Raw genomic sequence first — 47,657 nt, 5'->3', positions numbered from 1 at the left:
TCTTATCGGGGCGCTGGAATTGCTTGCGCATTTCCAGCTTAACCGCTCGCGTCTCCGGCGCCAAATTGGTGCCGATTGCTCGAGCGGGTGGTGCGGCCGTCACGGATTGCTTTCCGTTCGGCTTTTCCAGCGTATCCGGTCGAGTTCGCAACCGCCAATTCGGCTGCCTCGCCCGGCACACAGCGTTACGCTCCGGCTTTCACCGGCTCGTTCGGCTGGTTTCCCGCGGGACGTCCACCCCGGCGCTTGCGCACCGGATCGTGTCCGTGTCCCCTGCGGGCCCGATGAAATCTACGCGGCCTTCCGCGGATCTGCAAACCCGGTCGGACGTGGCGCGCGCCACACCCTTGCGCTCGGCGGTGCCGCGGGTCGGCCGGCCGAGCCGGCACGCCCGCCCGGCCTCCCCCGGGCGGCTCGCGCTCGGCACCGGACGGCTCGCACTCGGCCCCCGTGCGACCCGCGATCGGCCGCGGGCGGCCCGAGCTCGGTCCCTGTGCTACCCGCGGTCGGCCCCGGACGGCCCGCGCTCACCCCCCGGGCGGCCCGCGCTCAGCCCCCGGGCGGCCCTCTCGGCGCCGGGCGGCCCGCTTGGACCTTCAGCGGCTTTCGCTCAGCCCTCGGGCGGTCCGAGGTCGGCCCGGGGCGGCTCGCGGTCGGCGCTCCGGCAGCCCGCGGTCGGCCCCGGGCGGCTCGCGGTCGGCGGGTATCCGCGACGGCCACTCGCCCGTCAGTGACCGGAGCTAGGACCCTCGGGTCGCGACCACCGTCGTGCCGCCCGACCCACGAGAGACCAGCGCGCGCCGGCCGCGGAAGGCCCAGGCGCGCGCCATGCAGGCGTAAAAGAACCTACGAGACCTCGACCCCGGCGATCGTGCGCTTTCCCTTGCGGAGGACCAGCCAGCGGCCGTGGAGGAGGTCTTCCCGGGCCGGAGGCGCGTCGGCGTCGGTGACCTTCGCGTTGTTGACGTAGGCCCCGCCCTCGCGGACCGTCCGGCGCGCGTCGGAGAGGCTGGACGCGAGGCCGGACGCCTGGAACAGCGCCGCCGCGGACGGAAGCTCCCCACCGACCTGGTGCAGACCGGCCTCGGCCAGAGCCGCGCGCAACGTTTCCGCGGGGAGGCCCTGCAGCTCGCCGCGGCCGAACAACGCACCGCTGGCCGCAGTGACCGCCGACGTCTCGGACGACCCGTGGACCAGCGTGGTCATCTCCTCCGCGAGCCGACGCTGCGCGAGGCGCGCCGCCGGCCGCTCCTCGACCGCCGCGGCCAGCTCCTCGATCTCCTTGCGGTCGAGGAACGTGAACGTCTTGAGGCGGGCGACGACGTCGCGGTCATCGGTGTTGAACCAGAACTGGTACCAGGCGTAAGGGCTGGTCAGCGCCGGGTCCAGCCACACGGATCCGCCGCCGGTGCTCTTGCCGAACTTCTCTCCGCTGGCGTTGGTGAGCAGCGGCAGCGTGAGCGCGTGCGCAGGACCGCCTTCGTTGGCGGTGACGCGGCGGATGTAGTCGAGGCCCGCGGTGATGTTGCCCCACTGGTCGTTGCCGCCGATCTGCAGGCGGCAGCCCTGGTCGCGGTAGAGCTGCAGGTAGTCGTTGGCCTGCAGGAGCTGGTAGCTGAACTCGGTGTAGGACAGTCCGCCGGAGTTGATGCGGGCGCTGACCGACTCGCGGGCCATCATCTGCGTGACCGGGAAGTGTTTGCCGACGTCACGCAGGAAGTCGAGGGCCGAGATGTTCGCGGTCCAGTCGAGGTTGTTGGCCAGCAGGGCGCCCTGTTCGAAGTCGACGAACTTGGCCAGCTGGGGGCGCAGCGCCTCGACCAGCTCGCGGACCCGCTCCGGCGTGTTGAGTACCCGCTCGCTGGAGCGGCCGCTGGGGTCGCCGATCAGGCCGGTCGCGCCGCCGGCCAGGACGATCGGACGGTGGCCGGCCTGCTGGAAACGCCGCAGCGTGAGCATCGGGACGAGGTGGCCGGCGTGCAGGCTCGCCGCGGTCGGGTCGAAACCGGCATAGACCGTGAGCGGCCCGGCGTCGAGAGCAGCACCGAGGGCCTGCTCGTCGGTCGTTTGGGCGATGAGGCCGCGCCAGCGCAGTTCGTCGAGAAAGTCACTCACGGAGAGCATCATTCCCTACGAGCGCGGCCCGGGGCGAACGTCTATACGGGCTCACGGTCGGGTCTCCGGTGATCCAGAAGCGCCAGGGGATGTCGGCGCCCTGGGACACGCCGGTGCGCGGGCCGGCGCTGATGTGCTCCACCGGGTCGACGCGATCCAGCAGCACGAGCGGGCCGCGTCCGTCGAGGAGGTTCGTGCCGTCGGCGCTCCGGTCGAGGTCCAGGGCTCGGGTGAGGCGGGCCGGGCCCCGGGCGAGGTCGCGGTCGCGCAGAGCGCGCCCCCGTCGGGCGTCCTCGACGCCGTCGACGACCTCTCCGGCGCGCAGCAGGACGGCCGCGGCCACCCCGACCGGTCCGCAGGTGATGTTGACGCACCAGTGCATGCCGTAGCTGAAGTAGACGTACAGCGTGCCGGGGTCCTCGAACATGCTGGCGTTCCGGGCGGTACGACGGCGGTACGCGTGTGACGCCGGGTCGCCGGCCGTGCCGGCGTAGGCCTCGGTCTCGGTGATCCGGAGCGTCACGCCGTGCGCGGCGACGTACCGCCCGAGGAGCGCCGGGGCGGCGTCCTCGGGCGGTCCGGCGAGGACGTCAGCGAGGGACAACCTGCTCCTGGGCCCACGCGCGGTAGGTCTCGATCGTGGTCGTGGCCTGGGTCAGCTGGGCCGCCACGGCCTCCGGTCCGGTGGAACCCGGGGTGGTGCGCGCCTTCAGCGCGCCCTCCACCGACAGGACGTTCCGGACCGACGGGTCCAGGTGCGGGCTGACCTCGGCGAGGTCCTCGTCGGTGAGGTCGTCCAGCTCGGCGTTGCGCTGGGCCGCTTTCGCGACCATCGCGCCGACGATCTCGTGCGCGTCCCGGAAGGCGACGCCCTTGCGGACGAGCCACTCGGCGACGTCGGTGGCGAGCGCGAACCCGGTGGGCGTGGACTTCTCGAGCACGTCGGTGTGGACGGTCATCGTGGCGACCATGCCGGTGAGCGCCGGGAGCAGCAGGTCCAGCGTCTCGATCGCGTCGAACACCGGCTCCTTGTCTTCCTGCAGGTCACGGTCGTAGGCCAGCGGCAGCGCCTTGAGCGTGGCGAGCAAGCCGGTGAGGTGACCGATGAGCCGGCCGGACTTGCCGCGGGACAGCTCGGCGATGTCCGGGTTCTTCTTCTGCGGCATGATCGAGCTGCCGGTCGCGAACGCGTCGTCGAGCGTGACCCAGCCGAACTCCTGCGACGTCCAGAGGACGAACTCCTCCCCGATCCGGGAGAGGTGGACGCCGATCAGCGCGGCGACGAAGAGGAACTCGGCGGCGAAGTCGCGGTCGGAGACGGCGTCGATGGAGTTCTGCGCGCTGGCCGTGAACCCGAGCTCCTCCGCGACTTTTTCCGGGTCGAGCGGCAGGGAGGACCCGGCCAGAGCTCCGGCGCCCAGCGGGCTGACCGCGGCGCGCTTGTCCCAGTCGACGAGACGGTCGAGGTCGCGGAGCAGCGACTGGACGTGGGCCAGCAGCTGGTGGCTGAACAGGATCGGCTGGGCGTGCTGGAGGTGGGTCATGCCCGGAGCGGGGGTCGTCTTGTGGGTTTCCGCTTGCGCGGCGAGCGCTTCGGCCAGATTGACGACGTTCGCGGCCACTCCCCGCGCGTGATCGCGGAGATACAGGCGCAGGTCGGTGGCGACCTGGTCGTTGCGGCTCCGGCCGGCCCGCAGCTTGCCGCCGAGCGCACCCAGCCGCTCGAGGAGGCCCCGCTCCAGGGCGGTGTGGACGTCCTCGTCGTCGATCGTCGGCGTGAACGCGCCGTCCGCGCAGTCCTTCTCGAGCTCGTTCAGCGCCTTGACCATGAGCTGCAGCTCGTCCGCGGTGAGCAGGCCGGCGCGGTGCAGCACGCGGGCGTGGGCGCGGGAACCGGCCAGGTCGTACGGGGCGAGCCGCCAGTCGAAGTGGACGCTCACGGACAGGCGGGCCAGGGCCTCCGCGGGGCCGCCGGAGAAGCGGCCGCCCCAGAGGCGGGTGGTGGGTTCAGTCACGAGATTCCTTTTTGTGGGCCCAGTCGAGGACCTTCGTAGCAAATGCGTCGCCGCCGTCGGTGTCCCGGGTGATCACGAGGATCGTGTCGTCGCCGGCGATCGTTCCGATGATGTCAGGCAGCCCCGACCGGTCGAGCGCCGACGCGAGGAACTGGGCCGCGCCCGGCGGCGTCCGCAGCACGACCAGGTTGCCGCTGGCCTCGGCCCCGGTCAGGAGCTCCTGCAGACGGCGGATCAGCTGGTCGGGCGGGCTGACCGACGGACGCATCGGGGCCGCGCCCTCCTCGGGCAGGACGTAGGCGGCCGGTGACCCGTCGGCGCCGCGGAGTTTCACCGCGCCGAGCTCCTCCAGGTCACGGGAGAGCGTGGCCTGGGTGACGGCCATCCCCTCGTCGGCCAGCAGGCGGGCGAGGACGGTCTGCGAGGGGATCGGCGTGGCCCGGACCAGCTCGCTGATGCGGGCGTGCCGGGCCGCCTTCGTCACCGGGTTGCTCATCGTCGTTGTTCGATCAGCCACGTCAGGAGGGCCTTCTGCGCGTGCAGGCGGTTCTCGGCCTGGTCCCAGACCGCGGAGCGGGGGCCGTCGAGGACGTCGGCGGTGATCTCGTTGCCGCGGTAGGCCGGGAGGCAGTGCAGGACGATCGCGGTGTCCTTCGCCCTGGCCACGGCGGCCTCGTCGATCCGGTACGGGGCCAGCGTGGCGAGCCGCTCGGCGCTGCTCGCGGTCTCCTGACCCATCGAGACCCAGGTGTCGGTGGCCAGGACGTCGGCGCCGTCGGCCGCCTTCTCGGGATCGTCGGTGACCGTGATCTCGGCGCCGGTGGCCTGCGCGATCTTCTGGGCCCGTTCGACGACGTCGGGGTTCGGCTTCTCCGGCCCGGCGACCCGGACGTCGAGGCCCGCGACGGCACCGCCCAGCAGGTACGAGTGGGCCATGTTGTTCTCGGCGTCGCCCAGGTAGGTGAGCGTCTTCCCCCGGGTCTCCCCCAGCCGCTCACGGATCGTCAGCAGGTCGGCGAGGATCTGGCACGGGTGGAACAGGTCGGTGAGCGCGTTGACGACCGGCACCGCGCTGACCCGGGCCATCGCCTCGATGCGGTCCTGGCCGAACGTCCGCCAGACGATCGCCGCGACCTGCCGGTCGAGGACCCGGGTGGTGTCCTCGATCGTCTCGCCCCGGCCGAGCTGGCTGGTGCCCGCGTCGAGCAGCAGCGGGTAGCCGCCGAGCTCGGCCACGCCGACCGCGAACGACACCCGGGTGCGGGTGGACGGCTTGTCGAACAGCAGCGCGACGGACTTCGGCCCGTTCAGCGGGGTGAACTGGTGCCGGTCGGCCTTCATGCGGGCGGCCAGGTCGAGGACTTGCGACTGCTCGTCCGGCGTCAGGTCGTCGTCGGCCAGGAAGTGGCGGGTCATGCGATCGTCTCCAGTGCGGCGGGGAGGGCCGCGAGGAACGCGTCCGCCTGGTCGTCGGTCAGGATCAACGGCGGGGCCAGCCGCAGCACGCCAGGGGCGACCGCGTTGACGAGGAAGCCGGCCTCCCGGAGGGCCGCCTCGGCGGCCTTGGCGACGTCGTCGGTGAGGACGACGCCGAGCAGGGCGCCCTCACCTCTCACTTCGCGGATCCTCGGGTGGGTCACTCGGGAGAGCTTCTCGCCGAGGTGCTTGGCCCGGGACAGCAGGTCTTCCTCGACGATCGTGTCGATGACCGCGAGGCCGGCCGCGCAGCAGACCGGGTTGCCGCCGAACGTGGAGCCGTGGCTGCCCGGGCCGAGCAGCTCGGCGGCCTCGCCGAACGCGAGGCACGCGCCGAGCGGCAGACCGCCGCCGAGGCCCTTGGCCAGCGTGATCACGTCGGGCTGGATGCCCTCGGCCTGGTGCTGGAACCAGTAGCCGGTGCGGCCCATGCCGGTCTGGATCTCGTCGATGACGAGCAGGCAGTCCTTGGTGATGTCGCGGGCGGCCTGCAGGTAGCCGGGCGGGGCCGGGATGACGCCGGCTTCGCCGAGCGTCGGTTCGAGGATGACCATCGCGGTCTCGTCGGTGACGGCATTCCTCAGCGCGTCGACGTCGCCGTAGGGGACGTGGGTGACGTCGCCGGGCAGCGGCCGGAACGGGTCGGCCTTGCTGGGCTGGCCGGTGAGCGCGAGCGCGCCCATCGTGCGGCCGTGGAACGCCGTCTGCGCCGCGACCACGTGGGTCTTGCCGGTGCGCCGGGAGAGCTTGAACGCGGCCTCGTTGGCCTCGGCGCCGGAGTTGCAGAAGTAGACGCGGCCGTCGCGGCCGGTGAGGTTCAGCAGTCGCTCGGCGAGCGTGATGGCCGGGACGTTCGCGAACAGGTTCGACACGTGGCCGAGGGTCGCGATCTGGGTGGTCACGGCCTCGACCACGGCCGGGTGCGCGTGGCCGAGGACGTTCACCGCGATGCCCGCGTACAGGTCGACGTACTGGTTGCCCTGGTCGTCCCAGACGACGGCGCCCTCACCCTTGACCAGGGCGGTTCCCGGGGTGCCGTAGTTGTCCATCAGCGCGGCACGCCACCGGTTCGTCAGGCTCATGACGGGACCACCATCGTGCCGAATCCTTCCTCGGTGAAGATCTCCAGGAGCAGCGAGTGGGCGACGCGACCGTCGATGACCGTCGCCTGCGGCACCCCGCCGCGCACCGCGCGCAGGCACGCCTCCATCTTCGGGATCATGCCCGCCGAGAGCGCCGGCAGCAGGGTCTCGAGGTCCTCGGCGGCGATCTGGCTGACCAGGGAATCATGGTCCGGCCAGCGCGTGTACAGGCCTTCGACGTCGGTCAGGACCACGAGCTTCTGCGCGCCGAGCGCGACCGCGAGGGCCGAGGCCGCGGTGTCCGCGTTCAGGTTGTGCACCTGCCCGTCCGCGTCCGGCGCGACCGTCGAGATGACCGGTATCCGTCCGGACTCGATCAGGTCCCACACGGCCGCCGGGTTCACCGTCGCCACGTCTCCGACCAGTCCGACGTCGACGAGCTCGCCGTCGACGGTGGCTTTTCTTTTTGTCGCCGTGAGCAGGTGCGCATCTTCTCCGGACATGCCAACGGCGAACGGTCCGTGCTCGTTGATCAGCCCGACGAGTTCTCGCCCGACCTGACCGACCAGCACCATGCGGACGACGTCCATCGTTTCGGGCGTGGTGACGCGCAGGCCGCCCCGGAACTCGCTGTCGATGCCGAGGCGGTTCAGCATGCTGGAGATCTGCGGACCACCGCCGTGCACGACGACCGGGCGGGCACCGGCGTAGCGGAGGAAGACCATGTCCTCGGCGAACGCGCGCTTGAGGGATTCGTCGGTCATGGCGTGACCGCCGTACTTGACGACGACGACGGCGCCGTTGAAGCGCTTGAGCCAGGGCAGGGCCTCGATGAGGACGCTGGCCTTGCGCTGGGCGGTTTCGATGTCCCGGGCGGAGAGCATGTGATCGACGCTCACGACGTGTAGGCCGAGTTCTCGTGGACGTAGGCGAGTGTCAGATCGTTGGTGTGAACGGTGGCGGTGTTCTCTCCGGCGTGCAGGTCGACGGTGATGTCGAGGTTGCGGGCGCTGATGTCCGCTGCGTGGGCCTGCGGATTCGCGGCGCTGTTGACGCAGACCGGGACGTCGTTGAACGAGACGTCGATGCGGTCGGGGTCGAACGTGGCGTCGGTGGTGCCGATCGCGGCCAGGACCCGGCCCCAGTAGGGATCGTTGCCGAAGAGCGCGCACATGAGCAGGTTGTTGCGGGCGATGGCCCGGGCGACGTCCAGGGCTTCCTGCTCGGTCTTGGCGTTGGTGACCGTGATCGCGATCTCTTTGGAGGCGCCTTCGGCGTCGCCGATGAGTTGGTGGGCGAGGTCGGCGCAGGCTTGCTTCACCGCGGTTTCGAGTTCTTCCTGGGTGGGCTTGGTTTTCGACGCGCCGCTGGCCAGGAGCAGGACCGTGTCGTTGGTGGACATGCAGCCGTCGGAGTCGATGCGGTCGAAAGTCTGCTTCGTCGCCGCGCGGAGCGCGGTGTCGAGCGCGTCGGCGTCGGCGATCGCGTCGGTGGTGAGGACGCAGAGCATCGTCGCGAGGGCGGGGGCGAGCATGCCCGCGCCCTTGACCATGCCGCCGACGGTGAAGCCGTTCCCGTGGACCGTGGTGGTCTTGGGGTGGGTGTCGGTGGTGATGATGGCCTGGGCGGCTGTCTTGTCGGGGTCGTCGCCGAGCTGCTGGGCGGCCTGGTCGACGCCGTTGAGGAGGGCGTGCATCGGGAGGCGCTCGCCGATGACGCCGGTGGAGCAGACCGCCACGTCGGCCGCGCCGATGTTCAGCCGCTCGGCGACCCGCTCTGCGGTGGCGTGGGTGTCCTGAAAGCCCTGCGGACCGGTGCAGGCGTTCGCGCCGCCGGAGTTGAGGACGACCGCGGTGAGCCGACCGGCCTTGAGTACCTGCTCGCTCCACAGGACCGGAGCGGCCTTGATGCGGTTGCCGGTGAAGACTCCGGCGGCGGCGTCGAGCGGGCCGGTGTTGCGGACGAGAGCCACGTCGCGGTCGCCGCTGGGCTTCAGACCGGCCGCGACACCCGCGGCCTGGAATCCCTTCGCGCTGGTGACGCTCACGGTGCTACTCCCGTCATCGGCAGGCCGGTGGTCTCGGGGAGACCGAGGGCCAGGTTGAGACACTGCACCGCGGCGCCCGCGGTGCCCTTGGTCAGGTTGTCGATCGCGGCGACGACGACGATGCGGCCGGCGTCCTCGTCGAGGGCGACTTGGATCTGGGCGGTGTTGGCGCCGAGGGTGGCTGCTGTAGTCGGCCAGCGGTTCTCTGGCAGAAGCTGGACGAAGGGCTCGGCGCCGTAGGCGGCTTCGTAGGCTGTTCGTAGTTTTTCGAGCGTGACGCCGGGCTTCGCGGGGGCGGTGCAGGTGGCGAGGATGCCGCGCGGGAGCGGGGCCAGAACCGGGGTGAAAGAGACCTTGACCGGCTCGTTCGCCGCCGCGCTGAGGTTCTGGATGATCTCGGGTGTGTGCCGGTGGGCGCCGCCGACGCCGTAGGCGGAGAGCGAGCCCATCACCTCGGAGCCGAGCAGGTGCGGCTTGGCCGACTTGCCCGCGCCGGACGTCCCGGAGGCCGCGACGACGACCGCGTCGGGCTCGGCCAGACCGGCCGCGTAGGCCGGGACGAGGGCCAGGCTGGCGGCGGTCGGGTAGCACCCGGGCACCGAGATCTTTTTCGCGCCCCTGATCCTGTCCCGCGCACCGGGGAGCTCGGGGAGGCCGTAAGGCCAGGTCCCGGCGTGCTCGGTCTGGTACCAGCGCTTCCAGGCGGCCGGGTCGGAGAGCCGGAAGTCGGCGCCGCAGTCGATGACGATGGTTTCGTCGGGCAGCGCAGCGGCGATCGAACCGGAGTGGCCGTGTGGCAGGGCCAGGAAGACGACGTCGTGGTTCTGGAGGTTTTCGGTGGTGGTGGGGGCCAGGATCTGGTCGGCTAGGGGGGTGAGGTGAGGATGGTGATCGGCGATGGTTGTGCCTGCGTTGGAGGCTGCGGTGAGGGTGCCGATTTCGATGTGGGGGTGGGTGAGGAGGAGGCGGAGGAGTTCGCCGCCTGCGTATCCGCTAGCCCCAGCCACTGCAACCCGCACGCCCACGCCGACCTCCACTCAACGACCTACCGCATGAGTATGCACCCCCATGGATTCCCATGCAACGTCAGCCTGAGGCGTGGCACGCCGGAACGATGCGTCGACACCAACAGCTAGCCTGAACTAGGGCGACCAGAACGTCCGTCAGGAGTGATCCCGATGACCGATGACCGATGGACCACCAAGGGATCCTCGACTCGAACAATCGTCATCGCCTCGATCGCCACCGTTGGCACCCTGCTGCTTCTGATTTGCTCCGGAGTCGCATGGCTTTTCCTTCAAAAATTTGACGACTCTCCCAATAACTCTTCAGAGGCCATATCCGCTTACTATCGGAGCCTCCAGAAGCAGAACGTCGACGGACTCGCGAGTGTTACGTGTTCCGGCTCGAAGGATAATGCAAAGTCGCTGATTGATGACTTCAACGCAGGGTTCAAGCGCGATGGAGTTACCCTCACAGATATTCGTTGGTCAAACGAGGGCCAGAGGACCTCCGGAAATGACTCGACCATCGTTCGAGTCCGAGCAACTTACGAGGTCGAAAAATCTGGAGAGATATTCGTTAGAAACGAGGAAATAGAATTCGCCGTCGTAAACAACAAAGTGTGCAGCGCCACACCAAAATAGTCCAATTCTGTAGGGCGCCTAATTCATGCAGCAGTTATCACCGAAGCGCTGCTCCGTGGGTGGTGGCGGCGTTTGTTACCGCTGCGTCTCGGGTGGTGGTGGATTGTTCGGCGGTTAGGGTTTGGGTGGGGGAGCGTAGGGTCAGGGCGAACGCCAGAGACTTTTTGCCTTCGGCTATTTGGGAACCCTGGTAAACGTCGAAGAGGCGGACCGACTCCAGCAGATCCCCTGCCCCCTCCGCCAGCGCCTTTTCCACCTCCCCCGCCGGCACCTGCTCGTCCACTACCAACGCCACATCCAGCAACGCCGGCGGGAACGGCGAGATCACCGGCGCGGTCGGGACCTCCGGCGCCGGTAGAGCGTCCAGATTCAGCTCCATCGCCGCCGTCCTCGACGGCAATTCCAGCGCCGCCACCACCCTCGGGTGCAATTCGCCGGCGTGGCCCACTACCCGTCCATCCACGACCAGTTCCGCGCAGCGGCCCGGGTGCCACGGGGCGAGATCACCGCGGCGGACTTCGAGCGCCACTCCGGCTCCGGCGGCTACGGTGCGCGCGGCCTCGATCGCGTCGGCCCAGGACGCAGGGCGTCCCGGGCCCCACCAGCCGGCCGGGTCACGGTCACCGGTGAGCAGCACCGCCACGTGCCTCGGCTGGGACGGCACAGCGGCGTACAGGGCGGCCAGTTCCTCGTCCGTGGGACGGCGGTCCACTCCCAGCCGCGGCGCCGGGCCCGACTCCGCCCCCGGTAGGAACACGAGGCCCATCTCGAACAGCGAGACGTCCCGCTGGCCGCGCCCGATGTTTCGGAGCATCGCCTTCACCAGGCCGGGCAGCAGGCTCGTCCGCATCTCCGGCTCGGCGTCCGAGAGCGGGTTCGCCAGCCGTACCGCGGAGCGGCGCGGGTCGTCCGCGTCCAGACCGAACGCGTCGTGAATCGACGGTGCGACGAACGGGTAGCTCAGCACCTCGACGTAGCCGGCCTCGGCCAGCGCACGGGCCACCGTGCGACGACGGCGCTGGTCGTCGGTCAAACCGGACGACGACGGGGTCGGCGGCAGCACCGACGGGATGTTGTCGTACCCCTCCAGCCGGGCCACCTCCTCGACCAGGTCGACCGGGTCGGTCAGGTCCGGACGCCACGACGCCGGCAGCACCCAGAGCTCGTCCTCGCCCGCGGTCGTGACCGTGCAGCCCACGTCACGCAGCCGCTTCTCGACCACCGACCGCGAATACGGAACCCCGACCACCCGCGACGGCAACGACACCGGCAGGCTGATCGGCGAAACCGGGCCCCGGGCGTCCAGGTCGAGGACCCGCGGGTCCGCGACCGCACCGCCGTACTCGACCAGCAGCCGCACGGCCGCCTCGGCCGCGACCGCGGTCATCTCCGGGTCGACTCCCCGCTCGAAGCGCTTCGACGCCTCGCTCGGCAGCTTGTGCCGGCGCGCGGTGCGGGCCACCGACACCGGGTCCCAGTGCGCGGCCTCGATCAGCACCTCGGTCGTCTCCGACGAGATCTCCGTGGTCGCGCCGCCCATCACCGCGGCCAGCCCGATCGGCCCGGTGTCGTCGGTGATCAGCAGGTCCTCGACCGACACAGCACGGTCCGAGCCGTCCAGCGTGGTGACCCGCTCACCCTCCCGAGCCCGCCGCACCACGATCGGTCCGGTCAAAGCCGCCCGGTCGAACGCGTGCATCGGCTGCCCGAGTTCGAGCATCAGGTAGTTCGTGACGTCGACGGCGAGCGAGATCGACCGCACCCCGGCGGCCTGCAGCCGCCGCTTCATCCACTCCGGCGACGGCGCCGCCGGGTTCAGACCGGTGACGGCCCGTGCGTAGAACCGATCACAGCCGACGGTGTCCTCGACGACGACCGGGTGCGGCGGTTCGTCCGTCGAAGACGGCACCGTGTACGTCGACGCCGGGTCGCGGAACGGAACCCCCAGCGAGGACGCCAACTCCCGGGCCAACCCGCGCACCGAGAAGCAGTAGCCCCGGTCGGGGGTGATCGCCAGCTCGAAGATCACGTCGTCGAGGCCCAGCAGAGACCGGGCATCCGAGCCCGGCTCCAGCCCGGACGGGAGCGACGAGAACGCCAGGATCCCGCTGTGGTCGTCGCTGATGCCGAGCTCACGCCCGGAGCAGATCATCCCGTCGGAGATGTGCCCGTACGTCTTCCGGGCCGCGATCTCGAACCCACCGGGCAACACCGCTCCGGGCAATGAGACCACTACGTAGGCCGCCGAAGCCACGTTGGGCGCCCCGCAGACGATCCCCCGGCTGCCCTCGGGCCCGTTCAGAGCCGGACCGACGTCCACCCGGCAGTACCAGATCGGCTTCTTGAACCCGGTCAGCTCCTCGGCCGACAGCACCTTGCCGATCACCAACGGCCCGGAGACCGAAGCCCCCAGGTCGTGAACGGCCTCGACCTCGAGCCCGGCCCGCACGAACGCCGCGTCGATCTCGGCAACCGAGCGCCCCGCGACATCCAGGTACTCGCCCAGCCACGACACCGCGACGCGCATCAGATCTCCATCCCGAAAGCCGTCGAGAACCGCACGTCGCCCTCGATCATGTCCCGCATGTCCGTCGCCTCGTGCCGGAACTGGAGCGCCCGCTCCAGCCCCATCCCGAACGCGAATCCCGTGTACACCGACGGGTCGATGCCGCACGCGGTCAGCACGCGCGGGTTGACCATGCCGCAGCCGCCCCACTCGATCCACCGCGGACCGCCCTTGGCGTGCGGGAACCACACGTCGAACTCCGCCGACGGCTCGGTGAACGGGAAATAGGACGGACGCCAGCGCGTCACCGCCTCGGGCCCGAACATGGCCCGGGAGAAGTGGTCGAGCGTCCCGCGCAGGTGCGCCATCGTGATGCCCTCGTCGACGACCAGGCCCTCGATCTGGCTGAACACCGGCGTGTGGGTCGCGTCGAGCTCGTCGGTGCGGAAGACCCGGCCGGGCGCCACGATGTAGATGGGCGGCTTGCGGGTCAGCATCGTCCGGGCCTGCACCGGCGACGTGTGCGTCCGCAGCACCAGGCCGTCTTCGGGCGGGTCGACGAAGAACGTGTCCATCATGGTGCGCGCCGGATGGTCGGGCGAGATGTTCAGCGCGTCGAAGTTCAGCCACTCGGCCTCGATCTCGGGGCCCTCGGCGATCTCGTAACCCATGCCGATGAACAGGTCGCTGACCCGGTCCATCAGCGCGGCGATCGGGTGCCGGGCCCCGCGCGGACGCCGGTCGAACGGCAGCGTCACGTCGACGGTCTCCTCGCGGAGCACGCGCTCGTCACGCTCGGCGATCAGCACGGCCTCGCGGGCGTCGTACGCGGCCTGCACGGCCTGGCGGGTCTCGTTCACCCGGCGGCCGGCGTCGGCGCGGGCCTGCGGCGGCAGCGCGCCCAGCTCACGACGGGCCAGCGAGACCGGGGCCCGGTCGCCGAGGTGGGCGCTCTTCGCCGCGCGCAGGTCGTCCAGAACAGCGACCTCGCCGAACGCCTTCGAGGCGTTCAGCGCGATGTCGTGCAGCGACTCGGCGCTGAGGAGAGCGACCTGCTTCGGGTCGTAGGTGTCGTTGGGTCCAGACATGCGGCAGCGATTCCGTCCTCGAACGGTGTGACAGGGAGTCGGGCGGCTCAGCCGCAGCCCGCCGGGGCGAAGGAGCGCTCAGGCCCTGCCGGCGGGCCGGCGAAACTCGTGCCGGTAACGCACCGCTCGACCCCTCCTCGTGCCGTCGTGATTGCTTGGAACTCTAGCGGATCGCCCCGACCGCGTTTCGCCGCGCTACGCGCGCCTGTGGATACTGCCCCGATCCGCGTTCAGTCTCGGCGACCGCTGCTCATTCGGAAGACAGACGGCGCTGAGCCCGCGCCGACGCATAAAGGCACACGGCAGCGGCCGCGGCGAGATTCAGGCTCTCGGCCCGGCCGTGAATGGGGATCCGCACCCGACGGTCGGCCAGCGCCGCCAGCTCGCTCGGCAGGCCCCGCGCTTCGTTGCCGAACAGCCACGCGGTCGGCCGGGACAGCTCACCGGCATCGGCCAGGTCGTCCAGGTCCGAGTCGCCGTACCCGTCCGCGGCCAGGATCTGCAGCCCGGAGGCCTGCAGAGACGCCACCGCCTCGGCCGCCGGAACCCCCCGCACCACCGGCGGGTGGAACAGGCTTCCGGCCGACGACCGGACGCACTTCCCGTTGTACGGGTCCACGCTGCCGTCGGTGAAGACCACGCCCGACGCGCCGGCGGCGTCGGCCGTCCGCAGCACCGTTCCGGCGTTACCCGGGTCCTGGATCTCGGCCAGCACAGCCACCAGCGAGCCCCCGATCGAGGACAGCGGCACGTCCAGGAACGAGCACACGGCCACCAGGCCCTGGGGCGTGACCGTCTCCGACAGCCCAGCCATACCGGCGTCATCCACAGCGATCACGGGCACGGGCGACTCCGACAGGAATCCCGCGTATCTTGCCAGCGCGGCAGGCGTAGAAAAAACGACGGAGGGAGCACCGGGGGAAGTCGCCGGGAGAGCCAAGGCCTCGCGGACCGCTTGCGGTCCTTCGGCCAGGAACTGACGGGAGGCGTCGCGCCGTGAACGGCGGGTCAGCTGCCGAGACGCAGCGACCCGAGGAGTCCGGCCGCTCGCGAGCGGCAGATCCTCGGGTCGCGACGATCGGGTCAGGCCGCGTCCTCGCGCGGCGCCGACGTGTCCTCGGGCAGCGCGGCCTTGGCCACGACGACGAGGGCGGCGAAGGCGGCCGCGTCGTTGACGGCGAGGTCGGCGAGGACCTTGCGGTCGACCTCGATCTCGGCGAGGCGCAGGCCCTGGACGAAGCGGTTGTAGGTCAGGCCGTTGGCCCGGGCCGCAGCGTTGATGCGAGTGATCCAGAGCTGGCGGAAGTCACCCTTACGCGCCTTGCGGTCGCGGTACGAGTACGTCGCGGAGTGGAGGATCTGCTCCTTGGCCTTGCGGTAGAGCCGCGAGCGCTGGCCGCGGTAACCCTTCGCGGCCTCAAGGGTGGTCCGGCGCTTCTTCTGGGCATTGACCGCCCGCTTCACGCGTGCCACGGGTACACCTGTTCCTTCTAGCGGTCGTCGACCTTTTCTCGGTGGCGACGATCAGTGGTCAAGGGAAGGGAAAATCAAATTCCGAGAAGACGCTTGATGCGCTTGGTCTCGGTGGGCGCGAAGTCCGTCGTGCCGTCCAACCGCCGGGTGCGGGTGCTGGGCTTGTGCTCCAGCAGGTGGCGGCGGTTCGCCTTCTGGCGACGGAGCTTGCCGCTGCCGGTGATCTTCACGCGCTTGGCGGTGCCCGAGTGGGTCTTGTTCTTCGGCATCAGTTTCCTCGTTGGTCTACTCATGACGTACCGGGGCGCGGCGCCCGTCTCCGGGAGCCGCGCCACCCGTTACGTGTCAGACGTCCGCAGGGGCGTCCGACTCTTCACCCGAGCCTCGCTGGCCCGCGGTCTTCAGTGCGCGGTGTGGGGCCATCACCATGATCATGTTGCGGCCATCCTGGCGCGGCGACGACTCGACGAAGCCGAGTTCGGTCACCTCGTCGGCGAGCCGCTTCAGGAGCCGAAAACCCAGCTCCGGACGGCTCTGCTCGCGACCGCGGAACATGATCGTGATCTTGACCTTGTCGCCGGCCTTGAGGAACCGCACCACGTGACCCTTCTTGGTCTCGTAGTCGTGCGGGTCGATCTTCGGCCGAAGCTTCATTTCCTTGATCACGGTGAGGCTCTGGTTACGCCGCGCCTCCCGTGCTTTCTGCGCGCTCTCGTACTTGAACTTTCCGTAGTCCATGAGCTTGCAGACGGGCGGCCGCGCGGTCGGCGCGACCTCGACCAGATCCAGGTCGGTGTCCTGGGCGAGGCGCAGGGCCTCGGCAACCGGGACGATGCCGACCTGCTCTCCTTCAGGACCGACGAGACGCACCTCTCGGGCGCGGATCTGGTCGTTCACACGCAGCTCTACGCTGATGGGACCTCCTCGGACGTACTGTCTCTGACCTGCCCGGCTGGAGCCCCACACGACGAAAAGGCCTCAGCGCATGCTGAGGCCCACTCGACCGGTCTACGGCATAGCCGTTCTCAGACCGGACCCTGCCGCCCGGAGGCTGCGAGGGTGGGAGCGGGGCTCCACTTGGCTGCCACCCGCAATGCGCGGATGGCTGGTCGTTCTGCCAGGGTACCAGGCATGAGTGTTGAACACCCAGTCGGCGATGTGCATTCCCTCGAGCCCGACGTCCGCGACCTGGCGGAGATCCCGTCCGTCGAGGTCATCAGCCGTGCCGCGGTCATGCTGATGAGCGCGGCCGCCGAGCGTCTCGGGCTCGCCTCCGACGATCCGGACTCCTCTCCGCATCGCGACCTCGACGAGGCGCGCCGGTTGATCACGGCCCTGGCGGGCCTCGTCACCTCGTCGGTGGAGTACCTCGGCGCGCACGCCGCGCCGCTGCGCGACGGCCTGTCCAGCCTTCAGCGCGCGTTCCGCGAATCGTCGGTCATTCCCGACCCTCCCGGCCAAGGTCCGGGAGAAAAGCTGACCGGTCCGGTCTTTTGATTACGCTATGCGGCGGAACGCCGATGGGTGATGCGGTCTTTGCCGGGTTCTGAGCGGTCATTGCCGGGTGCCGAGCGGGGCGCCGCGGGCGGCCATGAACGGGATCGGGTTGACGGCGTCGCCATTGACGCGGGTCTCGAAGTGCAGATGCGGCCCGGAGGAGTTGCCCGACGAACCGACCCGCCCCAGCGGTTGCCCGGCCACGACGGTCTGACCGACCTGCACGAGAGGCCGCTCGACCATGTGGCAGTAGCGGGTGGTCAGCCCGCTGGTGTGCGCGATCTCGACGTACCAGCCGCAGCCCTTGACGCTGATGCCACCGTCGACATCGCAGTTGCCGGTGGACGCGTTGCACTTCGAGGTGATGACGATCCCGGCGCTGGCCGCGTGAATCACCGTGAAACGCGGGACGATGATGTCCACGCCCTGGTGGCTGGGCCGGTCCGGCGGCCGGAAGCCGCTACCGACCTGGCCGAGCGCGGGGACGGTCCAGCCCGCCCCGGTGATCTGCCCCGGTGTTGCGCACCGGATCGGGTCGCCCTGGGTCGCGACGACGCCGTTGGCGGCGCCCTTGGTCAGCCGGTTCACCAGGAGCGTGGCGAACGACTCCCAGCGCGCGTAGCGCTCGGGGAACGCGGAGATCTGCACCGCCTGGGCCACCTCGGCCAGCCGCCGTTGGTTCCAGCCAGGCTGCCGGAGGAGCTTCTCGTAGAACTTGGCGGACGCATAGCTGGGGTCGGCCAGGCGCTGGGCGGGGGTGCGGGTGTCGGTAGCGGTCGCCGGGGCGTTGCCCCACCCACTGCTCGGACGCTGCTGGAAGAGGCCGACCGAGTCGTGGTCGGTGGCGACCGTGTAGTTGTGCAGCAGGCTCTCCTGCAGCGCGGTGGCCAGCGCGATGACCCATCCGCGCGGGGGAACCTGCATCTTCTGACCGACGCCGACGATCGTCGCCGCGTTCTGCAGCTGATCCGCGGCCAGCCCGTCGATCTTGACGTCGTCGTCGACGGTGAAGCCCAGCGAGCCGCAGCCTTCCTGCGCGTTCTCGGCCGAGTCGCGCATGCTCTGGACGATGCCGCTGAACACCATCGGGGTGAAGCCGAGGCAGAGCAGGGAGCCGGCCGCGATCACGCAGATGCCGATGATGACGAGCTTCTTCAGCCGGTTCGGGTTCTGCTCGGGGGGCGCGGCGGTCTCCGGACGGACGTCGATGGCCATGGGGGCGTCACTCCCCCAGGTCGATCGTCGCGACCCGCCAGCCGTCGGCGGTCAGGACGCAGAGGGTCGTGGCCGGACCGGCGTTGGTGGGGGTCTCGACGCGGACGGCCGTGTCGCTGAGCGGAGTGGCCGTGGAGTCGCCGGTGATCGACGTGGCCGGGTTCGTAGTCGGGTCGACGTCCTTGAGCTGGTTCGCCAGGTCGGGCTGGGCGTACCGCTCGAGGCCGGCGAACCACTGTTTCTGCGACCGGCCGTCGGTCGGTTGGAGCCAGGCGCGCACGAACGCGTCACCCACCTGTTCGGCGCCGTCCGGCGCTCGGGTCGTGGGTGAGTAGACGCTGTCGTCGCCTTGTGTCGTTCGGACCGCTGTCGGGGCCGGCCGATCGTTCGGCTGAGGGCTCCGCTGGTCGGCGGCGACCGAGCCGAACAGCCGGGCGACGACGATGATGCCCCCGACGATCACGGCCAGGACCAGGGCCGACAGCACCCGGTAACCCGGCCGGCGCAGGTACACGCCTGCCGGTAGCCGTGGCATCGTCGAGCTCCTTCATCGCGCTATTCGGGTCGGTTTCCGGCCGTCACGTCCTCGCGCGGAACGCGGCGGGACTCCGGACGGATGTCGGGATCGACGGTGCGGAACCCGCTGTCGGGGCGGTAGATGACGAACCGCTCCTCGGACTGGACCGGGATCGACTCGCCGCGGGAGGCGACGGCGGAGGCCGGGTCGCGGTAGTCGATGCCGCCGCCGTTCTCCGGACGGGAACCCCCTGGGCGGGAGCCTTCCGGACGGGAACCGGGCTCAGGGTCAGGGTAGCCGCGGCCGGCGGCGACCCGGGCGGGCGGACGCAGACCGGGGTAGTCGTTCTCGTCGTCGCGCGCCGGCGCGCCGGCGCCTTCGGGGCGTGCGCCCGACGTGACCGGGGAGTCCTCGCGCAGACGGGACCGCCGTGCCGCGGCTGATTCCACCGGGGAACCGCCGACGGCGGCCGTGTCGGTGGCCGAGTCGATGGGCGAGTCGCCGGTGCGGACGAAGCTCCGGTCGCGGCTCCAGGTCTCCGGCCGGGCCTCACTCTGCCGCTCGTCGGAGTTCTCCGCCGCGCGGTTTCCGATGAGCGCACCGGCCGCGACGAGGCCGGCCTGCCGAGCGTCGCCAAAGGCCCGCCGCCGAACCGCGCCAAGCCCACCGACGAGGTCGTGGAAGGGATTACCGCCGGCGAGGCTGGTAAGGCGCCGGAAGGGCCGGAGCAGTAACCACATGACGAGGCCGGTGAGGAAGATCAGCAGGATCTGCTGCCACCCGGCCAGGGAGGCGGTGCTGGTGATCAACTCGAGGGCGAGCAGGTAGACGCTGGCCCCGACGCCGAAGATGACGCAGTTCAAAATGGCCGCGACAACGGTGCGGAACAACCCCCGAAGAGGCCCAGAAGCCGGCCGCAAAATCCCAACTACCGCAATGGCCGGCAAGAAAGCCACGGCCAGCCGAATAATCAGGAACGCAATAATGATAAGAATAGAGGCCATCAAGTCAAACGGAGCCGCCACCAACGCCGCCACGATGGACGTGAACGCCGATCCTATACGGGCACTTCCTTGCTTACCGGTCAGATACTGATATGCGTCTGGATCGGTTTTCTTAATCTCGGCAGCAATATCCTTCCACTTCTCCTGCTTCTCCTTAACGATGCGGTCGCGCTCTGTGGGACTCTGGCGCGCGTCAATTGCTTCGTCCCACGACATCGCCGAAGCTTCATAAAGATCGCGCCCGTATTTCTTCGCGGTAGCGCTATCCGCCGAACCAAGCTGCCCACTGAGCCACTGGCGGTACAGCACCACGTCGGTGATCGTCGCGCTAGCCTTCTGCGCGGGCTCTCGCGTGTCGTCGCACGACCGGGTACCGCACGTCTCACTCGTGTTCGGGTGGAGAGCACTATTGACACTTCCGAGCGAACCGGTAAGGGCACTATCCGCCAGCGTTGCGGCACGAACAGGCCACGCCGCCACTGCAGTTGTCACCACCATCACAAACAGCGCCCAGCCCGCAATCGTGGCTGCATCTGACATGTTTCCACGTCGAGCGGTCCAAATTAGCCACGCTCCCACAATGACGACGGTCACGAAGCCAAGGACGGTAAAGATTCGTTCGTATAGAGCACTGCTGGCTTTTCCGATTAGTTCATTTGTCCAGCCCCACATCGTCTGGGGATCGTACGCCCTCTCTCTTACAGCGTTCGTAAGACCAACAACGAAGGTCGAAAAGCTGAGCATCATATTCGCAATGCTGGTATTCACAAGCGCATCGGGCGCCACAGCCCCGTCAGGGCCACAACCTAGGTCGTACGTATGATATTGCAGGCCTGCATAGCCGAATTGATCATACGTTGGGGCCTTCTGATAGTTGCCCGGATCTATTTCCGCTGGGCGGCTGACGAAGAAGCTCGTAGCGCCGGTGTCTGGCATTGCTGGTGTTGGGGGGTCTAGGCAATCGACCACGCTACTACTCGGCAAACAAGCCGCCGGATCGCTCGGGCCGCACGCCGCCGCGGCTGGGCCTACTCCCGGCCCCCCGAACAGCGTTGCTACCGCGACCACCATCACCGTCAGAACCCAAGCCACACCCCGCCCCACCGACCCCCGCAGGCCACGCCCCCGAAGCCAGCCAACCCGGCTACGCCGGCCCGGCCGCCCAGGCTGCCCACCCCGCCCAGGCTGCCCACTCGAGCCGGACCGCCCGCCAGCACCAGTCTGCCATCCCGGCCGCCCGCCCGCGCCGGGCTGCCCACCCACACCAGACCGCCCAAGGACGCCATCCAAAACCGCATCCACCCACCCGGCCCCAAAGACCGGCACGACACGCAGGGTCACCGGGCATCACCCTCCTGGCCGGCTATCCGGCCAACATCGCCGAGTGGATCGGCGGTGGTGTCAAGGTGTTCGAGCAGCCCGGCCACATAAGCCAGGTCCGCCCGGAATTTCTGGACCCGGCCGTCAACGTCACGCATGACGAATTCCCGGTAGCCGAGCCGCTGATCATTCGAACTGTCCGCCAAAGACAACTGCGCCAGCGTGTTCTCGTATCCGATCCCACGCTGCACACCGAGCATACGGAGCGCCTGAGCCGCGATCTCCGGATCCTCGGCAATCCGCCCCACGAACACCGTCGAAACCAGGTTCTGAACGTCCAGACCCAAGATGTCCACGGGATTCTGCGAAGCCGCCAGAGCAGCGATGTTCCACTTCCGCGAATCCCGCGCGAGCCGCGTGAACAGCGCCCGCCCCGATCCCCACCCGGCCAGGAAGTGCGTCTCGTCCAGCGCCACGAGCTTGCGCTCGTGCATCGCCCGTCCGTACGCGCGCCTGGTCGTGAACGCCGTGGCCAGGTGCAGCATCGGCAGCGCCATGCGCTCCTCGAGCTGCCAGAACTCCCGGTCGATGGTCAGGTCCGGCAGCGCCAGCCCGGCCATCGTGATCACGGTCAGCACCGCCTCGTCCTGCCCGTAGGCCGCGGTCGACCGCCCGAAGAACAGCCGCGAGAGCGGCATGTCCCGCACGTCCCCGAGCGTCTCCGCCAGCTCCGACCCCTCGTCACCGAAGCCGGCAACGACCGAGATGAGCTCGTCGAGCGTCGCCCACTCCTCCGGCTCCACCTGACGCGCCGCCCGCTGCAGCAGGATCGGCGACGACCGCTCCCGCTGGATCTGCGGCGGCAGCAACATCATGCAGATGTCGGTGGCCAGCGCCTTCCGCTCGGCCCGCGCCGCCGCCACCGCCGACGTCCACTCGGCATCGCCGGCCGGACCGGCGGCGAAGTGCTCCCGCCGCGGCGTCGGGATCAGGCCGTACGGCGCCAGCGTCCCCGGCTCGCCCCGCGTGAGGTTGTAGACCTTGGAGAACGGCGCCAGCTCCGGCATCGTCGCCAGCCGGGCCAGCGGACCCGACGGGTCCAGAATCGTGCACTGCACCCCGCGCCGGGCGGCGAGGTATGCGATACCGCCCATCAGCGTCGACTTACCACCGCCGGGCTCGGCCACGAACACCGCGAGCCCTGACCGCTCCCGCACCTCGGTCGCGTAGTGCGGATCCCACATCACCGGACGGTGCGACGTCCCGCACGTCTCGCCGATGATCGGGCCGCGCCGGTCACCGATCGCCGCTGCGGCCTGCGGAATCGCCGCCGCGAAGTACTTCGCCGGCATCCGCCGCAGGTAACCGGTGTTCGCGACCGGCTGCCCAGGAATGAACTCGTCGAGCAGCCGCAGCTGGTCCCGCGGATGGTTCAGTGTGATGCGCATCGACCGGTAGTGGTCGGTCAGCGCCCGCGCCCGTCGCATGCATTCCTCTTCGCTGCGACCGGCCACCGCGATCCGGTGCCACCCGTGCACTCGCGCAGCGTCCAGATCGAGACCGGTGGACATCTCGTCAGAGATGTCCAACGCACGCTGAGCCAGGCGCTCCAACTCGGGCGGAGCGTCCATCTCGTGCTCGTGGTAGTCGCGCTGCTGCGACCGGATCGTCAGCAGCTTGTGCTCCAGCGACCGCAGCGCGTCGCCCTGGCCGAGCACGTCGACCCGGCTGGAGATCTCCATCGGCCACGGCAGCTGCTCGTGGAAGTGCAGCCACGGCTCGTGCCGCTCCGGGATCGACAGCTCTTCCATCCGTCCGAACGTCAGAACGGCCACGTGGCGCTCGACGTACTCGTCACCGATCCGGGACAGGAGCTTGACGGTGCTGCCGTACGGCGACCGGTACCGCATCGTGTGCTCGGTGAAAGCGAGCAGGTCACCGGTCTCCCAGCCGCCGGACTCGGCCGGCGACAGCGCCGGAGGCGGTGGCATGCAGAGCGCGACCGACCGGTGGATCAGCCACTCGACCTGCTTCGCGGTCGCCGGGCGGGCCTGCATGCCGAACGCGCCGAGCACCTCGTCGAACCGTCCGACGAGCTGCTCCAGCCGGTTGCGCTCCGCGTTCCCGGACCCGCGCTTGCGCAGCGCGTTGAGCGTCTCGATCGCCTGCTCGCGCATCGTCCGCCGCTGGAAGACGACCCCGAGGTAGACCTCGCCCTCGGCGAGGCTGGTCGCGTGCAGCCGCCGTTGGCCGGCCTCGAGGTGGTCGGACCAGCTCGGCGCGCCGCGGACGTCCGGCACCGGGTTCGGCGTCAGCGCCGCCATTCGGCGCGCCCAGCCGACGGCCGGGTACGGCCGGTTCGTCCGCCGCAGGTGCAGCCGGTACCCGCCGAGCGCCGCGTACTGCGCGGCGATCCCGAGCAGGATCGACGTCCGCTCCTTGTCGGCCCGGAACGCCCACTGGATGTCGGGCAGGTGGTACCACGCGGTGACGTCGTTGCGGGTGAAGGTGAGATGCCCGGCTATCTCGCGCAGCTCCAGCTCGTGAACCGCCTGCCGGTCCTTCCGGTCCTTCGGCGGACGGCTCTTCACCCGTCGTGGCTTGGGCCTTTTTTTACGATTTTCGGCGGAACGTTCCGGCTCGCTGGGCTCGGCGGGATCCAGCGCGGGGTAGCGCTCGGGCGCGGGCACGTACAGCGCGGGAGGAACGGACGCGGGCGGAGCCGACGCCGGAGCCCCGGTCACCGGCCGGCTGGGCATCCGGGCCGGGGGCGCGACCGCGACCGAAGCGGGGTGCGTCGGAAGCGTCGACGGAGGAGCCGCGTTGTGCGGCGCGGTGTTCATCGGGTGCTGGACCGGCCACGGCGCCGGGCCGGGGCCGCGCTCGAGGCCGTCCGCCCCGACGGGCCCGGACACCGGCCGCCCGACCGGTCCGGATACGGGAGGTCCGAACGTTCCGGACACGGGTGCTCCGGCCGGGCCGGACACGGGTGCTCCCGCCGGGCCGGACACGGGCCGGGGGCCCTGGCCGCCGACCGGCCCGGAGGTCGGGCGCGAAGGCGCCCCGCCGTAGCCGGCCGGCCCCTCGGGCCCGCTAGGCCCACCGGGCCCGACGATCGGCCCAGAGATCGGCCGCGAGGGCGCGCCGACATACCCGTCAGGACCAACGATCGGCCCGGAAACGGGCCGCGAGGGCGCGCCGGCATACCCGGCTGGCCCGCCCGGTCCGTCGGGGCCGCCGACCGGCCCGGAAACCGGCCGCGAGGGCGCTCCGCCGTACACCGCCGGTCCGTCGGGGCCGCCCGGACCTACGACCGGACCGGAAACGGGCCGCGAAGGACCGCTGTAGGGAGGTGCTCCGTTTGCAGCGCCCGATCCAGGCTGCCCGACAGGACCCCGCTGACTGCCTGGCCCACCAGGACCGCCCGGGCCGCCAGGGCCAGCCGGACCGCCGAGACCGGTCGAGGCGCCGGGGCCGGCCGGACCGCGGCCAGAAGGGTCGCCAGCATTGGGGCCGTCAAGGCCGCCTCGCCCGACGCCCCCGCCAGCCCTAGGTGGCCCGGCGCTGCCAGGACCGCCAGGACCAGCCGGACCGCCAGGACCGGTCGGACCGCCAGGACCGGTCGGACCGCCAGGACCAGCCGGTCCACCAGAACCCGATGGGCCAACAACGCCTGGGCCGCCCGGACCATCCGACCCCGGACCGCCCGGCCCGGAGCCGACGAGGCCGTTCGGGCCGACTACCGGCCCGGAGACCGGCCGCCCGGGCGGAGCTGAACGCGGAGACGCGGAGCTAGGGTGACCAGCGTTCGCAGGCAGTACCGGGTAAGCCCCGGACGGCTGCCCAACTCCCGGCGGAACATTGCCACGCGCAACCTGGCCCGGCGGAACCTGGCCCGGCGGAACATTGCCAGGCGCACGTCCGCCCGGACCCCATCCACCCGGCCCACCCTGAGGCGGCCGCCCCGGCCCACCCTGCACCGGACCACCCGGCTGCCGATTCGGATACCCCTGAGCCGGCACTCCCCCGGACGGCGGCCCGGGTCGCTGCCCCGGCCCCACATTCGGCGGCAGCAGCGGATGAGCCCCCGACGGCTGAGCCACCCCAGGCGGCACGTTCCCCGGCGGCACGTTGCCGGGCGGCACGTTGCCGGGCGGCACGTTGCCGGGCGGCACGCTCCCCGGCGGAACGCTCCCCGGCGGCACGTTCCCCGGCGGAACCGCCCCGGGCGGAACATTCCCCGGCGCCACGAGGCGATGCGCCCCGGACGGCTGATTCACGCCCGGCGGCAGGACCTGATGCGGCCCCGAAGTCTGATGCACACCCGGCGGAAGCACCGGATGCGTGCCCGAGGGCTGGGCCACGCCGGGGTGAGGCCCGCCCGGACGCTGACCCGCGTTCGGCGGCAGGACCGGGTACGCCCCGGACGGCTGGTTGATCACCCGGTGCGGCCCCGAGGGCTGGTTCACCCCGGGGTTCGGCGGCTGCTGACCGTAGTTCGGCCGAGCCCCGGGCGGCATGATCCGAGGCGGGAACGGCCCCGGCCGAGGCGGCCCACCCGGCGCGCCCCCGTTCTGCCCCCCACCATTCGGCACCCCGCCGTTCTGCCCCCCACCACTCGGCGCCCCGAAGTTCTGCCCCCCACCACTCGGCGCCCCGAAGTTCTGCGCCCCGCCGTCGGGCACCCCGCCGTTAGACGCCCCGCCGTTAGACACCCCGCCGTTAGACACCCCGCCGTTAGACACCCCGCCGTTAGACACCCCGCCGTTAGACACCCCGCCGTTAGACGCCCCGCCGTTAGACGCCCCGCCGTTGGGCACCCCACCGTTAGACGCCCCACCATTCGGCGGCGCCCCGTTCGGACTGACCCCACCCGACGAAACCCCGTTCGGCGCCCCGCCCTGCGGCTGGCTCCCGTCACCACCGAGCTCACTGCCCGGCTGCGCCTCACCGACCGGCGCGTCCTGGCGCAAACCCCCATCACCCACGCCCTCCGGCGCCCCCGCCTGAGGTACCCCCGCCTGCGGCGGCCCAGACTGCGGCACTCCCGAAGCCCCATTCGCCTCGACGTCCCCGCCGACCGCAGACTCCTCCGCCGGCGACACACCGGACTGTGGAGAAACGACCGCCCCAGTGGACGGAATCCGAGTCACCCCCGGACCCGTCCCCTCGGAGCCGGCCCGCCCCCGCGCACCCGCCGGACGAAAAACCGGATACCCCGACTTCGGGGGCGACCCGCTCGCCGGGGCGCTGGTCTGTGCGTCCCGGGTGTCCGCCGCGTCGGCGTCCCCCCGGGAATGGCGTCCGCTCATCGAATGGTCTCCCGCACGACGATCTTGGACCGGGCCCGTCCGCCGCGCACGTCGGAAGCGCGATCGCGCCGCCAGTCCGTGGCCGCGGTGCGCAGCACCGCGCGGACCGGACGGTCGGGACTGACCTGCCGCAGGATCACTGAGGTGGTGACGATCGACAGCGCGATCTCGATCGCGGGGAACAGCTCGACGTCCCTCGTGAAGACCCACCGCAGAAACATGATCACAGCAAGCACGACGGCGAACAGCGGATATGCCACATAGGGCAGGTGCACCGGCAGCGTGAAGCCCTTCGGACCCAGGAAGAGCAGCTTCGCGCGGTAGATGTCGTCGTCAGGGCGCAGCCGCATCCGATTCAGCCTCCGAGCGCCAGCTTGGCAATGCCCTCCCCGAACGCGAAGAGCAACCCCGCGCCGGCGATGAACACGATTCCCAGGATGGCGATGCCCCCAGTGGTCAACGCTTGCGACCACTGTCCCTTGCCCGACCTGCTCAAGATGATCACGCCGACCACGGCGAGCAGGATCGGCACGATCTTGGACACGATGAACCCGACGATGCCGTCAGTGTTCAACGTGGTGCCGCCCGGGTCAGCCGCGGCGAGAATCCCGTCAGGAATCCCTGCGGTCGCCTGGATCACGTGGGTCAGCATCTGTACCTCCCGCATTGGTACGCCGACTCCTCGGCCCTTTACACGCGCACGGACACTACTGGGTTCCCGCACCCGCCGATCCGCATGCCGACGTACCACCACCTCTCTGGTGACGCTAAGACACGCTACCGCTACGTCCGGGGAGTTGGTAATAACGCCGTTCACCGTTTGGGACCGCCGATCGGCCCCGCCCGGCCGAGGCGGACTCACCGATACGGAGGATCAACCCGCAGGTGGCAACGGGTCAACCGGCTTCATCGGATGTTCCGGTACGTTCACGGGTTCGGCTACGGAGGGTGCTTGATCTCACCGCGGCCGTCCGCCGGTCCGTTCCTCCCGCTGAACTGCACTATGGGGACGCTCCGCAGCAGCGGTCTCATTGCCCCCACTGGCCATCATCGTCCGGTGTGGGACCCGATACCCTGTTTCCCGCGACGCGGCGGGTTCTCGGCGACGTCGCATCACAGGCGCTTGCACCGAGTGTCCGGAGGGACCGGTGAACAGGACGACGCTGGTCGCGGCGGTCGCGCTCGGCTTAGGGCTACTCCTGGCGACCGGCGGGTCGGTGATACTGGCGCACGCGCGGGCCGCGGTCCGGGCCGACAGCCCCCGGCGCGCGTCGATCACCCAGTTCCCGGCCGCGCTCTCCGCGCTCCTGGGGTTCCTGCTGACGAGTGTCGCCGGCGCCGTGCTCTGCTGGCGGCTCGTGCCGGAGCACGGGACGACCGCGCTGCTGGCCGCGATCGGCGCCGGGGTGATCCTGTTCGCGGTGGTCGGGGCCGGGTTCGCGCGGGTCGCGGACCGGGTCGAGGAGCGTCAGCTGCGGCAGGTGCCCCACGAGGAGCATCGTCCGATCTCGCCGCCCCCGCGCCGGGCCGCGCTCACCGCGGGCGCGAGCCGCGCGGCCGCCTTACCGGCCAGACGGCCGGCCACGCTGAGCGACGCCACGCGCCGTGACGCCGACCGCCATGACCCCGGCAGCCGGGACGCCGACCGGCGTGAAGGCGGCAGCCGGGACGCCGACCGGCGTGACGGCGGCAGCCTGGACGCCGCCCGCCACGACGCCAGCCGCCGTGACACCGACCGGCGTGACGGCGGCAGCCGGGACGCCGGCCGCGCCGGCGACCGCGCCCGTAACGGGTCGCCCGACCGCGAGCCGCCGCCCGGACCCCGAACCGCGGCGCTGCCGGGCCCACGCCCGCCGTCGGACGCCCCGCGCTACGGCTACTCGACCCGCTTGGTGCCGGTCACCCGCCGCGACCGGCCCCCCAAAGGCTCGGAGGCCCGCCCGCACCCCGCAGGCTCGGAGGCCCGCCCGCACCCCGCAGGCGCGGAGGCCGGCCCGCGCCCCGAGCGACTGGAGGCCGGCTCGCGCCCCGAGCGGCTGGAGGCCGGCCCGCTGCCCGAGCGGCTGGAGGCCGGCCTGCAGCCCGAGGCTCTGGAGACCGGCCCGCGGCCCGAGGGGCTGGTCGCTAGCCCCCGCCCTGGGGAGCAGGGTGCCGGCGTGCCGGCGGCGCCGAGCTTGCCGGGTGTCGGCCGACCCGATCGCCCGAACGCGACGGACGCCCCCACGGGCTACCCCGCCGCCCCATCTGTCGCTGCCGCCGTTCAGAGCCCACCGGCCGTCGGTAGCCCCGCGCCCATCCCAGTGACCCATGACCGAGCAACACCGCCGCCCGCGGCACCCGCCCCCGCGGCACCTGCCCCCGCGGCACCTGCCCCCGCGGCACCTGGCCCCGCGATCCCAGGCCCCGCGATCCCAGGCCAGGCTCAAGCGGTTCCGGCACGGAGCCCGGCGGCCCCGCACCCCGCCGCCCGGCCTCCCGGCGCGGGCTCAACCGGCTCGAAAGACGACTCGGCCGCCGACGGCCGGGACATCCGGGAAGGGCCGGAGAACCGCGACTCGGCTGCGGAGGGCGAGACTGCAGCCGAAACCTCCGCCGTTCAGGTCCCGGACCAGGCTGACCCGGTCGCAGACAGCGCTCAGGATCTCGCCGCCTCCAGCGACGGCCCTCTCGGCGAGGACGACCCGGCCGACGCTACGGCCGATCGAGCCTCGCGCGACGAAAACCCCTCCGCCTCCGCCCCAGCGGCAGTGGCCTCACCGGACCCGGCCGTCTCCGCTCAGGACGCGGCCGCCGTTCACGACCCAGCGGCCGCTGAGGACCCAGCCGGTCCCGGCCGGGGTGAGGCTGCTCCCGCCGTAGCCACCGCGTATCTCGGAGCCGCCTCGGCCGACTCGGGCGCCTCGGTTGAAGCGGCCGCCGCCGGGGAACCAGCCCGCCGAGACTCGGACCCGATCTCGAGCGCTACGACCAACCAGGACGGCACCGTGCCCGCCCCCAGCCCGATCAGCACCCGCGAGCCTGCCGGCGCGCCCACCGGCCTCCCGGAGGCCACAACGGAGGCCGGGTCGGCCGACGCCGCTACGAGCGACCCCGCTCCCCAACCGGCGACCTCGGCCACGGCCGAGCCCCCTGCCGAGTCCCCTACCGAGCCCCCTGCCCAGGTCACAACCGAGGTCACTACCGAGCCCCCTGCCCAGGTCACTACCGAGGTCACTACCGAGCCCCGTCCCGAGTCCGCTCCCGCCGCCAGCACCGCCCCCGCCGCCAGCACCGCCCCCGCCGCCGGCGCGGCCCCGGCCGGCGAAAGCACCTCCGGCCAGGACACGACCACCACCCCCGCCCCCCACAGCATTGTGGATCCATCCGCCGAGTGGGACGGGCTCGACGACGGGTGGATGTACTACGACCAGGCCGACCACTGGTTCCTCGCCGTCGGAACCGCTTCCGGCCGGTCGACGCTCCTCGGATTACCGTCTTTCTCGCTCGTCCGACGCTCCGGACCCGACGCTCCAATCGGTACCCTGAGCCGCGCAGGCGCCGCCGAACTGACAGTCCTCCCCGACGACGAGGAGACGGCTATCACTGACGCTAACGCCGTCAACACCTCAGCCGAGCCCGGCGCAGGAGAAGCCGGTTGAACACATGAGTGAATTGCCGAGTGCCCACCCCACGCGATCAGTCATCGGACACAATCGGCCTACGGGTCACCAAGTCATAGCAACGTGTTAGATTCTAACTGTTGGTATACGGGCTGTGACTCTGCGGCAGCAGTGCTGGTGGGCGCCAACCCCCGCTGCGAGGAGGCGTGACATGAAGAAGTTCCTCAAATGGGGAGCGATTGCCCTGCTGGTGTTCTTCGTGGTTACCCAACCGGGTGACGCGGCCGGCGTAGTGCGATCCCTAGGTAATGGCATGGTCAACATCGCCAGCGGATTCAGCGCGTTCGTCACGAACTTGGCCTGATACCCGCCGAGCCCTGATCCCGCCGAGCCATAGCGCCGCCCGGCGGCGAGCCGTTCACGACGGCTCGCCGCCGGGCGGCGTTCCCTGCGCTACGACGAGGGCGGCGATCCGCCCCAGGCTTCGGCGTGCAATCGACGCAACCCCCGGACCGCGTCCAGCGCGATCTCCTTGTCGGCGGCCTGCACCGCGAGCACCGACACGAGCTCGTCGTCCAGCAGCTCCAGCGCCGCCCACGGCGAGTGCCGGTCGAAGCGGACCGCGCGCACCAGCGTCCACGGCACGGTGATCCCGCCGATCACGTTCCGCACCCGCACCTCGTGCGCGTCCGCGACGACGCGCGGCCGGGTGAACGCCAGCGCCCCGGCGGCCAGCAGCACCCCCAGGAACACCATGCCGATCTGGTCGCCGATCCCGAACGGCCCCCCGGCGTCCGCCTCGGCCTCGGCGTCGTGCACCGGACGCCCGAGCAGCACCGCCACCACAACGAACAGCACGACGATCGCGACCGCGACGATCCAGCAGACGACCGTCAACCGATGCGGCCGCGACCGGACGACCTCGTTCACAGCCGGCATGCGTGGATCGACGTGACCAGAATGGCCCGCGCCCCCAGGTCGTAGAGCGCGTCCATGATCCGGTTCGTCTCGTCCCGGGGCACCATCGCCTGGACGGCCACCCAGCCCTCCTTGTGCAGCGGCGAGATCGTCGGGCCCTCGATGCCCGGCGTCATCGCGACCGCCTCGTCGAGCCGGGCCATCTCGACGTCGTAAGCCAGCATCACGTACCGGCGCGCGACCAGCACCCCGTTGATCCGGCGCATCAGCTGATCGACCCGGTGGTCCTCGCCGGATTCCGAACGGCCCTTGCCCCGGATCACCACCGCCTCCGACCGCAGGATCGGCTCGGCGACGATCTCCAGCCCCTGCTGGCGCAGGGTCGCGCCGGTCTCGACGACGTCGGCGATCACGTCGGCCACGCCGAGCCGGATCGCGGTCTCGACCGCGCCGTCCAGCCGGATCACCTCGGCGGTGACCCCGTGGTCGGCCAGGTGCGACCGCACCAGCCCCGCGTACGACGTGGCGATGCGACGCCCGGCCAAGTCACGAACAGTAGAAACCGTTCCCGGCCGGGCCGCGAACCGGAACGTCGACGACCCGAACCCGAGCGGCAGCACCTCGACGGCGTCAGCCCCCGAGTCCAGCAGCAGGTCCCGCCCGGTGACGCCGAGATCGAGGTCGCCCGACCCGACGTACACCGCGATGTCCCGGGGCCGCAGGTAGAAGAACTCGACCTCGTTCTCGGCGTCCACCAGAACGAGCTCTTTGGGGTCGCGACGCTGGCGGTACCCGGCCTCGGACAGGATCGTGGTGGCTCGCTCGGAGAGCGAGCCCTTGTTGGGCACAGCGATGCGCAGCATGCGCGGGGGCTCCTTACAGGTGGGTGTAGACGTCTTCGAGACTCAAGCCGCGGGCCAGCATCAGGACCTGCAGGTGGTAGAGCAGCTGCGAGATCTCTTCCGCGGTCCGCTCGGCGGACTCGTGCTCGGCGGCCATCCAGACCTCGGCCGCTTCCTCGACGACTTTCTTCCCCACGGTATGGACGCCGGCCCGTACCGCCTCGACCGTCCCGGAACCCGGGGTTCCCTCGGCCACCTTGGCCGACAGCTCGGCGAACAGCGCATCGAACGTTTTCACGTGCCCCAGTCTTTCATGCGCTGGACAGCGGCTTATCCCACGCCGAAGCCCACCTGCGGCGCCGGGGCCTTCCGCAGGTCCCGGAGGGTGAGGGCCGCGTCGAGCGCGGCCAGCGTCGACTCCCGGCCCTTGTCTTCGCCGCTGTCTCCGAACCCGGCCCGGTCCCGGGCCTGATCCACCGTTTCGCAGGTCAGGACCCCGTTCCCGACCGGCGTTCCCGAGTCCAGAGCGACGCGGGTGAGCCCGGCCGTGACCGCGTCGCAGACGTACTCGAAGTGCGGCGTCCCGCCCCGGACGACGACGCCCAGCGCGACCACCGCGTCGCACCGCCGGGCCAGCTCCTGGGCGACCACCGGCAGTTCGACCGCTCCGGCGACCCGGACGCTGACCACGTCGGTGACGCCGGTGACCGAGGCCGCGGCCAGCGCCCGGTCGAGCAGCCGGTCGGCGATCTCGGTGTGCCAGCGGCTCGCGACGATGCCCAGCCGCAGCCCGGCCGCGTCGACCGAGCCCAGGTCGGCCAGACCCGACCCGCTCACGCCATCGCCCCGAGGTCCGGGATGCCGACGATCTCGTGTCCCATGCGATCCCGCTTCGTCCGTAGGTAGCGAACATTCTCCGGGTGAGCGTGCGCGGGCAGCGTGACCCGGTCGTGCACCCGCACCCCGTAGCCTTCCAGATTCGCCTGCTTGGCCGGGTTGTTGGTCAGCAGCCGCACCGAGCGCACGCCCAGGTCGAGCAGGATCTGGGCCCCTATCGCGTAGTCCCGGGCGTCCACCGGGAGACCGAGCTCGAGGTTGGCGTCGACCGTGTCGGCACCGGCGTCCTGCAGTTCGTACGCGCGCAGCTTCGACAGCAGACCGATCCCCCGGCCCTCGTGTCCACGCAGGTAGACGACCACTCCGCGACCCTCGGCGGCCACCGCCGCGAGCGCCGAGTCCAGCTGCGGGCCGCAGTCGCAGCGGAGCGAGCCGAAGACGTCGCCGGTCAGGCACTCGGAGTGCACCCGGGCCAGGACCTGGTCGCCGTCCACCTCCCCGGCCACCAACGCCACGTGCTCGGTGGCGTCGACCGTGCTCCGGTACCCGATCGCCCGGAACTCCCCGTGCCGGGTCGGCAGCCGGGTCTCGACCGCCCGCTCGACCTGCGTCTCGGTCCGCCGCCGATAGGCGATCAGGTCCGCGATCGTGATCAGCGTCAGGCCGTGCTCGGCCGAGAACTTCATCAGCTCGGGTACGCGGGCCATCGTCCCGTCGTCGTTGACGACCTCGCTGACGACCCCGGCCGGGTGCAGCCCGGCCAGGCGGGCCAGGTCGACGGCGGCCTCGGTGTGACCGCCCCGGGCCAGCACTCCGCCCTCGGCCGCGCGCAGCGGGAACACGTGCCCGGGCCGGGTGAAGTCGGCCCGTCCGGCGGCCGGGTTCCCCAGCAGCCGGATCGTGTGCGCCCGCTCGGCCGCCGAGATCCCGGTCGTGACCTTGTCCCGGGCGTCCACCGAGACCGTGTACGCGGTGCCTTTGCTGTCCTGGTTCGTGTGGTGCATCGGCGGGAGGTCGAGGCGGTCGGCGTCGGCCGCCGTCACCGGCGCGCAGACGACGCCGGAGCTGTAGCGGATCGTGAACGCCAGCAGTTCCTCGGTCGCCGCGGACGCGGCGAACACCAGGTCGCCCTCGTTCTCCCGGTCCTCGTCGTCGACGACGACGACGGCCTTACCGGCGGCGATGTCGGCGATCGCCTGCTCGATCGCGCCGAACTCGGTCATGACCTCACCAGCTTCTCGACGTACTTCGCGATCACGTCCACCTCGAGGTTCACCGGCTCGCCGACGGCCCGCGCGCCGAGCGTCGTCACCGCGAGCGTCGTCGGGATCAGGCTGACCTCGAACCAGTCCTCAGCGACGGCGGTGACCGTCAGCGAGACGCCGTCCACGGCGATCGAGCCCTTTTCGACGACGTACCGCCCGAGGTCCGCCGGCATCCCGATCCGGACGATCTCCCAGTGCGTGTCGGGCCGACGCTCCAGTACCGTGCCGACGCCGTCGACGTGGCCTTGCACGAGGTGGCCGCCGAGCCGGGTGGCGAGCGTCGCCGCCCGCTCGAGGTTGACCGGGTCGCCCGGTTTCAGATTTTCGAGCCCGGAACGGGACAGCGTTTCGGCCATCACGTCGACCGTGAAGGTGTCGTCGGTCGTCTCGACGACGGTCAGGCAGACGCCGTTGACCGCGATCGAGTCGCCGTGGTGGGCGTCCGCCGCGACCAGCGGACCCTCGAGCGTGAGTCTGGCCGCCCGGTCCAACCGGTCGACGTCGGCGAGCGTGCCGAGTTCTTCCACGATGCCGGTGAACATGCTCCTCCTTCGCCGTGAACGGCTCCGGAGGCACGAAGAGGCCAGCACGGGTATCGACGCACCCCGGAGAGGGCACGCCGCGACCCGCGCGCATCCTCCCATCCGGACTTTCACCGTCGGTCCCGGAGTTCCACCGGGTCAACCGCTCACCCCGAAGGGCTCACGGGTCGCGGACTGTCACCGCCGGTTCGGACTTTCACCGACCCCGGAGCGCGCGTTACTTCGTTTGCAGAACGGTAGAAATCCCACCGTTACCGTTCATCCTTATCACGGTGGCGCGCCGTCGGCGCGACCGATGCGATCTGGATCACGTGCCTTCGATCCTGCGCGCCTCCGGCCCGCGGCCCGGTTCCGGATCTTTGCGACGGTCGACGGCAACCATCGAACCGACTGTCCGTTTCGCCACCGACTTCATCTCGCTGGCGGCCGCGACGACCTCCCGGTGGTCGGTGAACCGGCGCTGGGTCGAGAGGGCGACGCCGATCGAGAGCGTCAGCAGGCCGTGGCGACGTAAGCGGCCCTGCCGGTCGAGGACCTCGAAGTAGCCGCGGGCCAGGTCCTCGGGGTCGTAGAGGACGCGGCTGGCCTGGTCGAACAGCGTGATCGCGCGGTCGGTGATCGGCGTGATCTGGTCGGGCGTGCAGACGACCAGGAAGTCGTCGCCGCCGATGTGACCGAGGAACGGTGGGGGGCCGGCGACCCCGATCGTCGACGTGTGCAGGGCCGCGGCGGCCGCCGTCAGCATCTGGTCGCCGCGGTAGAAGCCGTAGACGTCGTTGACCGTCTTGAAGTTGTCGAGGTCGACGTAGCAGACCGCGTACTCCCAGCCGTGGTCGCGCCGGGTCGCGATGCGGTCGGCGATCGCCTCGAGGATCCGGGTGTTGCCGGGCAGGCCGGTCAGCGGTGACACGTCACGCATCTCGCGGTTGCGGCGGAGCGTCGAGCGGACCCGGGCGATGAGCTCGGTCAGGTCGAACGGCTTCGTGATGTAGTCGTCGGCCCCGGCGGTGAGGCCCTGGATGCGGTCGGCCGAGAGGTCCCTGGCCGTCATCATGATGATCGGGAGTGCGGCGGTCAGCGGGGAGGCCCGAAGCTGCCGACAGAGCTCGTACCCGTCGACGCGCGGCATCATGACGTCCAGAAGGACGAGGTCGGGGCGGTGGCGTTCGATGGCGGCCAGCCCACTGCGGGCGTCGTTAGCGACGATGACCTCGAAGCTGGAGAACCGGAGGTTCATCGCGACCAGCTCGGCGATCGCGGGGTCGTCGTCGACGACGAGCACCAGACCGTCCGACCCGCGCGGGGACGCGTGCACCGCGTCACCCGCCGATTCGGTCACCGGACGACCGCCGCGGCGCGGAGGGCGGCGACGGCCGCGGCCGGATCGGCCGCGTTGTAGACGGCGGAGCCGGCGACGAACGTGTCGGCCCCGGCCTCGGCGGCCGCGTGGATCGTGTCGGCGTTGATGCCGCCGTCGACCTCGATCCGCAGGTCGAGGTGGCCGGTCTCGACGCGCTTGCGCGCCTCGGTGACCTTGGGCAGCACCTCGGCCATGAACTCCTGGCCGCCGAAGCCCGGTTCGACGGTCATGACCAGCAGCGTGTCGAAGTTCTTGAGAATTTCCAGGTAGGGCTCGAGCGGAGTGCCCGGTTTGATCGCCAGACCGGCCTTGGCTCCGGCTTTGCGCAGGTCACGGCCTACGGCGGCGGGGTCGTCGGTGGCCTCGGCGTGGAACGTCACGTTGTGGGCGCCGGCCTCGGCGTAGGTCGGCGCCCAGCGGCCCGGGTCCTCGATCATCAGGTGGCAGTCGAGCGGGATGTCGGTCGACGCCTTGATGCTCTTCACGACCGGCAGGCCGAGCGTGAGGTTCGGGACGAAGTGGTAGTCCATGACATCGACGTGCAGCCAGTCGGCGCCGGTGGGACCACCCACCGCTTGCGCGGCCTCGGCGAGGCGGGCGAAGTCGGCGGACAGAATGCTCGGTGCGACGTAGAGCTCCACGGCTCTCGAGTTTAGTCGTGGGGGTTTGTGGGCTTGCGGAGCAGGCAGAGGAACATCGCGTCGGTGCCGTGGCGGTGGGGCCAGAGCTGCAGGGCGGCCGCGCTCACCGGGCTGCCCTTGGGCGCCGGGCCTGCGGCCCGTGCTGCTTCCGGCACCATGCGGACGTCGATGGGCTCGGCGTTCGTGCGGCGGCAGACGTCGGCGACCAGGACGCGGGTCTCGGCCAGGTGCGGCGAGCAGGTGACGTAGGCGACGAGCCCGCCCGGGCGGGCCGCCCTGATCGCGGCGAGCAGCAGCTCGCGCTGGAGTTTGGCCAGTGCCGGGACGTCGCTGGGTTCGCGTCGCCAGCGGGCCTCGGGACGCCGTCGGAGGGCGCCGAGGCCGGTGCACGGTGCGTCGACGAGGACCCGGTCGAAGCCGTTCTCGGGCAGGTCGGGGTGCGTGCCGACGTCTCGGCCGTCGGCGTTGAGGACCGTGACCGGGAGGTCGGTCACGGCCTTCTCGACCAGCTCGGCGCGGTGTTCGGTGACCTCGACGGCGGTGAGGTGGGCGTCCTTCTGGGCGGCGATGCTGCCGAGGAGGCCGGCTTTGCCGCCGGGGCCGGCGCAGAGGTCGAGCCAGGTGGTGTCGGGGCCGGTGAGGGGGGCGGTGGCGAGGGTCCAGGCACAGAGCTGGCTGCCTTCGTCCTGCACGTGGGCGCGCCCGTCGGCGATCGCTTTGACGTCGCCCGGGGCGCCTTCGGGGAGCTTGACGGCCACGGGCGACCAACGCCCGAGGAGCGTGTCGTCGTCGGCGGGCGCCGGGGCGCTCGGGGTTGCCGGGCTGGGCTGCTCGGCGGCGGCCGGGGCGGGCTGCTCGGCAGCCGCCGGGGCGGGCTGGCCTGCGGCCGCCGGGCTGGGCTGCTCGGCGGCGGCCGGGGCGGGCTGCTCGGCAGTCGCCGGCGTGGGCTGGCCGGCGGACGCCGGAACGGCGCCGTCGGCCGGAGCCACCGCGGGCGTGCCTGGGGATTCCGCGGTGGATGCGTCGGCGGGGGCGGCGGTGCTTGCCGTGGAGGGACCGTCGGCGGGCAAGCGGTCCGTCGGCGCGCTCGTGCGCTCGTCGGTGGCCGGAGCAGAACCGTCCACGGGCGCAGCGCCCTCGGCGGGAGCGGCACCATCCCTGGGCGGGGCACCATCCACGGGCGCGGCACCATCCACGGGCGCGGCACCATCAGACACCGCGTCGGCGGGCGTAGCGCTGCCTGCGGGCGCGGAACCATCAGCCACCGCAGCACCATCCGCGGGCGGGGCACCATCAGCGGGCGCGGCACCATCAGCGGGCGGGGCACCATCAGCGGGCGGGGCATCCCCGACGGGCGTGGGGGCATCGGTGGGCGGGGGTGGGGACTTGGGGTGGCGGGGGGTGCGGCCTAGTTCGGCCTGGACCTCCGCGGCCAGCTCGTCCGGGGTGATCCGGCCGGGCCGCGCCGCGAGGTCGACGCCCGGGCGGGCATTGTCGGCCGCCAGAGCCGCCGCGGTCTCGCTATCGCCCAGTGCGAGCTGCTCGACGCTCTCGCCGAGCGCATCGGCAAAAGCACGCACGACCCACTCCGGGTGACTGTGCCGGATCGCCAGGTGGCCGATCGGATCGGTCGCCAGGTCCGGCGTGACCTCGGTGAGCCAGTCGTCGAGCTCCCGCTCGGACACCCTCCGGAGCACCGCATTGACGAACCGGGCCGGCCCATCGGTGAGCGCCACCCGCGCGACCTCGACCGTCCCCGCGACCGCCGCATGCGCCGGCACCCGCGTGAATAGGAGCTGGTAAGCGCCGAGCCGGAGTGCCTGGAGCACCCGCAGATCGACCTGCTCGATCGGGCGACTGCTCCCCGCGGCCAGGATCGCGTCCAGCGTGCCGCGGTGGCGCAGGGTGCCGTAGGTCAGCTCGGTGACGAAGGCGGCGTCCCGGCCGGTCAGGCGCCGCTCGGCCAGGAGCGGCGGGAGCGTGAGGTTCGCGTAGGCGTCCCGCGCCGCGACCGCGACGAGCGCGTCGAACGCGGCGCGACGGGCCGGGTCGGGGTCGGCCTTCTGGTACGAGCCCCAGGCGCGCTTGGTCCGGTCGTCCCCGCCCCGGCCGCCCCGGTCCGACCGCTCCCCACGCTCCGGACGCGACCCCCGATCGGGCCGATCCCCACGCTCGGGCCGCCCCCCGCGGTCAGGCCGATCCCCACGATCGGGCCGCCCCCCGCGGTCGGAGCGGTCCTCGCCGAACGACCGACCACCACGATCCGGACGACCGCCACCGAACGCACGGTCCCCACGATCGGCCCGCGGCCCCCGGTCCGACCGGTCCCCGCCGAACGAACGATCTCCACGCTCCGGACGGTCTCGCCGATCCCCACGGTCGGGGCGGTCGCCACGATCCGAGCGGTCGCCACGATCCGGACGATCGGCGCCGTAGGGGCGGTCGCCGGGGTCCGAGCGCTGACCACGCGGGCCGCCACCAGCGTCACGATTGCCACCGAAGGGCCGGTCGCCGCGGTCCGAGCCGCTCCCGCCGAACGGCCGATCGCCGCGGTCGGAACGCGGACCGCCCGGACGGTCACCGGCACCACGGCCGCCACCGAAGGAACGGTCGCCCCGATCAGGCCGGCCACCACGATCGGGCCGGTCGCCACCGAACGCACGATCCCCCCGATCAGAACGCGGCCCGCGCGGCCGGTCCTCCGACCCGGCGCGGTCACCACCGCCACCGCGCCCGCCGCCAAACCCACGGTCCCCGCGGTCCGGCCGACCGCCACCGAAGCCACGCTCAGCCCGGTCCCCGAACGAACGATCGCCGCGATCCGGGCGCCCCCCGCGATCCGGCCGGCCACCCCCGAAGCCACGGTCACCACGCTCAGCCCGGTCCCCGCCGAAGCCACGGTCACCACGCTCAGGCCGGTCCCCGCCGGACGGGCGGTCGCCGCGGTCCGGGCGTCCCCCGCGATCGGAGCGACCGCCGCCAAAGCCACGCTCAGGCCGGTCCCCGCCGAAGCCACGCTCAGGCCGGTCGCCGCCGGACGGGCGGTCGCCGCGATCCGGGCGTCCCCCGCGGTCAGGGCGACCGCCGCCGAAGCCACGGTCACCGCGGTCGGCCCGACCACCGAAATCGCGGCCACCGCGATCGGGGCGGTCGCCGGACGGGCGGTCGCCCCGATCGGAGCGCGGGCCTCGGGAACGCTCTCCCGACCCCGCACGATCTCCACCGCCGAACGAACGTCCGCCGCGGTCACCGCCGCCGAACGAACGCCCGCCACCGTCCGAGCGGCCACCGCCGAATCCCCGGTCCCCGCGCTCGGAACGGTCGCCGGCCGGCCGGTCGCCACGGCCGGCGCCACGATCGGTGCCACGGTCAGCGCGCCCCCCACTGAAGCGACGCTCGCCGGTCGGGCGGTCGGAACGCGGGCGGTCCGAGCGGTCGCCGGGGCCGCGATCGGACGGCGCCGGGCGGTCGCCGCCCGGCTCGCGCCCGGTCGGGCGATCGTCGGGGCGGCCGGTCGGCTCGGTCACAGGTACACCTTTACGTTGGTCATCGTCATTCGAAGTGGTCGCCGGACTCCGGGCGCGCGCCGCGCGCCCAGTCGGTGGCGGGCATCGGCTTCTTGCCCGGCGCCACCACGTCGCCCAGCACGACCGGGTCGGTCGCGGTCCCGACCAGCACGCGCTTGCGCTCCACGACGAGCGCGCCCGGCGCGATGCCGGCCTCGTCGCGGGCGATCCGGACCGGCCCGAGCTTGATCCGCGCACCGCGGAACGTCGTCCATGCCCCCGGTGCCGGGGTGCACGCCCGCACCCGGCGGTCGATCGCGAAGGCCGGCACCGCCCAGTCGACGTGCGCATCGTCGGCCGTGAGCTTCGGCGCCAGCGAGATCCCGTCGTCCGGCTGCGGCACCGGCGCCAGCGCACCGGCCGCGATCCCGTCTACGACCTGGGCCAACAGTTCGGCACCGGCGTCGGAGAGCCTCGACAGCAGCGCCCCGGCCGTGTCGTCCGGCCGGATCACCTCGGTGAGCTGGCCGAACACCGGCCCGGTGTCGAGCCCCTTCTCCAGTTGGAACACCGCCGCGCCGGTCAGCTCGTCACCGTGCAGGATCGCGTGCTGCACCGGCGCGGCCCCGCGCCAGGCCGGCAGCAGCGAGAAGTGCAAGTTGATCCAGCCGAACACCGGCACGACCAGCGCCGACGGCGGCACCAGGTTGCCGTAGGCCACGACCGGCACCAGGTCGGGCGCGAGCACCGACAGCCGCCCCAGGAACTCCGGGTCACCGGCCTTGACCGGCGTCAGCACCTCGATGCCGTGCGCGTCGGCCACCTCGGCGACCGGCGAGCGCTGCAGCGTCCGGCCGCGTCCGGCCGGCGCGTCCGGCCGGGTGACGACCGCGACGACGTCGTGGTCCGAGCGCAGCAGCCGCTCCAGCGGCGGTACGGCGACGGCCGGAGTTCCGGCGAAAACGAGCTTCATCGGGCCTTCCCGAACAGCGGGTGCGGGCTGACCTTCACGGTCGGCGCCGGTTCGTTCGCCCACGAAGCCTGCCGGATCGCCTTCATCGCTTCCTTCTTCGTCGCCGCGTCGAGCCGATCGACGAACAGCACTCCGTCGAGGTGGTCGGTCTCGTGCTGCAGGCAGCGCGCCATCAGCTCGGTTCCGACGATCTGCAGCGGCTCCCCGTGCTGATCGAAGCCCCGGGCGACGACGTTGAGCCGCCGTTTGGTGTCGAAGTACAGGCCGGGGACGGACAAACAGCCCTCCGGCCCGTCCTGCTCCTCGTCGTCCGGGAACTCCAGAACCGGGTTGACCAGGTGCCCGACGACGTCGTCGATGTGGAACGTGAAGACGCGCAGCGAGACGCCGAGCTGCGGAGCAGCGAGGCCGGCGCCGTTCTCCTCGATCATCGAGTCGGTGAGGTCCTTCACCAGGCGGCGCAGCTGCCGGTCGAAGTCGACGACCTCGTCGGCGGGCGTGCGCAGAACCGGGTCTCCGAAGAGCCGGATGGGACGGACAGACAAGCTAGTACCTCTCGCGAAACGACGGGCGCGACCAGCCGCCAAGTCTACGGCGCGGCCGGCGCCGGGTTCTGACGCGGAGCCCGCGCTGCACTACAGCAGCTCCAGGGGGTCGAGTTCGATCCGGACGGGGTTCGGGGCCTTGTGGGCGCTGCGGACCGACGCCGCAGCGCGCAGCGCGGCGGCCAGCGCGCCCCCGAGCGAGCGGGGACATCGGACCAGCGCGCGCTCGAGCTCCTCGTCCGAGCCGGCCCGCGGCGGGACCGGCACCGGGCCCAGGATCTCCGCCTCCTCGGGCAGCTCGGTGAGGCCGAGCAGGTCCGCGACCGCGTCCGGGGTGCCGGTCACCGACGCGATCCGGGTGACCGGCGGGAACCCCAGCTCGGCGCGGTCGGCGAGCTCGCGGCCGGCGTGCCAGCCCGGGTCCCAGCGCAGCAGCGCCTGGACGGTCGGGATCGCCCCGTCGGCGGTGATCACCACCCGCCCGCCGGCCCGGGCCGGACGCACCAGCGCGACCGCGTTCGACCAGCGCCGCAGCGCCTCCTCGGACGCCCGCAGGTCGGCCCGGGTGAGCATCGCCCAGGTGTCGAGCAACAGGGCGGCGCCGTAGCCGTCCTCGGCCACCGGCTCGGCGCCGGGCGTCGCGATGACCAGCGCGGGCCCGGGCCCGACGGTCGCGAGCACGCCGTCGCGGCCGGACGTCCGGACGGTGACGCCGGGGAACGCCCGGCCCAGCTCCTCGGCCGTGCGCCGGGCCCCGAGCACCGACGCCCGCAGGCCGCGATTGCCGCACTCGGGGCAGGTCCAGCCGCCCGCGAGGTGCCCGCACCACCGGCAGGCCGGCACGCTGTCGTCCCCGCGCAGTTCCAGCGGGCCGGAACAGACCGTGCACCGGGCCGGCTGACGGCACCGGCTGCACGCCACCGACGGCACGTAGCCCCGCCGCGGCACCTGGACCAGCACCGGGGCGTCGGCGGCCAGCGCCTCCCGGGCGGCTCGCCAGGCGACGGTCGGCAGCCGGGCCGCGGACGCGCTGGGGTCGGCGGCGAGGTCGCGGTCGTCGCCGACCGGCACCACCCGGGGCGCGGCCGCCCGGACGACCTCGCGGTCGGCCTCCAACGGCTTGGCCCAGCCGGTCTCCAGCAGGAGCTGCGCTTCGGCGGTCCGGGCGAACCCGCCGACCAGGAGGCCGGCGCCGGCCAGCTGCGACCGCACCAGCAGCACTTCGCGGGCGTGACAGTAGGGGGCGCGCGGCTCGGCGTGCAGGTCGTCGCCGTCGTCCCAGATCACGGCCAGCCCGAGGTCGTGCACCGGGGCGAACGCGGTGGCCCGGGTGCCGGCCACGGCGAGCACCTCGCCCCGCCGGACGGCCAGCCAGCGGCGGTAACGCTCCTCCGGACCGAGGGAGGCGGCCAGCGTCGTGTGCCGGCCCGGCCCCAGCACCGCGGCCATGGCGACGTCGACCCGGTCGAGATCCCGCGCGTCGGGCACGACGACGACCGCGCCCCGCCCGGATGCCAGCGTCGCGGCGACGGCCTCGGCGATGCGTCGGGGCCAGTCTTCGCCGGGCAGAGCGGCGAGCACCGCCCGCGGTGAACCACCCTCGGCCAACGCTCGCAGGTACCCCGGGCCTGCGCGGTACCGGCCGAAACCGTCAGTCGCCGGACGGGGGCGGCCCTCGGCGTCCACCGGGAGAACGTCCCCACCACGGCGGGCGGCGGACTCGGCGCGCGCGTGGCGCGGCGGGATCGCCAGCCGGAGCACGTCGGCCAGCGTTCCGGCCGAGCGGTCGGCCACCGTGCGGGCGAGGCGCGCGATCTCCGGGCTCAGGACCGGTTCGGCCGACAGTGCGCGGTCGAGGTACGCGAGGCGGCCGGCGTGGTCGCTGTTCGCTACCCGGTCGAGGACGTAGCCGTCGACTAGTTGGCCGGCGAAGCGGACCCGGACGCGGGTGCCGATGGCTGCGGTTTCGGCCAGGTCGGAGGGGACCAGGTAGTCGAAGGGGTGGTCCAGGTGAGGGAGTGGGAGGTCTACGCAGATTCTGGCTACGGGGAGGTCGGCGGCGGGCTCCCGCGCGCCTTTCGGCTTCGCCGCCCGCTTCTTCTTCGCCGCCGGTTTGACGTCCGCAGGTTTGACGTCTGCTGGGTCGACGTCGGCCGAGGCCTCGGAGTGACCCGCCGACGGCGGGGAGCCCACCGAGACCGCCGCCGCGCGCGGCGCGGCCGCCGCCGAGGTCGATGGCGCAGACCGGGGCGGCGACGGCGCAGCCTCCGCGGGCAGAAGCGCCGCAGGCGCGGTCGGCGCAGTCGGCGCGGTCGGCGCAGTCGGCGCGGTCGGCGGCGGCGAGGCTAGCCCGACGGGGTCGCCGGGAACGGGGGCGCCAAGGTCCAGCGGAAGCGCCCCGTAAGCCCCCCGCCGAGCCGCATCGCGCCGGGGACGGGACGACCCACGCGCCGACGCCCGACCGTCCGCCGACCCCACCGCGCCCGACGCCTGCGGAGCCGCCGCCGCCCGAGGCGCAGCCCCAGCCGCCCGAGGCCGAGCAGCGGCCTTCGCGCGCGGAGACGCCGCGCCCGCGGACCGGCCGCCGTCATCGAGATCGAGCGGGAGCACCCCGTCGTCCGCCCGACCGGACGCGGCCGACCCCCGCACGGGATCGGGGACAACGTGCGGCACCGCCGCACGAGCCCGACCGACCGACTCCCCAGCCGAGTCCGCCGCCCCGGCCGCATCCCCGGCCGCATTCTCGGAGCCCGCCGGACCCGGCGGACCCGCCGGACCCGGCGGCTTCGCCGGACCCGGCGGCTTCGCCGGACGTGCGGAGCCCGCCGAGCCGTTCGGCTCGGCGGGCTCCGTGTCCAGCAGGCTCATACCCCAGGTCTACCAGGGCCCTCCGACAGCTCAGGCCCCCGCGGCATCCTTCAGCGCGGCCGCGCGGTCGGTCTTCTCCCAGGTGAAGTCCGGCAGCTCCCGGCCGAAGTGCCCGTACGCCGAGGTCTGGCGGTAGATCGGGCGCAGCAGGTCCAGGTCGCGGATGATCGCGGCCGGCCGCAGGTCGAACACCTCGTTCACCGCCGCCGTGATCCGGTCGGGGTCGACGGTCTCGGTGCCGAACGTCTCCAGGAACAGACCCACCGGGTGCGCCTTGCCGATCGCGTACGCGACCTGCACCTCGGCCCGGTCGGCGAGCCCGGCCGCGACGATGTTCTTCGCGACCCAGCGCATCGCGTACGCGGCCGACCGGTCGACCTTGGACGGGTCCTTGCCCGAGAACGCGCCACCACCGTGCCGGGCGAAGCCGCCGTAGGTGTCGACGATGATCTTGCGGCCGGTCAGACCGGCGTCGCCCATCGGGCCGCCGATCTCGAAGCGGCCGGTCGGGTTGACCAGCAGCCGGTAGCCCTCGGTCTCCAGGCCCAGCTCGGCCAGCTCGGGCGCGACGACGTACTCGGCGATGTCGGGCGCGAGCAGCGTCTCCAGCGAGATGTCGGACGCGTGCTGCGACGAGACGACGACCGTGTCGAGGCGGATCGCCTTCGGACCGTCGTACTCGATCGTGACCTGGGTCTTGCCGTCCGGACGCAGGTACGGGATCAGCCCGTCCTTGCGGACCTGCGCGAGGCGCCGGGCCAGCCGGTGCGCGAGCGCGATCGGCAGCGGCAGCAGCTCGGGGGTGTCGTTGTTGGCGTACCCGAACATCAGGCCCTGGTCGCCGGCGCCCTGCCGGTCGAGCGCGTCCTCCTCGGACTCCACCCGCGCCTCGTACGCCTCGTCGACGCCCTGGGCGATGTCGGGCGACTGCGAACCGATCGAGACGCTGACGCCGCAGGACGCCCCGTCGAAGCCCTTCTTGGAACTGTCGTACCCGATGCCGAGAATCGTCTCGCGGACGATGCTGGGGATGTCGGCGTAGGCGTCGGTGGTGACCTCACCGGCGACGTGGACCTGGCCGGTGGTGATCAGCGTCTCCACCGCGACCCGGCTGCGCGGGTCCTGAGCCAGCAGCGCATCGAGGATCCCGTCGCTGATCGCGTCGGCGATCTTGTCGGGGTGACCCTCGGTCACGGATTCGGAGGTGAACAAACGGCGGGCCACGGTGCTCCCAGGGTCGAGGGTGTATATCGGCGCGAGTCTACCGATCCGCTGGGGTAGCCCCGGAAAGAGCAGGGTGTTCATCCGGAAGTTGTCGCCCTAGTGAAACAAACGGGGTACGACCAGGTCCCAGATCGCATCCGCAAGCGCTTCCTTCGGTCCGTGCGGGAACTCGGTGACGCTTCCGTCCGCGGCCAGGATCACCGCGGCGTTCTCGGCCGACTCGAACGCCTTCCCGCCCGAGACGTCGTTCACGACCAGCAGGTCGCAGCCCTTGCGGGCCAGCTTGGCCCGGCCGTGGTCGAGCACCGTTCCGGTGCTGTCTCCGGTCTCGGCCGCGAACCCGACGATGACCGGTCCGGCTCCGGTCCGGCTCCGGACGAGCCCGGCCAGGATGTCCGGGTTCTGCACCAGGGTGACGGTCGGTGCGCTCGTGTCGTCGGTCTTCTTGATCTTCGTCCCGACGTAGTCGGCCGGGCGGAAGTCCGCGGGGGCCGCGGCCATCACCACCGCGTCCGCGTCGGTGGCCGCCGCGAAGACCGCGTCCCTCAGATCGTTCGTACTGACGACGCGGACGACGTCGACGCCGGCCGGGTCGGGCAGCGCCGTGTTGGCGGCGACGAGCGTGACGGTGGCACCGCGGGCGGCGGCGGTCTTGGCCAGCGCGTAGCCCTGGCGCCCGGACGAGCGGTTGCCGAGGTAGCGCACCGGGTCGAGGAACTCGCGGGTACCGCCGGCCGAGACGACGACCTTCCTGCCGGTGAGGTCCGGCTCGGCGGTCGGGCGACGAAGGAGCGAGAAGGCCACGTCGGCGATCTCGGACGGCTCAGGCAGCCGCCCCTTGCCGGTGTCCTTCCCGGTCAGGCGTCCGACGGCCGGTTCGAGGACGACGATCCCGCGCTCCCGCAGCGTGGCCACGTTGGTTCGGGTCGCCGGGTGGTCCCACATCTCGGTGTGCATCGCGGGTGCGAAGAGGATCGGGCACCGGGCGGTGAGCAGCGTGTTCGTGAGGAGGTCGTTGGCCAGGCCGTGGGCGGCGCGGGCGAGGAGGTCCGCGGTGGCCGGGGCCACGACGACCAGGTCGGCCTGGCGGCCCAGGGCCACGTGCGGCACCTCGTGCACGTTCGTCCACACGTCGGTGGCGACCGGCCGGCCGGACAGCGCCGCCCACGTCGGTGCCCCGACGAACTCCAGCGCGCTCTCGGTCGGTACGACCGTGACGTTCAGGCCGGACTCCTTGAGCCGCCGGAGCAGCTCGCACGCCTTGTACGCCGCAATGCCGCCGGCCACGCCCAACACGACTTCAGTCACGGCCCCATCTTGCCGTGAGCCCGGGACCCGCCCCGGAGCGGAGGCCCCGCTCGAGGTGTTGAGCCGTCCCGGTGGAGACGGTCGGGTGATCGGCGGTTGGCGACCGGGGTGTGGTGGGACGCCGGTGTGAGCGGCTCTGCCGACCGGTCGGTCCGCAGCGCTCGGCGAGTGGCGATCACAGCAGCCTCGAGGTCGGCCGTTGCGCCGCGAGGTGGTGTGTGGTCGACATAACCGGTCACGTGCGCGTCGAGACCGGCCGCGGCCCGCTCCGGGACGACCTGTTCAGGCGCGATCAGCCGCGATCGCGTTGACCCGGCGCCGATCAATCGGCACCCCTGATCGGCACCTACGCCGCCAGAAACTGGGCGCATCGATGCCGACCGAGCGCACTAGGGCCACCTCCAGCCCGAACACGCAAACGGACGGTCGGCTTGCTGCCGACCGTCCGCATGGTGCTTTGTCGTTGAAGCGCCCCGGGCCGCAAGCCGCGGCACAACCGCAACCACCCACAACCCGAGCCCACCCACAGCGGCACACCCGCCCGAAGGCAGCCCGCCCCCAGGCGGCCCCGCCCAAGGCGACGAAACGACTACTTACTCCCCCGGCACAGCCTCATGGGTCAGCATGTCGGAGTTGATCTCTCGCAACGCGATCGACAGCGGCTTCTCCTGCGGCGAGGTCTCCACCAACGGCCCCACGTACTCGAGCAGCCCCTCACCCAACTGCGAGTAGTACGCGTTGATCTGACGAGCCCGCTTGGCCGCGTAGATCACGAGCGCGTACTTCGAAGAGGTCTTCTCGAGCAGCTCGTCGATCGGCGGGTTGGTGATGCCTTCAGGAGCAGCGACGGTTCCGGACAAAACGGATCAGCCTCAAAATGATTTCGGGAGATTGAGTTTCTCGTGGAAGAACCACA

40 protein-coding genes and 1 riboswitch are annotated in these 47,657 nt (G+C 71.7%); of the genes, 3 read left to right on the top strand and 37 right to left on the bottom strand.

The window, feature by feature from the left end:
• Positions 1–846: 846 nt before the first annotated feature.
• Genes tyrS through argC form a run of 9 tightly spaced genes read right to left on the bottom strand, consistent with a single transcriptional unit; the run spans position 847 to position 9,760 of the window.
• Entirely contained in the window at positions 847–2,115 is a 1,269-nt protein-coding gene (gene tyrS / locus FL583_RS28850) for a tyrosine--tRNA ligase (protein WP_142707991.1), read from the bottom strand.
• A complete protein-coding gene (locus FL583_RS28845; RefSeq protein WP_142707990.1) occupies positions 2,108–2,719 on the bottom strand; it encodes a DNA-3-methyladenine glycosylase in 612 nt (203 codons plus the stop codon). Before FL583_RS28845 ends, tyrS begins: the two co-directional genes overlap by 8 nt.
• On the bottom strand, positions 2,706–4,130 hold the full coding sequence (gene argH / locus FL583_RS28840; protein WP_142707989.1) for an argininosuccinate lyase: 1,425 nt from the start codon (positions 4,128–4,130) through the stop codon (positions 2,706–2,708). Before argH ends, FL583_RS28845 begins: the two co-directional genes overlap by 14 nt.
• Positions 4,123–4,626, bottom strand: coding sequence for an arginine repressor (locus FL583_RS28835; protein ID WP_142708003.1), 504 nt, complete (start codon positions 4,624–4,626; stop codon positions 4,123–4,125). The genes argH and FL583_RS28835 overlap by 8 nt, the downstream gene beginning before the upstream one ends.
• Positions 4,623–5,546, bottom strand: coding sequence for an ornithine carbamoyltransferase (gene argF / locus FL583_RS28830; RefSeq protein WP_142707988.1), 924 nt, complete (start codon positions 5,544–5,546; stop codon positions 4,623–4,625). The genes FL583_RS28835 and argF overlap by 4 nt, the downstream gene beginning before the upstream one ends.
• On the bottom strand, positions 5,543–6,688 hold the full coding sequence (locus tag FL583_RS28825) for an acetylornithine transaminase (RefSeq protein ID WP_142707987.1): 1,146 nt from the start codon (positions 6,686–6,688) through the stop codon (positions 5,543–5,545). Before FL583_RS28825 ends, argF begins: the two co-directional genes overlap by 4 nt.
• On the bottom strand, positions 6,685–7,572 hold the full coding sequence (gene argB / locus FL583_RS28820) for an acetylglutamate kinase (RefSeq protein ID WP_142708002.1): 888 nt from the start codon (positions 7,570–7,572) through the stop codon (positions 6,685–6,687). Before argB ends, FL583_RS28825 begins: the two co-directional genes overlap by 4 nt.
• Before the next feature lie 11 nt (positions 7,573–7,583).
• A complete protein-coding gene (gene argJ, locus FL583_RS28815) occupies positions 7,584–8,735 on the bottom strand; it encodes a bifunctional glutamate N-acetyltransferase/amino-acid acetyltransferase ArgJ (protein ID WP_142707986.1) in 1,152 nt (383 codons plus the stop codon).
• Complete coding sequence (gene argC, locus FL583_RS28810) at positions 8,732–9,760, bottom strand: N-acetyl-gamma-glutamyl-phosphate reductase (protein ID WP_142708001.1); 1,029 nt, start codon at positions 9,758–9,760, stop codon at positions 8,732–8,734. Before argC ends, argJ begins: the two co-directional genes overlap by 4 nt.
• A 153-nt stretch (positions 9,761–9,913) precedes the next feature.
• Between argC and FL583_RS28805 the strand changes: the two genes are divergently transcribed.
• Positions 9,914–10,381, top strand: a complete 468-nt coding sequence (locus tag FL583_RS28805; protein ID WP_142707985.1) for a hypothetical protein — start codon at positions 9,914–9,916, stop codon at positions 10,379–10,381.
• A gap of 37 nt (positions 10,382–10,418) precedes the next feature.
• Here the strand turns inward: FL583_RS28805 and pheT are convergent, their stop codons facing one another.
• From pheT to infC, 6 genes are all read right to left on the bottom strand, one after another.
• Complete coding sequence (gene pheT / locus FL583_RS28800) at positions 10,419–12,908, bottom strand: phenylalanine--tRNA ligase subunit beta (protein ID WP_142707984.1); 2,490 nt, start codon at positions 12,906–12,908, stop codon at positions 10,419–10,421.
• Complete coding sequence (gene pheS, locus FL583_RS28795) at positions 12,908–13,975, bottom strand: phenylalanine--tRNA ligase subunit alpha (protein ID WP_142707983.1); 1,068 nt, start codon at positions 13,973–13,975, stop codon at positions 12,908–12,910. Before pheS ends, pheT begins: the two co-directional genes overlap by 1 nt.
• A gap of 250 nt (positions 13,976–14,225) precedes the next feature.
• Positions 14,226–15,062 carry a TrmH family RNA methyltransferase gene (locus FL583_RS28790; RefSeq protein WP_205752545.1) on the bottom strand — a complete coding sequence of 279 codons (837 nt, stop codon included), beginning with the start codon at positions 15,060–15,062 and terminating at the stop codon, positions 14,226–14,228.
• The gene (gene rplT / locus FL583_RS28785; RefSeq protein ID WP_142707981.1) at positions 15,059–15,448 is read right to left on the bottom strand and encodes a 50S ribosomal protein L20; all 390 of its coding nucleotides are present in this window, start codon (positions 15,446–15,448) and stop codon (positions 15,059–15,061) included. The genes FL583_RS28790 and rplT overlap by 4 nt, the downstream gene beginning before the upstream one ends.
• Positions 15,449–15,522: 74 nt before the next feature.
• Complete coding sequence (gene rpmI / locus FL583_RS28780) at positions 15,523–15,717, bottom strand: 50S ribosomal protein L35 (protein ID WP_142707980.1); 195 nt, start codon at positions 15,715–15,717, stop codon at positions 15,523–15,525.
• Between the two features lie 76 nt (positions 15,718–15,793).
• The gene (gene infC / locus FL583_RS28775) at positions 15,794–16,414 is read right to left on the bottom strand and encodes a translation initiation factor IF-3 (protein WP_142707979.1); all 621 of its coding nucleotides are present in this window, start codon (positions 16,412–16,414) and stop codon (positions 15,794–15,796) included.
• A 165-nt stretch (positions 16,415–16,579) separates the two neighbouring features.
• Here infC and FL583_RS28770 point away from each other — a divergent pair, with 165 nt between their 5' ends.
• The gene (locus FL583_RS28770; RefSeq protein ID WP_142707978.1) at positions 16,580–16,945 is read left to right on the top strand and encodes a DUF1844 domain-containing protein; all 366 of its coding nucleotides are present in this window, start codon (positions 16,580–16,582) and stop codon (positions 16,943–16,945) included.
• A 57-nt stretch (positions 16,946–17,002) separates the two neighbouring features.
• Here FL583_RS28770 and FL583_RS28765 read toward each other — a convergent pair whose 3' ends face one another.
• The 7 genes from FL583_RS28765 to FL583_RS28730 form a co-directional block, all read right to left on the bottom strand.
• Complete coding sequence (locus FL583_RS28765; protein WP_142707977.1) at positions 17,003–18,160, bottom strand: M23 family metallopeptidase; 1,158 nt, start codon at positions 18,158–18,160, stop codon at positions 17,003–17,005.
• Positions 18,161–18,167: 7 nt separating this feature from the next.
• Positions 18,168–18,695, bottom strand: coding sequence for a hypothetical protein (locus FL583_RS28760; protein ID WP_142707976.1), 528 nt, complete (start codon positions 18,693–18,695; stop codon positions 18,168–18,170).
• 20 nt (positions 18,696–18,715) lie between these two features.
• Positions 18,716–20,275 carry a hypothetical protein gene (locus FL583_RS28755; protein WP_142707975.1) on the bottom strand — a complete coding sequence of 520 codons (1,560 nt, stop codon included), beginning with the start codon at positions 20,273–20,275 and terminating at the stop codon, positions 18,716–18,718.
• A gap of 743 nt (positions 20,276–21,018) precedes the next feature.
• A complete protein-coding gene (locus FL583_RS28750) occupies positions 21,019–24,282 on the bottom strand; it encodes an ATP-binding protein (protein WP_420843211.1) in 3,264 nt (1,087 codons plus the stop codon).
• Positions 24,283–26,309: 2,027 nt separating this feature from the next.
• Positions 26,310–26,663: a hypothetical protein gene (locus FL583_RS28740; protein WP_142707974.1), complete on the bottom strand. Its 354-nt coding sequence runs from the start codon at positions 26,661–26,663 to the stop codon at positions 26,310–26,312.
• 5 nt (positions 26,664–26,668) lie between these two features.
• On the bottom strand, positions 26,669–26,965 hold the full coding sequence (locus FL583_RS28735) for a hypothetical protein (protein WP_142707973.1): 297 nt from the start codon (positions 26,963–26,965) through the stop codon (positions 26,669–26,671).
• 541 nt (positions 26,966–27,506) lie between these two features.
• Complete coding sequence (locus tag FL583_RS28730; RefSeq protein ID WP_142707972.1) at positions 27,507–27,812, bottom strand: hypothetical protein; 306 nt, start codon at positions 27,810–27,812, stop codon at positions 27,507–27,509.
• 2,311 nt (positions 27,813–30,123) lie between these two features.
• On the opposite strand from FL583_RS28730, the gene FL583_RS40405 reads away from it, so the two are divergent.
• The gene (locus FL583_RS40405; protein ID WP_170323914.1) at positions 30,124–30,276 is read left to right on the top strand and encodes a hypothetical protein; all 153 of its coding nucleotides are present in this window, start codon (positions 30,124–30,126) and stop codon (positions 30,274–30,276) included.
• Positions 30,277–30,365: 89 nt separating this feature from the next.
• Here FL583_RS40405 and FL583_RS28725 read toward each other — a convergent pair whose 3' ends face one another.
• The 15 genes from FL583_RS28725 to rpoZ form a co-directional block, all read right to left on the bottom strand.
• Entirely contained in the window at positions 30,366–30,851 is a 486-nt protein-coding gene (locus tag FL583_RS28725) for a PH domain-containing protein (protein WP_142707971.1), read from the bottom strand.
• On the bottom strand, positions 30,839–31,693 hold the full coding sequence (gene hisG / locus FL583_RS28720; protein WP_142707970.1) for an ATP phosphoribosyltransferase: 855 nt from the start codon (positions 31,691–31,693) through the stop codon (positions 30,839–30,841). Before hisG ends, FL583_RS28725 begins: the two co-directional genes overlap by 13 nt.
• A 13-nt stretch (positions 31,694–31,706) precedes the next feature.
• Positions 31,707–31,970, bottom strand: a complete 264-nt coding sequence (locus FL583_RS28715) for a phosphoribosyl-ATP diphosphatase (protein ID WP_142707969.1) — start codon at positions 31,968–31,970, stop codon at positions 31,707–31,709.
• Positions 31,971–32,002: 32 nt separating this feature from the next.
• Complete coding sequence (gene ribH, locus FL583_RS28710; protein WP_142707968.1) at positions 32,003–32,509, bottom strand: 6,7-dimethyl-8-ribityllumazine synthase; 507 nt, start codon at positions 32,507–32,509, stop codon at positions 32,003–32,005.
• Complete coding sequence (locus FL583_RS28705; RefSeq protein ID WP_142707967.1) at positions 32,506–33,732, bottom strand: bifunctional 3,4-dihydroxy-2-butanone-4-phosphate synthase/GTP cyclohydrolase II; 1,227 nt, start codon at positions 33,730–33,732, stop codon at positions 32,506–32,508. Before FL583_RS28705 ends, ribH begins: the two co-directional genes overlap by 4 nt.
• A complete protein-coding gene (locus tag FL583_RS28700) occupies positions 33,729–34,316 on the bottom strand; it encodes a riboflavin synthase (RefSeq protein WP_142707966.1) in 588 nt (195 codons plus the stop codon). The genes FL583_RS28705 and FL583_RS28700 overlap by 4 nt, the downstream gene beginning before the upstream one ends.
• 86 nt (positions 34,317–34,402) lie before the next feature.
• A riboswitch (FMN riboswitch) is annotated at positions 34,403–34,534 on the bottom strand.
• A gap of 89 nt (positions 34,535–34,623) precedes the next feature.
• Complete coding sequence (locus FL583_RS28695) at positions 34,624–35,655, bottom strand: response regulator (RefSeq protein ID WP_205752540.1); 1,032 nt, start codon at positions 35,653–35,655, stop codon at positions 34,624–34,626.
• The gene (rpe, locus tag FL583_RS28690; RefSeq protein ID WP_142707965.1) at positions 35,652–36,317 is read right to left on the bottom strand and encodes a ribulose-phosphate 3-epimerase; all 666 of its coding nucleotides are present in this window, start codon (positions 36,315–36,317) and stop codon (positions 35,652–35,654) included. Before rpe ends, FL583_RS28695 begins: the two co-directional genes overlap by 4 nt.
• An 11-nt stretch (positions 36,318–36,328) precedes the next feature.
• Positions 36,329–39,844 (bottom strand): transcription antitermination factor NusB, encoded by a 3,516-nt coding sequence (locus FL583_RS41165; protein WP_205752539.1) that lies wholly within the window; start codon positions 39,842–39,844, stop codon positions 36,329–36,331.
• Between the two features lie 25 nt (positions 39,845–39,869).
• Complete coding sequence (fmt, locus tag FL583_RS28680) at positions 39,870–40,796, bottom strand: methionyl-tRNA formyltransferase (RefSeq protein WP_142707964.1); 927 nt, start codon at positions 40,794–40,796, stop codon at positions 39,870–39,872.
• Entirely contained in the window at positions 40,793–41,341 is a 549-nt protein-coding gene (gene def, locus FL583_RS28675) for a peptide deformylase (protein WP_142707963.1), read from the bottom strand. The genes fmt and def overlap by 4 nt, the downstream gene beginning before the upstream one ends.
• A gap of 90 nt (positions 41,342–41,431) precedes the next feature.
• Positions 41,432–43,534 (bottom strand): primosomal protein N', encoded by a 2,103-nt coding sequence (locus FL583_RS28670; RefSeq protein ID WP_142707962.1) that lies wholly within the window; start codon positions 43,532–43,534, stop codon positions 41,432–41,434.
• A 705-nt stretch (positions 43,535–44,239) separates the two neighbouring features.
• Positions 44,240–45,433, bottom strand: coding sequence for a methionine adenosyltransferase (metK, locus tag FL583_RS28665; protein WP_142707961.1), 1,194 nt, complete (start codon positions 45,431–45,433; stop codon positions 44,240–44,242).
• Positions 45,434–45,529: 96 nt separating this feature from the next.
• Complete coding sequence (gene coaBC, locus FL583_RS28660; RefSeq protein WP_142707960.1) at positions 45,530–46,741, bottom strand: bifunctional phosphopantothenoylcysteine decarboxylase/phosphopantothenate--cysteine ligase CoaBC; 1,212 nt, start codon at positions 46,739–46,741, stop codon at positions 45,530–45,532.
• Between the two features lie 593 nt (positions 46,742–47,334).
• Positions 47,335–47,601, bottom strand: coding sequence for a DNA-directed RNA polymerase subunit omega (gene rpoZ / locus FL583_RS28655; protein WP_142707959.1), 267 nt, complete (start codon positions 47,599–47,601; stop codon positions 47,335–47,337).
• Positions 47,602–47,657 lie beyond the last annotated feature (56 nt).

Source organism: Cryptosporangium phraense, from assembly GCF_006912135.1.
Classification (GTDB): Bacteria; Actinomycetota; Actinomycetes; order Mycobacteriales; family Cryptosporangiaceae; genus Cryptosporangium; species Cryptosporangium phraense.
This window is presented reverse-complemented; position numbering and strand designations above follow the sequence as displayed.

Coding starts and splice junctions, on each gene's coding strand:
- FL583_RS28765 (WP_142707977.1), bottom strand. CDS start 18,160: ATGGCCATCGACGTCCGTCCGGAGACCGCCGCGCCCCCCGAGCAGAAC.
- FL583_RS40405 (WP_170323914.1), top strand. CDS start 30,124: ATGAAGAAGTTCCTCAAATGGGGAGCGATTGCCCTGCTGGTGTTCTTC.
- FL583_RS28705 (WP_142707967.1), bottom strand. CDS start 33,732: ATGACCGAGTTCGGCGCGATCGAGCAGGCGATCGCCGACATCGCCGCC.
- pheS (WP_142707983.1), bottom strand. CDS start 13,975: ATGTCTGGACCCAACGACACCTACGACCCGAAGCAGGTCGCTCTCCTC.
- FL583_RS28730 (WP_142707972.1), bottom strand. CDS start 27,812: ATGCTCCTCGTGGGGCACCTGCCGCAGCTGACGCTCCTCGACCCGGTC.
- FL583_RS28835 (WP_142708003.1), bottom strand. CDS start 4,626: ATGAGCAACCCGGTGACGAAGGCGGCCCGGCACGCCCGCATCAGCGAG.
- FL583_RS28805 (WP_142707985.1), top strand. CDS start 9,914: ATGACCGATGACCGATGGACCACCAAGGGATCCTCGACTCGAACAATC.
- FL583_RS28740 (WP_142707974.1), bottom strand. CDS start 26,663: ATGCGGCTGCGCCCTGACGACGACATCTACCGCGCGAAGCTGCTCTTC.
- FL583_RS28825 (WP_142707987.1), bottom strand. CDS start 6,688: ATGAGCCTGACGAACCGGTGGCGTGCCGCGCTGATGGACAACTACGGC.
- rpmI (WP_142707980.1), bottom strand. CDS start 15,717: ATGCCGAAGAACAAGACCCACTCGGGCACCGCCAAGCGCGTGAAGATC.
- FL583_RS28760 (WP_142707976.1), bottom strand. CDS start 18,695: ATGCCACGGCTACCGGCAGGCGTGTACCTGCGCCGGCCGGGTTACCGG.
- hisG (WP_142707970.1), bottom strand. CDS start 31,693: ATGCTGCGCATCGCTGTGCCCAACAAGGGCTCGCTCTCCGAGCGAGCC.
- fmt (WP_142707964.1), bottom strand. CDS start 40,796: ATGAAGCTCGTTTTCGCCGGAACTCCGGCCGTCGCCGTACCGCCGCTG.
- FL583_RS28725 (WP_142707971.1), bottom strand. CDS start 30,851: ATGCCGGCTGTGAACGAGGTCGTCCGGTCGCGGCCGCATCGGTTGACG.
- pheT (WP_142707984.1), bottom strand. CDS start 12,908: ATGCGCGTCGCGGTGTCGTGGCTGGGCGAGTACCTGGATGTCGCGGGG.
- argB (WP_142708002.1), bottom strand. CDS start 7,572: ATGCTCTCCGCCCGGGACATCGAAACCGCCCAGCGCAAGGCCAGCGTC.
- FL583_RS28735 (WP_142707973.1), bottom strand. CDS start 26,965: ATGCTGACCCACGTGATCCAGGCGACCGCAGGGATTCCTGACGGGATT.
- FL583_RS28700 (WP_142707966.1), bottom strand. CDS start 34,316: ATGTTCACCGGCATCGTGGAAGAACTCGGCACGCTCGCCGACGTCGAC.
- argF (WP_142707988.1), bottom strand. CDS start 5,546: ATGACCCGCCACTTCCTGGCCGACGACGACCTGACGCCGGACGAGCAG.
- FL583_RS28770 (WP_142707978.1), top strand. CDS start 16,580: ATGAGTGTTGAACACCCAGTCGGCGATGTGCATTCCCTCGAGCCCGAC.